Raw genomic sequence first — 57,426 nt, 5'->3', positions numbered from 1 at the left:
GCTACGGCTTCAACGTTGTGGTAATGCAGGCCGTGGCCGGCATTGACGATCAAACCCTGGGCCAAGCCCACAGCCACCCCTTCGACAATGCGCTGCAGTTCGTCCGCCACTTCGCTCGGGGTCTGGGCATCGGCGTAGCGCCCGGTGTGCAGCTCGATGGCCGGCGCGCCGACCCGGCGCGAGGCTTCGATCTGACGCTCGTCGGCGTCGATGAACAAAGACACTTCGGCACCGATCTTCGACAGGCGCTCTACCGCAGCCTTGATCCGCGCTTCCTGACCGGCCACATCCAGGCCACCCTCGGTGGTCAGCTCCTGGCGGGTTTCCGGCACCAGGCAGATATGCGCCGGACGGATACGCTCGGCGAACGCCATCATTTCTTCGGTGACGCCCATCTCGAAGTTCATGCGGGTCTGCAGCACGTCCTTGAGCAGCAACACGTCGCGCTCCTGGATATGCCGGCGGTCTTCGCGCAGGTGCACGGTGATGCCATCAGCACCCGCCTCTTCCGCGTCCAGGGCCGCCTTGACCGGATCGGGGTAACGGGTACCCCGGGCCTGGCGCAAGGTGGCAACGTGGTCGATGTTCACGCCGAGAAGAATGCGGTTGCTGGTGCTCACGGAAGCGCTCCTGAATAAATGAAGATTCGGCGCACAGCATACGGGGAGACTAAGGCTTGCGAAACAACTCGCGACTGACCAGGGGCCGACCGCCCAAGTGCACCGCCAGGGCCTGGCGCATCAGGCGCTTGGCCGCCGACAGGGCACCAGCGGCGCTCCAGTCGGCTTCAGCCATGGCCAGCAGCTCGGTGCCGTTGAACAACCCCGGTTGCAACAGGTAGACCCGCTCCAGTCCGGCATCCACTTGCAGGCGATACAGGCCGTCGGCCGCAATGGCCTCACCATGAATGTCCGCGTCCAGGGCAAAGCCGTAGCCCAGATCATCCAACAGCCGCCACTCGAATGAACGCAACAAGGGTTCCAGGGGGCGCCCTTCAGCCAGGGCCAGCAAGGTCGCGGCGTAATGGTCAAAGACCGCAGGGTGGGGATCTTCCGCCGGGAGCAGGCGAATCAGCAGCTCATTGAGGTACAGGCCACTGAACAGGGCCTCGCCATTGAGCCAGGTGGACACCCCGGCACTTTCCATGCGCCCGACATTCTTCAGCTCGCCACGCCCGCGAAATTCCACTTCCAGAGGCACGAAGGGCCGCGCCAGGGTTCCGGCCTTGCCCCGGGCACTGCGCAGTACTGCGCGCAGGCGACCTTGGGGCGTGAGGAAATCCACCAGGGCGCTGTTCTCGCGGTAGGCGCGGCTGTGCAACACATAAGCGGGCTGGCCGAGAGGGGCGTTGCTGGACATGGCTGGCAGAGGATCTCAGGGTTGATCCGGGAGGGCAGGCTCGGTTGGAGAACCTGGATCGCCGGCAAGCCGACTCCTACAGGGGGTAGGTGCCGGTTGCCGATGAGGGCTTTAGAGGTCGCCGTAGCCCAGGGAACGCAGGGCGCGTTCGTCGTCGGACCAGCCGCCTTTGACCTTGACCCAGAGGTTGAGCATGACCTTGGAGTCGAACAGCAACTCCATGTCTTTGCGCGCCTCGGTACCGATGCGCTTGATGCGCTCACCCTTGTCACCAATGATGATTTTCTTCTGGCCATCACGCTCGACCAGGATCAGGGCGTGGATGTGCAAGGTTTTGCCCTGCTGCTTGAACTCTTCGATTTCCACGGTGATCTGGTACGGCAGCTCAGCACCCAACTGGCGCATGATCTTCTCGCGCACCAGTTCTGCGGCGAGGAAACGACTGCTGCGGTCGGTGATCTGGTCTTCTGGGAAGAAGTGATCGTTTTCCGGCAGGTGCTGGGCGATCAGGCCTTCCAGGGCATCAAGGTTGTGTCCGTGCTGAGCGGAGATCGGCACGATCTGCGCATTCGGCAACTGCTCCTGCAACCAGCTCAGGTGCGGCATCAGCTCGGCTTTGTCTTCGATGCGGTCGGTCTTGTTCAGCGCGACGATCAGTGGGCCAGTCACGTACTGCACGCGCTCGAGAACCATCTGGTCTTCGTCGGTCCACTTGGTGCGATCCACCACGAAGATCACCACATCGACGTCTTTCAACGCCGCCGAAGCGGTCTTGTTCATGTAGCGGTTCAGGGCTTTCTCGCCGCCTTTGTGCATGCCCGGGGTGTCGACGTAGACCGCTTGCACGCTGCCTTCGGTCTTGATGCCCAGCATGTTGTGGCGGGTGGTCTGCGGCTTGCGCGAGGTGATCGCCAGCTTCTGGCCGAGAATGTGGTTCAGCAACGTCGACTTGCCCACGTTCGGGCGGCCAACGATGGCGACATAGCCACAGCGTGTTGCAGTTGAATCAGTCATGGCCATTCTCCACGCCCAGGGCAATCAGTGCTGCAGCGGCCGCTACCTGTTCGGCAATACGACGACTCACACCCTGACCTCGGCTTTTTTCGTTCAGTAAGGTGATCTCGCATTCGACGAAGAACGTCCGGCAATGCGGCTCACCCTGGATATCCACCACTTCGTAACGCGGTAGCTCACAGGCCCGGGACTGCAGGAATTCCTGCAGGCGGGTTTTCGGATCCTTGTTGGTATCGACCAGGGTCAGGCTCTCGAACTCGGACGTCAGCCAGGACAGCACGCGATCGCGGGCGGTCTCCATGCCAGCATCCAGATAGATCGCACCGATCAAGGCTTCCAGGGCATCGGCGAGGATCGACTCACGGCGGAAACCGCCACTCTTCAACTCACCAGACCCCAGGCGCAGGTATTCACCCAAATCGAAACCACGGGCCAGCACCGCCAGTGTTTCACCTTTCACCAGGCGCGCGCGCAAACGCGACAACTGGCCTTCGCGAGCCTGGGGGAAACGCTCGAACAGCGCTTCGCCGGCGACGAAGTTGAGAATGGCATCACCGAGGAATTCCAGGCGTTCGTTGTTACGCCCGGCAAAACTGCGGTGCGTAAGGGCCAGGACCATCAGTTCCTGATCCTTGAAGGTATAGCCGAGCTGACGCTCGAGACGGCTTAAAGAAACGCTCACGGTTTACCCATATCTGATTGGTGGCACCGGCGGCCATCGACGACTGACGCTGTGTTCAAATTTACATCCTGGCTACTGTTACAAGCTTGTGCGTAGTGCACAGGGCCGGACGAATTGTCCGAGCCCTAGAAAAGCATTCGGCGCTGTGTTCACAGCGCCGCTTGTCTTACTTGATCAACCCGACCCGCGAGAAACTCGGCAGGTGGCTGAACTTGGGTTCCGGCCAACTCATCCAGACCGCAAAGGCCTTGCCGACGATATTTTCGTCGGGGACCATGCCCTGCATTTCCTTGGGAATGCTGGCATCGTTCCAGTAACGGCTGTCGTTCGAGTTGTCGCGGTTATCGCCCATCATGAAGTAGTGACCGGCGGGAACGGTCCACTGGCCGCCCTGCATCGAGCGATTAATGGCCTTGTGGACCATGTGCTCGGAGTCGCCGACCTGCTCCTTGTACACCGCTACGTCACCCAACTGCGGGTCGTAGACGGTGCCGATCATCTGATCGGTGATCAACTGCCCGTTGACATACAGGTGCTTGTCATTGGTATAGCGCACGACATCGCCCGGCAGGCCAATCACACGCTTGATGTAATTGACGCTCGGATCAGCCGGATAGCGGAACACCATCACGTCGCCGCGCTGCGGGTTACCGATCTCGATGACTTTCTTGTCTATCACCGGCAAGCGGATCCCGTAAGAAAACTTGTTCACCAGGATGAAGTCGCCAACGTCCAGGGTGGGCTTCATCGATCCCGAAGGAATCTGAAACGGCTCCACCAGGAACGAACGCAGCACCAGCACCAGAAACAACACCGGAAAGAACGACTTGCCGTACTCAACCAGCAGCGGCTCTTTGTTCAGCTTCTCGACCACCACGACATCAGGCTGGCTGACGCTGTCCTGATAGGACGCGATGGCCGTCCGCCGACGCGGGGCGAAGAACACCAGATCGAGCAACGCCAGAAGACCGCAAACGGCGACAGCGATAACCAGCAACAGCGGGAAATTTAGTGACATAGGACCTAACTATCCAACCTGAGCACGGCAAGGAAGGCTTCTTGTGGAATTTCCACGTTGCCCACTTGCTTCATGCGTTTCTTACCGGCCTTCTGCTTCTCCAACAGCTTGCGCTTACGGCTAACGTCACCACCGTAGCATTTGGCCAGTACGTTCTTTCTGAGGGCCTTGACCGTTGTCCGCGCCACAATCTGCCCGCCAATGGCGGCCTGGATTGCCACGTCAAACATCTGCCGAGGAATCAGTTCTTTCATCTTTTCGGTCAACGCACGCCCTTTGTAGTGGGCGTTGTCACGGTGCACGATCAACGCCAGCGCATCGACTTTCTCACCGTTGATCAGCACATCCAGCTTGACCAGATTAGCCGACTGATAACGATCGAAATGGTAATCCAGCGAAGCATAGCCACGGCTGGTGGATTTCAGTCGGTCGAAGAAGTCCAGCACCACTTCGTTCATCGGCAAGTCGTAGGTCACTTGGACCTGAGTGCCGAGGAACAACATGTCGTGCTGCACGCCACGCTTCTCGATGCACAGGGTTATGACGTTACCCAGGTGCTCTTGCGGCACAAGAATGTTGGCCCGCACGATCGGCTCGCGCATGTCTTCAATGGCCGACAGGTCTGGAAGCTTGGACGGGTTGTCGACGTAAATCGTTTCACCGTTCTTCAGCAGCAGCTCGAAAATAACCGTCGGCGCGGTGGTGATCAGGTCCAGGTCGTATTCGCGCTCCAGGCGCTCCTGGATGATCTCCATGTGCAGCATGCCGAGGAAGCCGCAGCGGAAGCCGAAGCCCAGGGCGTCGGAACTTTCCGGGGTGTACTGCAGCGACGAGTCGTTCAGGGTGAGCTTTTGCAGGGCTTCACGGAAGTCTTCGAAGTCGTCGGAGCTGACCGGGAACAGGCCGGCGTAAACCTGCGGCTGGATACGTTTGAAGCCAGGCAGCACTTCCACGTCCGGCGTCGAGCTCAGGGTCAGGGTATCGCCCACTGGCGCACCGTGAATGTCCTTGATGCCAGCAATGATGAAGCCCACTTCACCGGCCTTGAGGTCAACGGTGGCGGTGTGCTTCGGGTTGAACACACCGACGCTGTCCACCAAGTGGATCTTGCCGGTGGATTTGACCAGGATCTTGTCGCCTTTCTTCACCCGACCGTGGCGTACACGTACCAGGGAGACAACGCCCAGGTAGTTGTCGAACCAGGAGTCGATGATCAGCGCTTGCAACGGGTCTTCGATATTGCCGGTAGGCGCCGGAATGGTGGTCACCAGACGCTCGAGCACCTCGTCCACGCCCAAGCCGGTCTTGGCGCTGCAGGTCACGGCGTCGGTCGCATCGATGCCGATGATCTTCTCGATCTCTTCCTTGACCCGCTCCGGATCGGCCTGTGGCAGGTCGATCTTGTTCAGGACGGGCATCACCTCGAGGCCTTGCTCGATAGCGGTGTAGCAGTTGGCAACCGACTGAGCTTCAACGCCCTGGCCGGCATCGACCACCAGCAATGCACCTTCACAGGCCGCCAGGGAACGGCTGACTTCATAAGTGAAGTCAACGTGGCCCGGGGTATCAATGAAGTTCAGCTGGTAGTTCACACCGTCTTTGGCTTTGTAATAGAGGGTGACGCTGTGGGCCTTGATGGTGATCCCGCGTTCACGCTCGAGATCCATGGAGTCCAGAACCTGGGCTTCCATTTCACGCTCGGCCAGGCCGCCGCACATCTGGATAAAGCGATCGGCCAGAGTCGACTTGCCATGGTCAATGTGGGCGATGATGGAGAAATTGCGGATATGACTCAAATCACTCACGGATGAACACTCAAAAAGGCTGCAGGCAAGGCCCGCCGAAAAATAGCCGGGAATTGTACCTGATACTCGGCGCAAGCGTCACGTTCGCCTGTCAGCGGTTGTCAAATGCAAAACGCCCCGGTCTGGCGACCGGGGCGTTGGCGTTACAGCAGGCGGCGGGCGCCGCGATCAACCGGCCCGGCGTAGCAGCCAGAAGCCCGCCACAGCGCAAATCCCCGCCGGCACCAGCACCGCGAACAACGGCGAAAAGCCGAAGACCAGGCTCGACGGCCCCAGCAGGTCCTGAGCGATGCGGAAGGTGAAGCCCACCAGCACACCGGTGAACACCCGTTGCCCCAGGGTCACCGAGCGCAGCGGCCCAAAGATGAAGGAAATCGCCATCAGCACCAGCGCGGCGGTCACCAGCGGCTGCAACACCTTGACCCAGAACGCCAGCCAATAACGACCGTTGTTCAGGCCCTGGTCGGCCAGGTAATGGATGTAGCCCCACAAGCCGCTGATCGACAACGACTCCGGCGCCATCACCACCGTGCTGAGCAATTGCGGGCTCAAGGCCACGTCCCAACGCTCTTCAGGCACCTTGATGACTTCGGTATGCCCTTCACGGAAGTAAGTGGTGGTGACATCCGTCAGCTGCCAGTAATCCTTCTCGTAACGGGCCTGCCGGGCAAAACTCGACGACAGCATGTGCCGCTGGTCATCGAAGTGGTAACGGGTCACGCCATACAACAGGCCGCTGGGTTGCACGGCGTTGATGTGAATGAACTCTTCGCCCTGGCGGTGCCACAGGCCATGCTTGGAGCTTTGCGCATCGCCGGAGCCCTGGGCCAGGGCACGATTGGCCTGGGCCTGGCTTTCAGTGGCAGGCGCCACGTATTCGCCAATCAGGATCCCCGCCAGCATCAGCACCAGCATCGGCTTCATCACCGCCCAGACGATGCGTCCGACGGACACCCCGGCGGCGCGCATGATGGTCAGCTCACTGTTGCTGGCCAGGCTGCCCAGGCCGATCAGGCAGCCGATCAGCCCTGCCATCGGTAGCATCTCGTAAAGACGCCGAGGCGCGGTCAGCAACACGTACCCCAGCACGTCCATCACGGTGTAGCTGTCGCTGACGCTGCCCATTTCATCGATAAAGGCAAACAGCGAGGCCAGCCCGAGAATGATCCCCAGGACGGCCAGGATAGCCAGCAGCACACTGCTGCCGATGTAACGATCGAGCTTAACCACGGGCCATCTCCTTCTCGCCACGGCGACCGGCCAGTTTCAAGCGCAACGGCTCCCAGTACATCAGCCCCAGGCCGATCAGCAAGAACAGCAAGTGCACCCACCACAGCCCCAGGGACGGCGACAACTTGCCCTTTTCCAGGGCGCCACGGGCGGCAATCAGGATGGTCAGGTAAGCCATATAAAGAAGAATCGCCGGAATCAGCTTGAGGAAACGTCCCTGGCGCGGGTTGACCCGGGACAGGGGCACCGCCATCAGGGTCACGATGAACACCAGCAGCGGCAGGGAGAAACGCCACTGCAACTCGGCATGGGCGCGCACATCACTCTTGCTCAGCAAGTCACGGGTGGACATGGCGTCACGGTCGGTCACTTCGTCGCTCACGTCCGGCTTGGCCAGCAGCACGCCATAGGTGTCGTACTGGATCACCCGGTAGTCAGCCTCGCCCGGGTTACCGTCATAGCGATAACCGTTTTCCAGGATCAGGTAGCGACTGCCGTCGGGACGGATGTCCTGGTGGCCCTTCTCGGCCACCAGCACAGAGATGCCCTCGTCCTTTTTCTGCTGGCTCAGGCGCTTCTCGGAAATGAACACACCGCCCAGGCGGGCACGGTCTTCGGACAACTGCTCGGTGTAGGTGACCCGAGTGCCGTCGTTCAGGGCCTGGAAGCGCCCCGGCACCAGGGTATCGAATTCGGTCAGGGCGTCTTGCTTGTTCAGCAGCAACTGGAACTGGTTGGCTCCTTGGGGCGCCAGGCCCAGGCTCAACCAGGCCACCAGCAGGGCCACCAGGGTGGCCGGAATCATAGTGATGCCTAACAGGCGTTGCTGGCTCATACCGGTGGCCGAAAGCACGGTCATCTCGCTTTCGAGATAGAGCCGGCCATAGGCCAGGAGGATGCCGAGGAACAGGCCCAGCGGCAGGATCAGTTGCAGAAAACCCGGCAGGCGAAAGCCCATGATCAGGAACAGCGAACCGGGGTCCAGTGCGCCGGAAGCCGCTTGCGCCAGGTACTTGACGAAACGACCGCTCATGATGATGACCAGCAGCACCGCGCTCACGGCACTCAGGGTCAGCAGGACTTCGCGGGATAGATAACGAAAGACGATCAAACCAGACACTCCAGGGTTGTCAGGCTAAGGCGGCCAAACAAGCAAACGTATCGAGCCGGCCCAGGACGCTGAGCCGCCGAAAAAAGATGGCGCATTATCCTGTGATTGCATGCGCCTGTCACTGCGCTTGCTCAGGCAGGGCTCTAAAGCACCGCACGAGGGTTGTCAGCCTTGGGCGGCGAGGTTCAAACTGGCGGCTTTGTCGTCGGTGCCTGGCGACCTCTTCTTCTATATAGACATAGACAATTTCGGCGCAGGGCCTTGGAGCCCGCGCTCTTTGACCACTGACTCAGGGACCCGACATGGAACTGGTTGTAAAAAGCGTTAGCCCGCAAACCTTGAAAACCGCCACCCTGGTCGTCGCCGTCGGCGAAGGCCGCAAGCTTGGCAGTGTCGCCCAACAACTCGACGAACTGAGCGGCGGCGCCATCAGCGCAGTGCTCAAGCGCGGCGACCTGGCCGGCAAGGTCGGTCAGAGCCTGCTGCTGCACACTGTCGCCAACCTCAAGGCCGAACGCGTGCTGCTGGTGGGCATCGGCAAAGACGCCGAACTGGGCGATCGCCGTTCCGCAAGATCATCAGCTCGGTACTCAACACCCTTAAAGGTCTGGGCGGCAGCGACGCTGCATTGGCCCTGGACGAAGTCGTGGTCAAAGGCCGCGACAGCTACGGCAAAACCCGCCTGCTGGCGGAAACCCTGGTGGACGGCCAATACAGTTTCGACCAATTCAAGAGCCAGAAAGCCGAACCCCGGGCCTTGAAGAAAATCACCCTGCTGACCATCAAGGCCGCCCAGGCTGAAGTCGAGCGCGCCGTGACCCACGCCACCGCCATCGCCCATGGCATGGCCTTCACCCGCGACCTGGGCAACCTGCCACCAAACATCTGCCACCCGACGTTCCTTGGCGAACAGGCCAAGGCCCTGGGCAAGGAGTTCAAAGGCCTGAAGGTTGAGGTCTTCGACGAGAAGAAAATCAAAGAACTGGGCATGGGCTCGTTCTACGCCGTGGGCCAGGGCAGCGACCAGCCACCACGTCTGATCGTCATGCAATACAACGGCGGCAAGAAATCCGAGAAGCCCTTCGCTCTGGTCGGCAAAGGCATCACCTTCGACACCGGCGGCATCAGCCTCAAGCCGGGCGCCGGCATGGATGAAATGAAGTACGACATGGGCGGCGCGGCCAGCGTCTTCGGGACCCTGCGCGCAGTGCTCGAACTCAAGCTGCCGATCAACCTGGTGTGCATCCTGGCCTGCGCCGAGAACATGCCCAGCGGTGGCGCGGCCCGCCCTGGCGACATTGTCACCACCATGAGCGGCCAGACCGTGGAAATCCTCAACACCGACGCCGAAGGCCGCCTGGTGCTGTGCGACGCCCTGACCTACGCCGAGCGCTTCAAGCCTCAATCTGTGATCGACATCGCCACCCTGACCGGCGCCTGCATCGTTGCCCTGGGCTCCCACACCTCGGGCCTGCTGGGCAACAACGACGAGCTGATCGGCCAACTGCTGAGCGCCGGCCAACAGGCTGACGACCGCGCCTGGCAACTGCCGCTGTTCGACGAGTACCAGGAGCAACTGGACAGCCCGTTCGCCGACATCGCCAACATCGGCGGGCCTAAAGCCGGCACCATCACCGCCGCCTGCTTCCTGTCGCGCTTCGCCAAGCAATTCAACTGGGCGCACCTGGACATCGCCGGCACCGCCTGGACCAGCGGCGGCAAGGACAAAGGCGCCACCGGCCGCCCAGTTCCCTTGCTGACCCAGTACCTGCTGGACCGTGCCAAAGCCTGAAAACCATGACCTCGAAGGGCGCTGTCGATCGGCGGCGCTTTTCCAGGCTCAGGAACCGCAATGACCAAAGTCGACTTCTATATCCTGCCCAGCGCGGATCCTTCAGCGCGCCTGGATTTCGCCTGCAAGCTCACTGAAAAAGCCTGGCGCATGGGCCACCGCATCTACCTGCATTGCAGCGATGCCGAGCAACGCGACGACCTGGACGCCCGTCTGTGGCGCTTCAAGGGTGAAACCTTCGTGCCCCACGGCCCAGCGGAAAGCGAGCCCGACAGCCTGATCGTCCTGGGGCTGAGTGAAGACCCAGGCACGCACAACGACCTGCTGGTGAACCTGGACTTGAAAGTGCCGGCCTTTGCCGGACGTTTCGCCCGGATTGCCGAGGTGGTGGTGGAAGATCCGACTATTCGTCAGGCCGCCCGCGAGAGTTTCCGTTTCTACCGCGAACAGGGCTATCCTCTGCAAGATCACCGTTTACAGCGACTCTGAGCACCCGATGGACACTTCCAATCCGCTGCAAAAGTCCGCGCACCTGCTGGATGACCTCGAGTCGATCCGCCAACTGCTCGGCGATGACAACCTGCAACCGCCACTGCTGACCGAGACCGTCAGCGGCGATGTGCAAATCCCCCTGCTGTTCGACCTGGTCGGCGACAAGCAACCGGTCGCCGCCGCTGAAACCCCAGAACCTTCCCCCGCCCCGGTTCAGCCTCTCGCAGCCAGCCCTGCCCCCGCTCCCACTCCGGCTCCCGCCGCCGCGCCAGCACCGGCCGTCGTCAACAAAGGGCCCGACGCCCTGCTGCACCTGGACAGCGAACTGCGCGCCGCCGCGCAATTGATCATGCAAGACGTGATCGACGACTTCGCCCCCCATATCGAAACCGAAATCAAGCGTCGCCTTGAAGCCAGGATGGAACGGTTGCTCGCCGCAGCGACCAGTCACAAGTCCTGAGCCACCGTCGCCAGCCGCACGAAAAGCCGAGGCGCAGCGCGCCTTTTGCCGCTGATGGCTGGTAGCTTGCGGCTGGGCGGGTCCGCTATACTTCCCGGCTTTTCCTGAATAAATGCCAATAGGGTCCCGCCGCGCATGGATAAGACCTACCAGCCGCACGCCATTGAAACTTCCTGGTACCAAACCTGGGAGTCCGAGAATTACTTCGCCCCGCAAGGCGCGGGCGACTCTTACACCATCATGATTCCGCCACCGAACGTCACTGGCAGCCTGCACATGGGCCATGGCTTCAACAACGCAATCATGGATGCCTTGATCCGCTTCCGCCGCATGCAGGGTCGCAACACCCTGTGGCAACCGGGCACCGACCACGCCGGTATCGCCACGCAAATGCTGGTGGAGCGTCAGATCGAAGCCCAGGGCCAGAATCGCCATGATTTGGGCCGGGAAAAATTCCTCGAAAAAGTCTGGGAATGGAAGGATCAGTCCGGCGGCAACATCAGCCGCCAGATCCGCCGCCTGGGCTCCTCCGTGGACTGGAGCCGCGAGCGCTTCACCATGGACGACGGCCTCTCGGAAGCCGTGAAAGAAGCCTTTGTCCGCCTGCATGAAGATGGCCTGATCTACCGCGGCAAGCGCCTGGTCAACTGGGACACCAAGCTGCACACGGCGATCTCCGACCTGGAAGTGGAAAACCACGACGAGAAAGGCTTCCTGTGGAACCTGCGCTACCCGCTGGCCGACGGCGCCAAGACCGCTGAAGGTCTGGATTACCTGGTCGTGGCCACCACTCGCCCGGAAACCATGCTCGGCGACTCCGCTGTCGCGGTGAACCCCGAGGACGAACGCTACAAAGCCCTGATCGGCCAGTTTGTCGAGCTGCCCCTGGTGGGCCGCCGCATCCCGATCATCGCCGACGACTACTGCGACCCTGAATTCGGCACCGGCTGCGTGAAAATCACCCCGGCCCACGATTTCAACGACTACGAAGTCGGCAAGCGCCACAATCTGCCGCTGCTGAATATCTTCGACAAGAACGCGGCCGTGCTGCCGGCCTGCCAGGTGTTCAACCTGGACGGCACCTTGAACGAAAGCATCGACGGCAAGATCCCGGCCGAATACGCCGGCCTTGACCGTTTTGAAGCGCGCAAGCAGATCGTGGCCGCCTTCGACGCCCTGGGCCTGCTGGTCAGCGTCGACGACCACGCGTTGAAAGTGCCGAAGGGCGACCGCTCCGGCACCGTTATCGAGCCGTGGCTCACCGACCAGTGGTACGTCTCCACCAAGCCGCTGGCAGAACCTGCCATTGCCGCCGTGGAAGACGGCCGTATCGCTTTCGTACCCAAGCAGTACGAGAACATGTACTTCTCCTGGATGCGCGACATCCAGGACTGGTGCATCAGCCGCCAGCTGTGGTGGGGCCACCGCATCCCGGCCTGGTACGACGAGTCGGGCAAGGTCTATGTCGGCCGCGACGAAGCCGAAGTCCGCGCCAAGCACAACCTCGGTCCGGACGTTGCCCTGCAACAGGACAACGACGTGCTCGACACATGGTTCAGTTCGGGCCTGTGGACCTTCTCCACCCTGGGCTGGCCAGAGCAGACCGACTTCCTCAAGACCTTCCACCCGACCGATGTGCTGGTGACCGGTTTCGACATCATTTTCTTCTGGGTTGCCCGGATGATCATGCTCACCATGCATTTGGTGAAAAACGAAGACGGCACCCCGCAAGTCCCGTTCAAGACTGTGTACGTGCACGGCCTGGTTCGCGACGGCCAGGGCCAGAAGATGTCCAAGTCCAAGGGCAACGTGCTTGACCCGCTGGACATCATCGACGGCATCGAACTCGAAGCCCTGGTGCAGAAGCGCACCACCGGTCTGATGCAGCCCAAGCTAGAGAAGCCCATCGAGAAGCAGACCCGCGCCGAATTCCCCGACGGCATCGCCAGCTACGGCACCGACGCCCTGCGCTTCACCTTCTGCTCCCTGGCGTCCACCGGTCGCGACATCAAGTTCGACATGGGCCGCGTCGAAGGCTATCGCAACTTCTGCAACAAGATCTGGAACGCCGCGCGCTACGTGCTGGACAAGGGTGAAGACTGCGGTCAGAACGGCGAGGCCTACGAGCTGTCCCTGGCTGATCGCTGGATCATCTCCCAACTGCAGCGCACCGAAGCCGAAGTGACCCGCCAGCTCGACCAGTTCCGTTTCGACCTGGCCGCCCAGGTGCTGTACGAGTTCATCTGGAACCAGTACTGCGACTGGTACCTGGAGCTGTCCAAGCCCGTGCTGTGGGACGAGAACGCGCCGGTTGAACGCCAGCGCGGCACCCGTCGCACCCTGGTGCGCGTGCTGGAAGTGGCCCTGCGCCTGGCGCATCCGTTCATGCCGTTCATCACCGAAGAAATCTGGCAGCGCCTGGCGCCGCTGGCCGGTGCCGAAGGCAAGACCATCATGCTGCAGCCATGGCCGGTAGCCGTTGAGGCCCGCATCGATGCGGCCGCCGAAGACGACATCGAATGGCTCAAGGGCGTGATGCTGGGCACTCGGAGCATTCGTGCGGAAATGAACATCGGCCCGGGCAAGCCCCTGGCCCTGTTCCTGAAGAACGTCAACGCCGAAGACCAGCGTCGCCTCGACGAGAACCTGCCACTGCTGAAGAAGCTGGCCAAGCTCGAATCCATCACCGTGCTGGCGGCAGGCGAAGAAGCTCCGCTGTCCGCGACTGCCCTGGTCGGTGAAATGGAAGTGCTGGTGCCAATGGCCGGCCTGATCGACAAAGGTGCCGAACTGGCGCGCCTGGACAAGGAAATCCAGCGCCTGCAAGGTGAAGTGCAACGGGTCGGCGGCAAGCTGTCCAATGCCTCCTTCGTCGACAAGGCTCCGGCCGAAGTCATCGACAAAGAGCGCGCCAAACTGGCCGAGGCCGAACAGGCCCTGAGCAAGCTGGCGGAGCAACACGCACGGATTTCTAGCCTGTAAGGCTGAACACCGTGATGTAAAAAAGGGAGGCCCGCGAGGGTCTCCCTTTTTTATGGCAAAAAAACCATCAAAACACCCGATCCGGCAGCCCGGATCATCACTTGTCGCTTGTAGCTTGAAACTTACCGCCACTCCTGTGTGACAATGCCCGCCACTTTGAACCACCCCCGAATCGATCCCCCATGACCGCCCCCAGCACACCCAAAGCACCGCGCAAGAAGCCAAAACCCGCCACCACGGCCAAGACCGTGGTTCCTCGGAAAGAGGCCAGCCTGCACCCGCGTAACCGCCACCAGGGCCGTTACGACTTCCCGGCGCTGATCAAAACCACGCCAGAACTGGCCCAGTTCGTGATCCTCAACCCGTACGGCAAGGAAAGCATCGACTTTGCCAGCCCCGACGCAGTGCGGGTGTTCAACCGGGCGTTGCTCAAGGCCTTCTACGGCATCAATCACTGGGACATCCCGGCTGATTATCTGTGCCCACCGGTGCCAGGGCGTGCCGACTATGTGCATTTCCTCGCCGACCTGCTGGCCAGCGTCAACGAGGGCTTGATCCCTCGCGGCGCGCCGGTCAAGGTGCTGGACATCGGCATGGGCGCCAACTGCGTCTACCCGTTGATCGGCTACAGCGAATACCGCTGGCACTTCCTCGGGTCGGAAGTCGACCCGATTGCCGTGGCCTCCGCCAAGGCGATCGTGCAGTCCAACGGACTGAACAAGGCAATCCAGCTGCGCCAGCAAAGTAACCCCAAGCAGATCCTGCTGGGGCTGCTGGAGCCAGGCGAGCGCTTTGACCTGACCATGTGCAACCCGCCGTTCCATGCCTCCATGGATGAGGCGACCAAGGGCAGCGAGCGTAAATGGCGCGCACTGGGCAAGGCCGACCCCAAACGCAAGTTGCCGGTACTGAACTTCGGTGGCCAATCGGCGGAACTGTGGTGTGAAGGCGGCGAAGCGCGCTTTGTGACACAACTGATCGCTGAAAGCGCGCATTTCCAGCACAAAGTACTGTGGTTCAGCACGCTGGTGTCGAAAGCTTCGAACCTGCCAGCCATTCAAACCGCGCTGAAAAAAGCCGGTGCCCTGGAAAGCCAGGTCGTGGAAATGTCCCAGGGGCAGAAGCAGAGCCGCTTTGTCGCCTGGACCTTCAAGGACAAGGCACAGCAACAGGCCTGGCGCCAGGAACGCTGGGCGCAGAAGGACTAGTACGAAGAACAGCGAAGAGGGACATTCACGAGGGATGAAGCGGCGATTTACCTTGCGTAAATCGTTGCGCCCTTGAGCGGGCAAACCGTGTCAGGAAGGCTCCGTGACACGGTTCTACTGCAAGTCTTACTTGTTAACAGCGTCGGTCAGGCCTTTAGCCACAACCAGCTTGATAACTTTCTTGGCAGCGATTTCGATGGCAGCGCCAGTCGAAGGGTTACGGCCAGTACGGGCAGGACGCTCGGTCACTTTCAGCTTGCCGATACCTGGCAGAGTGATTTCGCCGCCATTTTCCAATTGATCAGCAACGATCTGAGCCAGTTGGTCCAGAGCGTTACGCGCGGTGGTTTTCGGCGCGTCGATAGCTTCAGCGATATCAGCGATCAGTTGGTCTTTAGTAATAGCCATTGTGGTGTTCCTTCCCTATCAAATTCATTTGGATTGCAGAGTGCAGTGTCAGCCATCGAGCCAGATCTTTTGGGTCTGGCACCCCGGTCACAACCACGACAGATCGGGGTTATAGATACCGAAATCAGGGTTTGGTTCGACCCGACAAATGCTGAATGCACGCTTAACGCTGAGACATCGCGTAAGACGGGGCAAAACTAGCACAGAGACGGGGAAATATCCGCCTCTACCTAGCCATTTGGTCAGCTTTATTGCTCTAAATCGGTAAAAAAATGCATAAGGCCGACCGGAGACCCGCCGATGGCCTGGCAAACCACGCCAAAACCAATGGGTGCGGTACACTGCGCACTTTTTCGGGGAGCGCGCCCTCCCCCATTCAACCAGCCGAGAAGCCCATGCCGATCCGTCATTGCATCGTCCACCTGATCGACAAAAAACCCGACGGCACACCTGCAGTTCTTCATGCACGAGACTCCGAACTGGCTGAGTCCGCCGCGATCGAGAACATGCTCGCCGACCTCAACGAGAGCTACAACGCCAAGCAAGGCAAAGCCTGGGGCCTGTTCCACCCCGAGTCCGGTGCCTTTCCTTTCAGCGGCTGGCTGAAGGACTACCTCGACGGCGGCCAGGACTTCACCGCGTTCAGCCGGGTGGCGGTGGAACACCTGCAAAAGCTGATGGAAGAATCCAACCTCTCCACCGGTGGCCACGTGCTGTTCGCCCACTATCAGCAAGGCATGACCGACTACCTGGCCATCGCTCTGCTGCACCACAGCGAAGGCGTGGCGGTCACCGACGAGCTGGACGTGACCCCATCCCGGCACCTGGACCTGGGCCAGTTGCACCTGGCGGCGCGGATCAATATCTCCGAGTGGCGCAACAACCAGCAGTCCAAGCAGTACATCTCGTTTATCAAGGGCAAGAATGGCAAGAAAGTCTCGGAGTACTTCCGCGACTTTATCGGCTGCCAGGAAGGCGTCGACGGCCCCGGTGAAACCCGCACCCTGCTCAAGGCCTTCAGCGACTTCGTCGAGAGCGAGGACCTGCCGGAAGAATCGGCCCGGGAGAAAACCAAGACCCTGGTGGATTACGCCAGCAGCCAAGCCAAGCTCGGTGAACCCATGGGCCTGGAAGAGTTGTCGGAACTGATCGACGAGGACCGCCCCAAGGCCTTCTACGACCATATCCGTAACAAGGACTACGGCCTGTCCCCGGAGATTCCGGCGGACAAACGCACCCTCAACCAGTTCCGCCGTTTCACCGGCCGGGCCGAGGGCCTGTCCATCAGTTTCGAAGCGCACCTGCTGGGTTCGAAGATCGAATACGACGAAGAGGCCGGGACCTTGATTATCAAGGGCCTGCCGACCCAGTTGACCGACCAGCTCAAGCGTCGCAACTGATGCTCCAAGGCGTACTGAAGAAGTTCCTGCTGATCCTGTTACTGGTGGTGGTCTATCAGAACTGGGGCAAGATCGAGCGGGTCTTCAACCCGTCGGCGGTGGTATCCGAAGAGATTCGCGCCAAGGCCAAGGTGGTGCTCTACGCCACCGACTGGTGCGGCTACTGCAAGGCCACCCGGCGCTTTCTCGATCAGAAAGGCATCCCGTACCAGGAATTCGACATCGAGAAAGACGTCAATGCGCGCAAGGCCTACAGCGCATTGGGCGGCGCCGGGATTCCGATCCTCGATGTGAACGGCACCCTGCTCCGCACCTACGACCCCGACGCCATCATGGCTGCCTTGACCCCGTAGGGGCCGCCACTGAGCCTTGCGCTGGATTCAGCAACGGCATCGCTGGCAAGCCAGCGCCTACAAGGGGGATATGGGTTTATTGGGGCTGGATGCGAAAGCCCAGGCGCGGGAAGTGCACGTGGACCTCGCCGGCACGCGGCTCCTGGCGACGCAGAATCAGCTCTTCCGTACCGGCGAACAACAACTCCCCTGCCACCGGATCGACGCCATAGTCGGTCGCCGCAATCACCACCTGCTGCCCTGCCTTGAAGCCATTGGGGTCGACCCACGACTCGTCCGGCAACGCCGCCGGCGTGGCGTTGCGGGCCACTTCCAGGGCCTCTTCCGAACTCATCTCGCTGGAGGCGCCGTGACCAAAACCCAGCACCCGGGCCAGCCAGGCCGAGACCGCCGGGTAAGCATCCACCAACGGCGCAGTCACCGGCGTGCCTTTGAGGAACCACAACGGGTGAGCCAGGGCAAAGTCGGCAATCGACGGTTCGCCGAAGAGGTAGTCGCCCTGCTCACGCTGCAACTGCAACTCCAGGCGCGCCATCAACGTCGGCCATTGATGCTGGGCCAGCTCCAGCGGCACCCGCGTCGCGCTGCCGCCACTGAACAGGCCAGCACGATCAGCCATAAAGGCCTTGAGGGCTTCGGGGGGCAATTTACCGAAACGCACCGCTGCCGACTCCGGCTGGAACACCAGGCTCACCGCGTGCTGGAACACCACCGAATCGATCCAGGCAGCAAAGGTGGCGACGATCATTTCCTGGCCTTCGGGGAACAGTGCCGGCGAGGCTTTTTCCTGCTCCAGGCGGCGGGCAATCAGGGCCGTGTCACAGTAGATATCGGCACCGACCTGCAGCACTGGGGTCTTGCGATAGCCACCGGTCAAGGCAGTCAGATCGGGTTTGGGCATCACCGGGGAAATCTTCACGGAACGCCAGGACAGGCCCTTGAAGCCCAGCAGCAGGCGGGCTTTTTCCGCAAAAGGAGACGTCGGGTAATGATGGAGAATCAACTCTGACATGCTGGGATCCGTCGCACGGGTAGGAGAGATTGAGCTTAGCGCGCAATGACTGAGCAGCCTACCGATCCGCCTGATGAACCCGTATCAGTCAGGGTGATAAGCCCGCCGCCGCAGCCGTCGCCACCAGGCATTCCTTGGCGCTCTTTTTAAGCCTCTTGATCAGGCGTTCCTGGCGCAAGGCTTCGCCCTTATCGCGGCAGGCTTCGGTGTACACCAGGGCCACCGCCGGGCTGGAGAGAAAAAAACGTGCCCCCTTGCCGCTCTGGTGCTTGGCAAACCGACGCTGGGGATCGTCGCTGATGCCGCAGTACAGTGAGCCATTGGCGGCCCGCACCAGGTACACAAACCAGGGTTTGTTCTGCACCGGTGCAGGAGGGCTTTCACTGTCTGGGGTGGGGTCGAGGCAGGTCACGGCAAAGGTCGAGAGCGGTGGATAACAAGCCGCGATCTTAACAGAGGCCGGGGCTCAGCGACTGGCCTGAAAGGCTTTAAGCCCCTTGCCAGCCTGAGCACGCACGGCGTTTTTAACCAACGGCGTCCAGCCCAGCAACAGGCCCTTGGTGCCGAGCGCCTGACGGGCCCAGCGCCACAGGTCGAAGTGGTCATGGTGCTCGCAGATCTTGCCGTCACGGAACACGAAACGCGCCTGGATATCGTTGACCACGGTGTTGCCGGTCTGACTGAACAGGTAGGTCGCTACCCAGTGAGCGCCGCCGGTGCGTTCGTCGGCACGCACGTTGTCGAAGGTCAGGGAAAAGTCTTTGGCACGGGTCGTCAGCATGCGCCACATATCGCCAGCATCACGGCCACGCAACTCACCGAACACCGGATCACTGAACAACACATCCTCGGTGTAGCAGGCACTCATGGCCTCGGCATCCAGCCGCTGGAACGCTTGGTAGAACTCAGTGATCAATGCGCTGTGGGCATCACTCATGGACAGGCTCCGAAACATCGAAAAGGTGCCTGCACGATAATCTGCAAAGCACCGCAACACTATCGGCATTTGCGGCGCAAATACCGACAGTGCGCCGCCTCAGATTTTTTCGCTTTGCACCTGCACGTAGAGGCTGCGCCCGGCACCGAGCCCTGCGACGATTGCCCCCACGCCCAACACCGCGAAAATCCAGCCAACCGCGTTCCAGCCCCCGGTCCAGTCATGCACCAGGCCCACTGCGAAAGGCCCCATGGACGCCAGGGTGTAGCCGAAGCCCTGGGCCATGCCCGACAGGTTGGCCGCCACATGGGTATCCCGCGAGCGCAGCACGATCAGGGTCAAGGCCAGGCTGAAGGTGCCACCCTGACCCAGGCCCAGCAGAATCGCCCAGCCCCACAGCCCTTCCAGCGGCGCATACAGGCAGCCGAACAGGCCGCCCAAGGTCATCAGCATCACCAGCACAATCGCCAGCCGTTGATCCTTGCCGCGGGTGGCCAGCCAGGGCGCACTCAGGGAACTGATCAGTTGCACGATCACCGAGCCCGAAAGCACCAGCCCGGCCTCGGTCGGGCTCAGGCCGCGACCGATCAGGATCGACGGCAACCAGCCAAAGACGATGTACGCCAGGGACGACTGCGTGCCCATGTACAAGGTCACTTGCCAAGCCAGGGGATCACGCAGCAAGCCACGCACTCGATAGGCCGCGTGGTGGGCACCCTGTTTGTGCCCGACCTGGGGCAACCAAAACAGCGCCGCCAGCAACGCCGGCAGCACCCAGAAGCCCAGGCCCATGGCCCAGCTATCACCGAAGTAATGACTCAGGGGCACGCTCGCCCCGGCCGCCATGGCCGCGCCCAGGCACAGGGCCATGGTGTAGACGCCGGTCATGGTGCCGGCTTGCTTGGCAAAGTCGCGCTTGACGATCCCCGGCAGCAACACGCCGATCACGCCGATGCTGGCGCCCCCCAAGAGGCTGCCGGCAAAGACCCCGAACTCGCCCAGGGAACTGCGCAAGACAATCCCCGCGGCTAAGGTCAGCAAAATCCCCAGGACCACCCGTTCGGCGCCAAAACGCCGAGCCAGTATGGGCGCCAGCGGTGCGAACAAGCCCAGGCACAGCACCGGCAACGTGGTCAGCAGGCCGGCCTTGGCCGCTGACAGCCCGAGGCTCTGGGACACCTCGCCAAGTAACGGTGACAGGCTCGAAAGCGCCGGACGCAGGTTCAAAGCCACCAGGATCAGGCCCAGCAGCAACAGCCAGCGACGGCTGATGGGCGGCGGGGTTTGCTGGGTTTGCTCGTCGTCTGCCTCGGCGTCGATCAACAACGCGTCGAGCTCGGGCGTGCGACGCACAGGGGCGGACGGGTCAGTGGCCGGGGGATTGGGCATGGGCTTCTCGGGTTCAGGGTTCATTGATCAGTTGCCGGGACAGCTGCTTGGCCCGCTCCGGGTCCTGCTGCTCAACGGCATCGAGCATGTGTCGGTGCAGGTCGAACACGGCCTGCCGGCGCGGGGTGACGTGCAGGGTCTGGCGCAATTGCGCCCCCACCACACTGGAAAAGTAGCGATACAACTGGCTCAGGGTCGGGTTGTGGGCGGCATCCACCAGGCGCTGGTGAAACAGCAGGTCGCACGCGATGTAGCGCTCCAGGTCCCCGTGAAAATGCTCACTGCTGATCGCCAGCGCGGCACGCAAGGCCAGCAGGTCTTCATCGGTACGGCGCTCTGCCGCCAGGCCCACGGCCTCCACTTCAAGGATGTGGCGGGTTTCCCGGGCCTGCTCCAGGGAGCACTGGGACAGGGCCTGGAGCATGTCCAGCGGATCGGCCACCCCACGCAGGTAACTGCCGTCGCCCTGGCGAATCTCGATCAGCCCGGAAAACGCCAGCACGCGCATGGCTTCACGCACGGTATTACGGCTGATGCCCAGTTCCGCCGCCAGTTCCGGCTCGGTGGGCAGCCGCTGCCCGACCTGCCAGGTGCCGTTATTGATGCGCAGGCGCAACTGCTCCAAGGCCTGATCGACCAGGGAACGCTTAATCAGTGGAGAAGCTTCTGTCATGTGATTTCGCCTTTTCATCCCATCATCGGATGAATTGGCCGACATGGTATTCAGCCCCTTCTGAGAGATCAACGATTTAGGCTGGAGGGGCGATCCACGGCGACTAATACCGTTGATAAAAAACCCTTTAAGGGTGGTTTCAATTCCACCAGAAGGTGTCTTATGGAAAAGACCACACCGCACCACGCCCTATCGGTCGTCAAGGCAGAGGTCATTCGGCTCGGTGCAAAAGCCTTCAGCGTCAGCGCCATGGATGGAGGGCGGCGACTGGATCTAAGCCTCAAGCAACTGTTGCGCATCATCGACAATCTGCAGAGGCACATGTTTTACAAATCAATGACCACCTACGCCGACCCTCGAGTCTGGCAAGACGTCTATCACGTCGAAACACTCGGCCGGGCGCTCTACATCAACGTGACTTACCGCCCCGGCGCTGGCGCCCCCGTGATTTCCTTCAAGGAGAAAACCCAGTGAACATCCAACAATGCATGAGCTGTGGCGCTCCGGAAGGCATGCTGCCATTCGTCGACCGCGACCTCAGCATCGACTTCAAGCACGTGACTCGCCTGGTGCCCAAGCTGACCGGCTGGGCATGCCAGGTTTGCGGCGAAATGGAGCTCGATGGCGACAGCGCCGAACGCTACGCCGCTGCCGGCGACCAGTTGCTGATCGACGTCCGCCAGCACATCGCCACCGACATAAAGCGCATCCGCCGCAAACTGCACCTCTCCCAGAAAGAGGCGGTCCGGTTGCTTTCCGGCGGCGGGCACAACGCCTTCTCGCGCTATGAGCGCGCTGACGTCAGCGTGCCCCAACCGCTGTACATGCTGATGCGCCTGCTGGATCGTCACCCGCACCTGATGCAAGACGTGCGTGCACTCAGCGAAGCCCAGTCGGCGCCCGCCACGCGCGCGGAGCCCCCAACGCCCCTGCGGGCCGCGGGCAACTGAAACCCCAGGCAAAAATAAACCCGGAACCAGTCCGGGTTTATCGTCAGTGCAAAGCCGGCATCAGGATCAATGCAGGATCTGGCTGAGGAACAGCTTGGTGCGTTCGTTCTGTGGGTTGTCGAAGAAGTCGTTCGGCGCGGCCTGTTCGACGATCTCGCCCTTATCCATGAAGATCACGCGGTTGGCCACGGTGCGCGCAAAACCCATTTCGTGGGTGACGCACAACATGGTCATGCCGTCTTCAGCCAAGCCGATCATGGTGTCCAGCACCTCTTTCACCATCTCCGGGTCGAGCGCCGAAGTCGGTTCGTCGAAGAGCATGATTTTCGGCTTCATGCACAAGGCACGGGCGATCGCCACACGCTGCTGCTGGCCACCGGAAAGCTGGCCCGGGAACTTGTTGGCCTGCTCCGGGATGCGCACGCGCTCCAAGTAGTGCATGGCAATTTCCTCAGCCTGGCGCTTGGGCATCTTGCGTACCCACATCGGCGCCAGGGTGCAGTTCTGCAGAATGGTCAGGTGCGGGAACAGGTTGAAGTGCTGGAACACCATGCCGACTTCACGGCGGATCGCTTCGATCTGCTTGAGGTCGTTGGTCAACTCCACACCGTCCACCACGATCCGGCCCTGCTGGTGTTCTTCCAGGCGGTTGAGGCAGCGGATGGTGGTGGATTTGCCGGAACCCGACGGCCCGCACAGGACGATACGTTCGCCCTGGGTGACGTTGAGGTTGATGTCTTTCAACACGTGGAACTGGCCGTACCACTTGTTCACGCCCTGCATCTGAATAATGCCTTCAGGGCCCACAGGCTTTTTGTTCGCTTCACTCATCACAAAACTCCTAAATTAGGCAGCGGCTCAGCGCTTGTGGCCTGTGTCCAACTTACGCTCCAGATGCATGGAGTAGCGGGACATACCAAAACAGAAAATCCAGAACACCAGGGCAGCGAAGACGTAGCCTTCGGTGGCCATGCCCAGCCATTTAGGGTCGGCGGCGGCTTGCTTGACGCTGTTGAGCAGGTCGAACAGGCCGATGATGATCACCAGGCTGGTGTCCTTGAACAGAGCGATAAAGGTGTTGACGATCCCCGGGATCACCAGCTTCAGGGCCTGCGGCAGAATCACCAGGCCCATGCTGCGCCAGTAGCCCAGGCCCATGGCCGCAGCGGCTTCGTACTGGCCTTTGGGGATGGCTTGCAGGCCGCCCCGCACCACTTCAGCCACGTAGGCCGACTGGAACAGGATCACCCCGATCAGGGCCCGTAACAGCTTGTCGAAGTTCATGCCTTCGGGCAGGAACAACGGCAGCATCACCGAGGACATGAACAGCACGGTAATCAGCGGTACGCCGCGCCAGAACTCGATGAAGGTCACGCAGACCACTCGAATCGCCGGCATGTTCGAACGTCGTCCCAGGGCCAATACGATCCCCAGCGGCAAGGCACCGGCGATGCCCACAGTGGCGATCACCAGGGTCAGCATCAGGCCGCCCCATTGGCTGGTCGCCACGGCGCTCAGGCCGAACACGCCGCCGTGCAGCAGGCACCAGGAAATGATCGGGTACAGCACCAGAAAGCTCAGCCCGTACACCGCTTTACGCGGGAAGCGCGAGATGAACAACGGCGCCACGCCAACCACCGCCAACCACACGGTCAGGTCCACGCGCCAGCGCATGTCCGCCGGGTAGTAGCCATACATGAACTGGCCGAAGCGCTGCTGGATGAACACCCAGCAGGCGCCCTCCTTGGTGCAGTCGGCGCGGGTGGTGCCGACCCAGTTGGCATCGATGATCGCCCACTGCAGGATTGGCGGGATCACCAGGTAAATCAGGTAGAACGCGAACAGGGTCAGCAGGGTGTTGATCCAGCTGGAGAACATGTTGGCGCGCATCCACGCCACCACGCCGATACTGCGGCTCGGTGGGGGCATGTCGGGTTTGAAAGTATGAGTCGTCATGGGCGCTTCCTCACCGCTCGATCAGCGCAATGCGCTTGTTGTACCAGTTCATCAGCAGGGAAATGCTGATACTGATCGCCAGGTACACGCTCATGGTGATGGCAATGACTTCAATGGCTTGACCGGTCTGGTTGAGCACCGTGCCGGCAAACAGCGAAACCATTTCCGGGTAACCGATACCGGCCGCCAGCGAGGAGTTCTTCGCCAGGTTCAGGTATTGGCTGGTCAGGGGCGGAATGATCACCCGCAGCGCCTGAGGAATGATCACCTTGCGCAGGGTCGGGCCGTTGCGCAGCCCCAGGGAGCGGGCGGCCTCGGTCTGGCCATGGCTCACCGACTTGATCCCGGAACGCACGATCTCGGCGATAAACGCCGCGGTGTAGACGGTCAGGGCCAGGGTCAGGGCCAACAGTTCAGGGATCAGCACCCAGCCGCCGACAAAGTTGAAGCCGGCCAGTTTCGGCAGTTCCCAGTGCAGCGGGGCACCGAAGATCAGGGCACACAGCGCCGGAATCACCAGGAACAGCGCCAGGCCGGTCCAGAACTTGTGAAACGGCACGCCGGTGGCTTCAAAACGCTTGTTGGCCCAGCGGCACATCAGGACGATGGCGACAATCGCCAACACGATGCTCACCACAAATGGCCAGAAGCCTTCAGCCGCCTGGGCCGCCGGCATATTCAAGCCACGGCTGCTGACAAAGAAGGTGTCGCCGAAGTTATGGCTGTTGCGCGGACCCGGCATGGTCAGGAACACCGCGAAGTACCAGAACAGAATCTGCAGCAGCGGCGGGATATTGCGGAAGACTTCCACATACACCGTGGCCAGCTTGCTGATGATCCAGTTCTGCGACAGCCGCGCCACACCGATGATGAACCCCAGAATGGTCGCCAGGATCACGCCGATAACGGTCACCAACAAGGTGTTGAGCAGCCCGATCACAAACACCCGCGCGTAGCTGTCCGCTTCGGTGTAGGCAATCAGGTGTTGAGCGATGCCGAAGCCGGCGCTGCGCTCAAGAAAATCGAAACCCGAGGTGATACCCCGGTGCTGGAGGTTGGTTTGAGTGTTGTTGAACAGAAACCAGCCCAGCGAGATCACCGCCACGATGGTGATGATCTGGAACAACCAGGCACGCACTCGTGGATCGCTGAGACTGAGCCTCTGCTTTGGTGCGCCGATAGAATTTTGCATGAAGTGCCCCAGGAATAATGGAACAGAACATCACCCGGCGGTTGGCCCGCCGGGTGATAGGACCATCAGCGCACAGGTGGTGCGTATTGGATGCCGCCGTTGTTCCACAGCGCATTCAGGCCGCGGTCGATGGCCAGTGGAGTGCTCTTGCCGAGGTTCTTCTCGAACACTTCACCGTAGTTACCCACTTGCTTGACGATCTGTACGACCCAGTCCTTCGGCAGTTTCAGATCCTTGCCGTATTCACCGTCAGCGCCCAGCAGACGAGCAACGTCCGGGTTCTTGGTGGACTTGGCTTCAGCTTCAACGTTCTTCGAGGTCACGCCCGCTTCTTCAGCGTTGAGCATGGCGAACAGGGTCCACTTGACGATGCTGAACCACTCTTCGTCGCCTTTACGCACCACTGGGCCCAGAGGCTCCTTGGAGATGGTTTCCGGCAGTACCACGTAGTCAGTCGGGGTCGCCAGCTTGCTGCGTTGTGCGTAGAGCTGGGATTTGTCGGAGGTCAGCACGTCGCAACGACCGGATTCCAGCGACTTGGCGCTTTCATCGGAGGTGTCGAAGGTGATCGGGGTGTATTTCAGACCGTTGCCACGGAAGTAGTCGGAAACGTTCAGCTCAGTGGTGGTGCCGGCTTGAATGCAGATGGTCGCGCCGTCCAGCTCTTTGGCACTTTTGACGCCCAGCTTATTGTTCACCAGGAAGCCGATGCCGTCGTAGTAAGTCACGCCGGCAAACACCAGGCCCATGCCCGAATCACGGGAGCTGGTCCAGGTGGTGTTACGCGACAGCACGTCGACTTCGCCCGACTGCAGCGCGGTGAAGCGCTCTTTGGCGTTCAACTGGCTGAACTTGACCTTGGTCGCGTCACCGAAAACAGCGGCGGCCACAGCGCGGCAGACGTCGGCGTCGATGCCGAGAATCTTGCCCGAGGCGTCCGGTACCGAGAAGCCCGGCAGACCATCGCTCACGCCACATTGCACAAAGCCTTTCTTCTGCACTGCATCCAGGGTCGCACCCGCCTGTGCGAAGCCGCTCATACCGAGTACCGCGGCTGCCGTCACGACTGCCAGGGTGGATTTCAACATCTTCATTCAAACCTCCAGTTTGCTCTTGTTGTGTCGGAGCTTGAGTCCTGCCGCACCCTTATGAGGCGCTGTTGACCCTAGTTGGCTTTTTTAGGGTCAAGCGGCGTAAGACCTTCGCTATGAGTCTAGTAGGAGAAATCCACGTAATGGCCTACCTACATCTCACCAATTGGCCGAACGGGCTGTAGCCCTTTCATGTTCGCAAAGCCCGTAGCGGCCATTGGCGAACGTCCATCACCAGATTCTTGCTATCCCACAGCCAGCGGTAGCCTGATAGTGTTACCGCCGTGGGGAAGTGCAATCACTTCGGTTTTCCCATAGCAAAGCCCGTACCACAGTTGTCGCTAAAGCGTTTCAGCCAACGGTCAATAGCAAAACTTTCAACCGTGCGACATCTTCTTCACTGATCAAACAGGCGCGCCCTTTAATCACGCACTCAATAGGCGCGCACGCACACAAATGGAGCGACCATGACCGAGCCCTTGATTCTTCAGCCCAGCAAGCCCGCAGACGCCTGTGTGATCTGGCTGCACGGCCTGGGAGCCGACAAATACGACTTCCTTCCGGTGGCCGAGGCGCTGCAGGAAAGTTTGCTCAGCACCCGCTTCGTGCTGCCCCAGGCGCCGACTCGCGCGGTCACGGTGAATGGCGGATATGCCATGCCCAGCTGGTACGACATTTTGGCCATGAGCCCGGCTCGCGCGATCAATCGCGAGCAGCTTGATGAATCGGCTGAAGGCCTGGTCAGATTGATCGAAGAACAACGCGCCAGCGGAATAGACGCTTCGCGCATTTTCCTCGCCGGTTTTTCCCAGGGTGGCGCAGTCGTCCTGCACACCGCCTTCCTGCAATGGCAAGGCCCGTTGGGTGGCGTACTTGCCCTGTCCACTTACGCACCGACCTTCAGTGACGAACTGCAACTTTCGGCCAGCCAACAGCGGATTCCGGTGCTGAGCCTGCACGGCCAGTACGACGAGGTGGTGCAGAACGCCATGGGACGCACCGCGTATGAGTACTTGAAGCAGCATGGTGTCACCGTGACATGGCAGGAATACCCAATGGGCCACGAGGTGTTACCCGAAGAAATCCGCGACATCAGTGCCTGGCTGAGCGAGCGCTTGCGCTAAAAGCGCAACTTGCCAGCGTCCCGCGTCCAACACACTACGCCGCGCCCGATTCTTGCATTACACTGCCCGGCGTACATTCCTTAACCAATTGATGAGATGACCGTGCTCAAAGCACTCAAGAAAATCTTCGGTAAAAGCGAGGCTGAGCAGCTCGCGCCAAGCACCAGCACCTCTTCCCACAGCCCCAGCAGCCGCACCGACGGCCCTCAGCCGGGTCAGGACGTGCCTGCTACCGCAGCCCAACAAGAGCCGGTGCACCCATCGCCCGCCGCGCCCCAAGCGCGCAGTGAAAAGCCCAAGCCCGAGCAGCCACGTCGCGAACGTGCGCCCAAGCCGGTGGTCATCCCCTGGAAGCTCGAAGACTTCGCGGTCGAGCCCCAGGAAGGCAAAACCCGTTTCCACGACTTCAAGCTCGCGCCGGAACTGATGCACGCGATCCAGGACCTGGGTTTCCCGTACTGCACGCCGATCCAGGCCCAAGTACTGGGCTTTACCCTGGCGGGCAAAGACGCCATCGGCCGCGCCCAGACCGGCACCGGCAAGACCGCCGCGTTCCTGATCTCGATCATCACCCAGCTGCTGCAAACCCCGCCGCCCAAAGAACGCTACATGGGCGAGCCCCGCGCGCTGATCATCGCGCCGACCCGGGAACTGGTGGTGCAGATCGCCAAGGACGCCGAGGCCCTGACCAAATACACCGGCCTCAACGTGATGACCTTCGTCGGCGGCATGGACTTCGATAAACAACTCAAGCACCTCGAAGCGCGCCACTGCGACATCCTGGTTGCCACTCCGGGCCGCCTGCTGGACTTCAACCAGCGCGGCGACGTGCACCTGGACATGGTCGAAGTGATGGTGCTCGACGAAGCCGACCGCATGCTCGACATGGGCTTTATCCCGCAAGTGCGTCAGATCATTCGCCAGACGCCGCCCAAGAGCGAACGTCAGACCCTGCTGTTCTCCGCCACCTTCACCGAAGACGTGATGAACCTGGCCAAGCAGTGGACCACCGACCCGTCCATCGTCGAGATCGAGTCCGAGAACGTCGCCAGCGAAAACGTCGAGCAGCATATTTATGCTGTGGCCGGCGCCGACAAGTACAAGCTGCTGTACAACCTGGTCACCGACAACGGCTGGGAACGGGTCATGGTCTTCGCCAACCGCAAGGACGAAGTGCGGCGCATCGAAGAACGCCTGGTACGCGATGGCGTGAACGCTGCCCAGCTGTCCGGCGACGTGCCGCAGCACAAGCGCATCAAGACCCTGGAAGGCTTCCGCGAAGGCAAGATCCGCGTGCTGGTGGCCACTGATGTGGCAGGCCGCGGCATCCACATCGACGGCATCAGCCATGTGATCAACTTCACCCTGCCTGAAGTGCCGGACGATTACGTACACCGTATCGGCCGTACCGGTCGTGCCGGGGCTGAAGGCGTTTCCATCAGTTTTGCCGGTGAAGACGACTCCTACCAGTTGCCGTCCATCGAAGCCCTGTTGGGTCGCAAGATCAGCTGCGAGACGCCGCCCACTGTGCTGCTGCGCCCCGTAGAGCGCAAACGCCCGTAACGGCCAACGCGCCCGACAAAAAACGCAGCCCTCGCCGGCTGCGTTTTTTTTCGCCTGGAGATTGCGATAGATATCTAAAAGTCCATAATGGAAAAATTAGTTTACTCACAACTTCAAGGGAACGCCGCATGTCCAGCACGCCTTATGTGATTGCCCAGCCTCAAGCCCAGGCGCTTCTGGCGCGCATCGACGTGCCGCAGATCCTGCGCAAGCTGTTCCGTGACCTGGCGGCCGGGCAGGCGGTGCAACCGGCCCAACAGTTGGTCGAGTTTCCCCAGGGCGGGGGCGACTTCATCAATTACCTGGGGGTGCTGGCCGAGGATCGGGTCTACGGGGTCAAGACCTCGCCCTACATCGTGCGCAACGAGGGGCCACTGGTCACCGCCTGGACCCTGCTGATGTCCATGGACAGCGGCCAGCCTCTGCTGCTCTGCGATGCCGGCGAACTGACCACGGCCCGCACCGCCGCGACCACGGCGGTGGCGGTCGACGCCCTGGCCAGGCAAGACGCCCGGCACCTGTGCATCATCGGCAGCGGCCCGGTGGCCCTGGCGCACCTGCATTACGTCAAAGGCCTGCGGCCGTGGCAGAGCATCCGCCTGTACTCCCCGAGCCTGGCCGCCAAAACCGCCGAGGAGCGCGCCCGTCTCAGCGCCCTGGACCCACGCCTGAGCCTGGCCGACAGCCGCGACGAGGCAGTGCAGGACGCAGATGTGATCATGCTCTGCACCTCTTCCGCCGCCCCGGTGCTGGACCCGCGAGAGCTGGCCAAGCCGGCGCTGATCACCTCCATCAGCACCAATGCGCCCCGTGCCCATGAAGTGCCGCCCCAATCCCTGGCAACCCTGCAGGTGTATTGTGATTACCGCCGCACGACCCCGGGCTCGGCCGGGGAGATGCTGATTGCCGGCGAACAACATGGCTGGGACCCACAGGCAATCATCGGCGACCTGCCGGAGCTGCTCAGCGGCCAGACGCCGGCAGCAGACCCTCAGCGTCATGTGTTCTTCCGCTCCATCGGCCTGGGCCTGGAAGACATCGCCCTGGCCAACGCCCTTTACCGTCTGCAACAGCACACCATCTTATAAAAACAGCCCTGTGAACGGCGCTCATGGCCACCGAGCGCCAAGCCCCCCGCGTCGCGGCACCACCCCTTGTTTCGGAGACTCGAATGACCCAGGCAGACTTCATCATCATTGGCGGCGGTATCGCCGGGGCCTCCACCGGTTACTGGCTGTCGCGCCACGGCCGGGTCATCGTGCTGGAGCGTGAATCCCACCCGGCCTATCACTCCACCGGTCGTTCCGCCGCGCTGTACACCGCCGCCTACGGCACCGCCCAGGTACGCGCCCTGACCCTGGCCAGCCGCGACTTCTTCGACGCCCCGCCCGAGGGGTTTTGCGAGCACCCGTTACTGACCCCACGGGGCGAGATGACCGTGGACTTCACCGGCGACCCAGACGAACTCAACCGGCAATACCTGAGCGCCAAGTCCTCGGTCCCGGAGATGCAGTTGCTCAGTGCCGACGAGGCCTGCGCACGCCTGCCGATCCTGCGCCGCGACAAAGTCCACGGCGCGCTCTACGACCCCAGTGCCAGCGACATCGACACCGATGCCCTGCACCAGGGCTACCTGCGGGGCATTCGCCGCAATCAGGGCCAGGTGCACACCGACTGTGAAGTCCAGGGTCTGCAGCGCGACGCCAAAGGCCAGTGGCACGTGAGCACCCAAGACGCGCACTTCAGCGCGCCCATCCTGATCAACGCCGCCGGCGCCTGGGCCGACCAGGTCGGTGTCCTCGCCGGTGCCCGGTCGCTGGGCCTGCAACCCAAGCGCCGCGCGGCGTTTATCTTCCCGGGCCCCGAAGGCCTGGACATTCACCACTGGCCGATGCTGGTGAGCCTCGACGAATCCTTCTATATGAAGCCTGACGCCGGCATGTTCCTCGGCTCACCGGCCAACGCCGACCCGGTCGAACCCCACGATGTGCAGCCCGAAGAACTGGACATCGCCATGGGCATCTACCAGATCGAGGAAGCCACCACCCTGACCATCCGCCGCCCGACCCGCACGTGGGCCGGCCTGCGCAGCTTTGTCAGTGATGGCGACTTGCTGTCCGGCTTCGACCCGTTGGTGCCCGGCCTGTTCTGGGTCGCGGCGCAAGGCGGCTATGGCATCCAGACCTCCCCGGCCATGGGCCAGGCCAGCGCCGCCCTGGTGCGTGGCGAAGCCCTGCCTGAAGCCCTGACCCGCTTCGACCTCAATGCCGCCATGCTCTCCCCTGCACGCCTGGGCTGAACCGCGCCTCAGGTGACGCGCCCACGCGATTGCGGCACACTCCCAGCGCCCTGCCTGACAGGGCGCTGACGCCGCTTGGAGCTTTCACCATGACATCCCCCACACAGGACCCGGCCCTGGACAATTTCCGCGCCATCGCCGACGCCATTGCCACCCTGTTCTTCCCCCATGCCGAAGTGGTGATCCACGACCTGCGCACGCAGAAGATCGACTACATCGCCAACAACATTTCCAAACGAGAAGTGGGCGACGACGCAGCGCTGGAAGACATGCTGAGCGAGGACGTCAGCGAACGTAATATCGGGCCTTACGAAAAGCTCAACTGGGATGGTCAGAAAATTCGCAGCCTGAGCAGCGTGCTGCGCGACAGCCAAGGCCAACCGCTGGCGGTGCTGTGCATCAACCTGAATATTTCCCTGTTCGAGAACGCCAAGGCCGCCCTGGACCTGTTTCTGTCCCCGAGCAAACTGATCCCGCAGCCGGATTCTTTATTCCGCGATGACTGGCAAGAGCGAATCAACATCTTCCTGCACAACTGGCTGCGCGAGCGCCAGCTAGGCCTGAACCTGCTGAACCGCGACCATAAGCGCGAGCTGGTGCTGGCCCTGCATGCCGAAGGCGCCTTCAAGGGCAAAAGCGCCTCCAACTATGTGGCCAACGTGCTGAACATGGGGCGGGCGACGGTGTACAAGCACCTCAAGGAGCTCAAGAGCTGAGCCCGCCTCTGTAGAGGATCGCCGACAGGCGCTGGGATCAATCGCCGTAAATGTCCGACTTGAAGTACTTGGCCTGGATCTTCTGGTATTCGCCATTGGCACGAATCCCGTCGATGGCCTGGTTCAGCTCCCCTAGCAGTTCCTTGTTGCCTTTGCGCACGGCAATCCCAGCGCCTTCGCCGACGTATTTCGGATCTTTCAACTCTGGCCCGACAAAGGCATAACCCGCTCCGCGTGGCATGGATAGAAAGTCCTCCAGCGGAATGGTGTCGGCGAAGATCGCGTCCAGGCGAGCGGACGTCAGGTCCATGTAAATCTCTTCGTTGTTGCTGTAGCGCACCACCTTGATGCCCTTGGGTTCGAGGACTTCAGTGGCATAACGGTCGGTGGTGGTGGCGCGCTGTACACCAATGGTCTTGCCCTTGAGGCTGGCGTACTGGTCATCCACCACCGCGCCCTGCTTCATCACCAGGCGCGACGAGGTGAAGTAGTACTTGTGAGTGAAATCCACGGATTTCTTGCGCTCTTCGGTGATGGTCATCGACGACAGCGCGGCATCGATTTTTTTCACCTTCAACGACGGAATCAGCCCGTCGAACTCGCCTTCGATCCACTCGCACTTGACCTGCATCTGCGCGCACAAGGCATTGCCGATGTCGTAGTCAAAGCCGCTGATCTTGCCCTCGGACGTCTTGAACGCAAACGGTGGGTAGGCGGCTTCAATGCCGATGCGCAGGGTTTTCTCAGCGGCGAACACGCTGCTGCAGGCCAACAAGCTGAAGGCCAGGCCAGTGATCAGGGGAAGCTTCTTCATGGGGTTTCTCGCTGGAGTTGTTGGTTTGGCAAGACAGAAGAAAAAGTAAACGCACAGCCATATTTTGTACTTGTAATTCCATATTGGACTTTTGTGTATTTTACGTCAATGCGACACGCACACTGGATTCGCGCTAAGGCTTGCGCACAGGGATTGCGTACGTGAGGAAAGGAAAATAAGGACCAGGAAGCATAATCGCCGGAATGCCGGCGATTAGCGGTGGCTCAGGGGCAAGCTCAGGCTTTCCAGCGGTCGGCGGCCGCGTGATCGCTGTCGCGTCCTTCCACCCAGCGCGGGCCGTCGCTGGTCTGCTCTTTTTTCCAGAAGGGAGCGCGGGTCTTCAGGTAGTCCATGACAAAGGCGCAAGCGTCGAAGGCCGCCTGGCGGTGGGCGCTGGCGGCGCCGACAAACACAATGGGTTCGCCCGGCTCCAATGCCCCGACGCGGTGCAACACTTCGAGCTTGAGCAGCGGCCAGCGTTGCTGCGCCTCGTCGGCGATCTTGCCCAAGGCCTTTTCGGTCATGCCCGGGTAATGCTCGAGAAACATGCCCGCCACATCGCGCCCGTCATTGAAGTCGCGCACATAGCCGACAAAGCTCACCACCGCCCCCACGCCCACATCGGCGGCGTGCATGGCGTTGACTTCCGCGCCAGGATCAAAGGCTCCGGCCTGCACCCGAATCGCCATCTCAGCCCCCGGTCACAGTGGGGAAAAACGCCACTTCGTCGCCGTCCGCCAAGGGCTCGTCCAATGGGCAGAGGTCTTCGTTGCGGGCACACATCAGGTTCTGCTCATTGAGCACCTGGGCCCCGTGTGCCTGGACCAGGTGCGCACGCAGCGCCTCGACGCTGGCGAACTCCCCTTCCACTTGCAGCCCGTCGGTGCCCAGCGTTTCACGGTAACGGGCGAAGTACTTGACGTTGATCTTCATGCCTCACCTGCCTGGTAATGGCCGCTCTTGCCGCCGAGCTTCTCCAGCAGGCGCACGCTTTCGATGGTCATGCCCCGGTCTACCGCCTTGCACATGTCATAAATCGTCAGCGCGGCGACGCTGGCGGCGGTCAAGGCCTCCATCTCTACCCCGGTCTGCCCGGACAGCTTGCAGCGTGCCTGAATGCGCACCGCGTCCGTCCCTTCGGCACTCAACTCGACCTTGACGCTGGTGAGCATCAACGGATGGCACAACGGAATCAGGTCGCTGGTTTTCTTTGCCGCCTGGATCCCGGCAATCCGCGCCACGGCGAACACATCGCCTTTCGGGTGGCCGCCACTGACGATCATTTGCAGGGTTTCGGGGCGCATGCGCACCCGGGCTTCAGCCACCGCCTCACGGAACGTCACGGCTTTATCGGTGACGTCGACCATATTGGCGCGGCCTTGGGAATCGAGATGGGTCAGCACGGGGTTACTCCTGATCAGGAACCCGGATTGTAAACCTGCGGGTCAATTTCTCGCACTGTTGATTGACGGGCCGATCAGCCCGGCGAATACCGCGCATCAGAACAACGAATTGGCCGCCACGCGCGCCGCCACGTACAAAACAACGCCCTACAGGAGAAGCCCTTATGACGCTGTTTATCCCGATACTTCTCAGCTTGCTGGCCGGGTTTGCCGTGCCCCTGCAAGCCGGTACCAATGCCCGGCTGGGCCAGTTACTCGGCCACCCGCTCTGGGCCACCGGGGTCTCGCTGCTGATCAGCCTGCTGGCCCTGGCGCTGATCCTGATCTTTATCAAGGTGCCGCGCCCCAACCTGGTCGCCGCCCTGCAAAACGGCCCCTGGTGGATCTGGATGGGCGGCATCGCCGGGGTCTTCTACATCACTACCGCGCTGCTCATCGCCCCGCGCCTGGGGGCCCTGAACTTCATCATGGCGGTGATCGTCGGCCAACTGGCGATCTCCCTGATCATCGATCGCTTCGGTCTGGTGGGCCTGCCCCAGCGTGAGGTCAGCCTGAAGAAACTCGTGGGGGTGGCGATCGTGATCGTCGGTTTTCTCATCACTACCCGGGCTTAAGCGGGGTCCTGGGCAATCACCTGCCGCACTTGCTCGCGCAGCCAGGCATGGGCCGGGTCATCGTCAAAGCGTTGATGCCAGATCTGCACAAAGGGAAAAGGCGGAATCGCCAAGGGCGGGTTCAACTGGATCAACTGTGGATTGAGCAAGACCTCATCCAGGGTCCGGGTGGCCACGGTGAGGATCAGGTCCGTGCCGTGGATCATCCCCGGTGCGGTTCCCCAATGGGGCACGCTGACCGCGATATGCCGCTGCAACCCCAGGCCACGCAGGGCGGTATCCACTTCACCCTGGGCGCTGCCGTCCATCGACACCAGCAGATGGGGGCGTGCCAGGTAGCCCGGCAAGTCGAGTACGCCGTGGTCGGCCAAGGTGCTGCGGTCCAGCAGGCAGGAAAAGGTTTCCTCGAACAACACTTCACTGACGATCTGCGCCGCGACACTCGGAAACACCCCCAGGGCCAGGTCGATCTTGCCTTGGGCGACCTGCTCAAGCATGCCGTGGCGGCTGCCCTGGGTGACCACCAGCCGGGTATTGGGCGCCTGCTCGCGCAAGCGCACCAGCAGCCTGGGCAGCACAATGGCCGCACCGTAGTCGGACATCGCCAAGTGGAACACCCGCTGAGAGCTGGCGGGGTCGAAATCCAGGGACTTGCCGAGCAGGCCTTCGATCTGGCTGAGGATCTCCCGCAACGGCGCCTGGAGGTTCTGCGCCTGAACACTGAGCACCACTTCACTGCCCTGGCGGATCAGGATCGGGTCGTCCAGCAACGCACGCAACTTCCCCAGGGAGTGGCTGATGGCCGGCTGGCTCAGGTGCAGGCGCTCACCGGTGCGGGTCACGTGCTTCTCGGTCAGCAGGGCATCGAGCACCACCAGCAAATTCAGGTCGATATTGCGCAGGGAGACGGTGGCCATCCGGTTCTTTTCCAACGGGGACGCTCAACGGCGGGCCCGCAGAATAACCCAGCCCGCTACCCGGAACGCAAAACGGGCGACCCGAAGGCCGCCCGTAGAGGTGAAGGTTAAGGGGTTACAGGTGGCTTTCGGCGTATTCCGCCAGGATCGAACGGGGCACCCCTTGCAGGGTGATGTGTACACCGTTGGGGAAGTCCTTGAAGCGCTCGGTGAGGTAGGTCAGCCCGGAACTGGTGGCCGACAGGTAAGGGGTATCGATCTGCGCCAGGTTGCCCAGGCACACCACTTTCGAACCGGCGCCGGCACGGGTGATGATGGTTTTCATCTGGTGCGGGGTCAGGTTCTGGCATTCATCGATCAGAATCAGGCTCTGCTGGAAGCTGCGACCGCGGATGTAGTTCAGGGATTTGAACTGCAACGGCACCTTGCTGAGGATATAGTCGACGCTGCCATGGGTGTTCTCGTCATCCATATGCAGGGCTTCGAGGTTGTCAGTGATGGCGCCGAGCCACGGCTCCATTTTTTCCGCTTCGGTGCCCGGCAGGAAGCCGATCTCCTGGTCCAGCCCCTGCACGCTGCGGGTGGCGATGATGCGCCGGTAGCGCTTGCTGACCATGGTCTGCTCGATGGCAGCCGCCAGGGCCAGGATGGTTTTACCCGAACCGGCAGCGCCGGACAGGTTGACCAGGTGAATGTCCGGGTCCAGCAAGGCATAGAGCGCCAGGCCCTGATAAATGTCGCGCGGTTTCAGGCCCCAGGCTTCCTGGTGCAACAGGGGTTCCTGATGCAGGTCGAGGATCAGCAGCACGTCGGCGCGGATCTCTTTGATCCAGCCGACAAAGCCCTGTTCATCGATGATGAATTCGTTGATGTGCACTGCGGGCAGGTTGTCCGTCAGTTGCACCTGGTGCCAGGTGCGGCCGTGGTCCTGACGGGTTTCCACCTTGCTCACCCGGTCCCAGAAAGAGCCGGTCATGTTGTGAAAACCATTGGGCAGCAGCGACACGTCGTCGACCAGTTGGTCGGTGCTGTAGTCCTCGGCCGCGATCCCGCAGGCGCGTGCCTTGAGGCGCATGTTGATGTCTTTGGTCACCAGCACCACACGCAGTGCCTTGTCGCGCGCGTGCAGGTCGATCAACTGGTTGATGATGATGTTGTCGTTGAGGTTTTCCGGCAGCAGGCTGTTGGGCTCGGCGCGCTTGGTCATCAGGATCGACAACAGGCCTTTGGGGCCGCTCTTGCCGCGCTGGATCGGCACACCCAGTTCCACATCCTCGGGCGACGCCTCACCGAGGGTCTTGTCAATCAGGCGGATGGCCTGGCGGCACTCCGCGGCAACGCTGTGATGGCCACTCTTGAGCTTGTCGAGTTCCTCCAGGACGATCATCGGGATCGCGACGTGGTGTTCTTCGAAGTTCAGCAACGCGTTTGGATCGTGAATCAATACATTGGTATCGAGTACATAAAGGATTGGCTGGTTGGAAGAAGGGCTGCGTCCGTGATCATCCATACTCGGTCACCTTATGTGGGAGCCAGTCGACGCAGCACCAGACGGCACTGCGCCTCGAATTGACCGCCTGAAATCGATTGCCGGGGTTCAGGCAGGCCGCACACAAAAGGAGTCTTGGGAGACGCCACCTGTGTTGCAGGTTTCGGCGGTCTGACTTCTTGATACTCCAAAAACCGTGACAGGAAAAAGCACTTTGACGCTTTTTTGATGTTTATTTTTCAGAGTGACGAAAAGCCCTTGGCGAGCTGCCACAGCGCCGTTAAAGTCGGAAGTCCGCCTGCAGCGAATTCTTCGCAAAAATCAGCCGTTTCTGAGGTCATCGCCAGTATTTACGGGCTTTTCGACTCACCGAAACCCATCCTGGCAATCTTCCCAACCGATCCCGCTTTGCGCGGTTTGCGTCAGCAACCAGGGCAAGGTGCGCTTCACGCCGTCCTGCTTGGCATTGAAACTGATCACCCCGTGACGCCATAACAGCATCAGCGTGAGTACCCGCTGGCCACTGTCTTCAGCCTTGAGCTTGCCGGCGCCGTCCTGGGCGTCGATGTTCCACAACGCCACTTGCATGCCCTGGGCATTGAAGAACGCCTGGGCATCGCCCCGACGCTGCCCATAAGGCGGGCGAAACAGCGGCACGTAGTTTTCCGGCAGCTTGCTTTTCACCAGGTCGGCGCTGCGCTGCACCGAATACTGCCAATCCTGCCAATGGCTGTGGGAGCGATACTCCCAGCCCTGCACGCCCACGCACTGCCGGGAATACAGGGATTGCAGGCTGGCCACCGAGGCCTGGTTCAAGCGGTTCTGAATATCGTTGCCGAGGACGAAAAACACCCCACTGAGGTTGGACTTGCGCAGGTACTCGGTGAGCCACGGGGTGTTGTCCGGCGCCAGGTTGGCGGCGCTGTCAAAGGTCAGCAGGAACAACCGATCGTTGAGTTCGTCGCCATTGCGCTCGTGATCGCCGAAGAGCGCCACTTCGCTGCTGGTCTGGGGAAACAGCGCGGCCTTGCGCATCAATTCGTCCAGGTACTGCTCGTGGAAATTGCGGCTCGGCTCGGCCCAGCGAATGTAGAAGGACTCGTCGTCCAGGTGAAACTTGCCGGCTTGCTCGCGCAAGGTGGCCATGTCTTCCACCAGGAAGCAGAACGAGGCGTCCTGGTCACAGCTTTGCTGGGCCTGTTCGTAGTTGCTCAACAAGCGCTGCCAGAGACGCTCACGCAAGGCCTCGATGGCCTCCATGTTGATCACCCGCAAACCCAGGCGCTGCTTCAGCGACGCTTCGTCCCAGGCCTCGCTGACCAGCAAGGCGCGGGCGAAGGTGAGGATCTCGGCCCGCGAAGCGACGTCGAACAGGGTCGGCGTGGTGAGCTGTTCCGGCCAGGTGCTGCGGTCCAGGGTCGCCACATCATTGGGCGCCGCCAACGCACTGAAGCTCAATAGCCAGGCCGAGAAGATAAACGCGATACGCAAAAGGGATGCCTCCAGAACAAAACCCGCGCGGCACTATAGCTGATTAGCACCAGGCATCAGGGCCCTTCGCGGGCAAGCCGGCTCCTAAAGGGCCGTGGAGCCGGCTTGCCGGCGAACCGCGATCAGCGGTCATGACTATCGCCATCATAGGTGGAGTCCGAACGCCCGAGCCCCTAGAATCCCCCGACGCTAAAAGGAGACGATTGCATGTTGATGGTGATTTCACCCGCCAAGACCCTCGATTTCGAGACCCCGCCGGTCACCCAGCGCTTTACCCAACCGCAGTACCTCGATCACTCCCAGGAGCTGATCCAGCAACTGCGCGAACTGAGCCCGGCGCAGATCAGCGAGCTGATGCACGTTTCCGACAAGATCGGCGGCCTCAACGCCGCGCGCTTCGGCAGCTGGACCCCGGCCTTCACCCCGGACAACGCCAAGCAGGCGCTGCTGGCGTTCAAGGGCGACGTGTACACCGGGCTCAACGCCGAAACCCTCAGCGAGGCCGATTTCGACTACGCCCAGCAACACCTGCGCATGCTCTCCGGCCTTTACGGCCTGCTGCGCCCCCTGGACCTGATGCAACCGTACCGCCTGGAAATGGGCACCAAGCTGGCCAACGCCAGGGGCAAGGACCTCTACGCGTTCTGGGGCACGCGCATCAGCGAATGGCTGAACGAGGCACTGGCCGAGCAAGGCGACGACCTGCTGCTCAACCTGGCCTCCAACGAGTACTTCTCGGCGGTCAAGCACACGGCCCTGAAGGCGCGGATCATCAACACCGAGTTCAAGGACCTGAAGAACGGCCAGTACAAAATCATCAGTTTCTACGCCAAAAAGGCCCGGGGCATGATGAGCCGCTTCGTCATCGAACAACGCATCGACGATCCGGCCCAACTCAAGCAATTCGATGTCCAGGGCTACCGCTACAGCGCCGAACAGTCGAAAGCCGACAACCTGGTTTTCCTGCGCGATCACGCACCGCAATAACGCAGATTCCCGGCGTGCCCATGACCACTCCATGGGCACGCCGGATTTTTATCACTCGCCCCTCCCTCTCGCCAAAATCGCCATTTTATTGGCGTCATTATTCTTTTTGCCCTCTGGATAACTTTTTATTCACTCGACAGGTGTGACTTTTTTCAGTAGTGGCACTGTTTTTTTTATTCAGTAGTGGCATAAAAATATCTCCCGCCGTGAACTCCCCATAACTAAAGGCCCAAATGGTAAGTGCTATCAATTTGAGAGCAGTGCCATCTTTGCCAATATTTCAAGAAATTTCGGAAAACAGGATGAGTGGGTCGGAACTATGTCCTGAACCACCGCTCATACCACCGGTAACGATTCTCAACGACAACGTACGAGATGACTTACACAGGATCAAGAGAAACTAGCCAAGTTGTCACAGTGATATGACTGCCTGGTCAACAACTTGAACTTAGGTTTAACCGACAGGAGATAACGCACCATTACTATCCCCTACGACGCCAAGGAATAGCCGGCCTTCAAGGACCGCCCCACATACTGGGAATACCCATGGAATGTGGCCCAGAGCCAGTGGATACGCTCCACGCCTGAGGCAACCCGGTCCTGCAGCAGGAGCTGCTGGCAACAAACAAGGGCACACCTTTACAACATGGATTAGTTGCGCACAACTTGAGTGCACTTATTTAGACACTCGGAACTTAGTCTGCCTGCACACGTTATTACAGCGTTAATCCGCTGTACTTTCGAGTGCGCAACAACCGCTGGCAAACATTAACTCCGGCCATCTAATGGCGTGAATAACACAGAGGTAAATGCGATGCGCATCAGCATATTTGGTTTGGGTTACGTCGGTGCAGTCTGTGCCGGTTGCCTGTCTGCACGGGGTCATGATGTGGTTGGCGTGGATGTAGCCAAAGACAAGATCGACCTGATCAACGCCGGGAAATCCCCCATCGTTGAACCGGGCCTGGGCGAACTCCTGAGCCAGGGAATCCAGAGCGGTCGCCTGCGTGGCACCACCAACTTCGCGGAAGCCATTCGCGACACCGACCTGTCGATGATCTGCGTCGGTACCCCGAGCAAGAAGAACGGCGACCTGGAACTCAACTACATCGAAGCCGTGTGCCGCGAAATCGGTTTTGTCCTGCGTGACAAGACCACCCGCCACACCATCGTGGTACGCAGCACCGTGCTGCCCGGCACCGTGGCCAACGTGGTGATCCCGATCCTCGAAGACTGCTCCGGCAAGAAAGCCGGCGTCGACTTCGGCGTTGCGGTCAACCCGGAATTCCTCCGCGAAAGCACCGCCATCGCCGACTACGACCTGCCACCGATGACCGTCATCGGCGAATTCGACAAAGCGTCCGGCGACGTTCTGCAATCGCTGTACGAAGAACTCGATGCGCCGATCATCCGCAAGGACATCGCCGTCGCCGAGATGATCAAGTACACCTGCAACGTCTGGCACGCGACCAAGGTCACCTTCGCCAACGAGATCGGCAACATCGCCAAGGCCGTCGGCGTCGATGGCCGTGAAGTGATGGACGTGGTCTGCCAGGACAAGACCCTCAACCTGTCCCAGTACTACATGCGCCCGGGCTTCGCCTTCGGCGGCTCCTGCCTGCCCAAGGACGTACGCGCCCTGACCTACCGCGCCGGCTCCCTGGACGTCGAGGCGCCGCTGCTCAACTCGCTGATGCGCAGTAACGAGTCCCAGGTGCAGAACGCCTTCGACATCGTTGAAAGCCACGATAAGCGCAAAGTCGCCCTGCTCGGCCTGAGCTTCAAGGCCGGTACCGACGACCTGCGTGAAAGCCCGCTGGTGGAACTGGCAGAAATGCTCATCGGCAAGGGCTACGACCTGAGCATCTACGACAGCAACGTCGAGTACGCCCGGGTCCACGGCGCCAACAAGGATTACATCGAGTCGAAGATCCCCCACGTGTCGTCCCTGCTCAACTCGGACTTCGACGAAGTGATCGGCAACTCCGACGTGATCATCCTCGGCAACCGTGACGAGAAGTTCCGCGCCCTGGCCGACAAGGCACCTATCGGCAAGCAAGTCATCGACCTGTCGGCTTCATGTCCAAGGCCACTTGCACCACCGGCCGTACCGAAGGGATTTGCTGGTAACGCAGCGGCAGGCTTCAAGCTTCAAGCCGTAAGCAAGAGCCCCACGCTTGCGGCTTGGAGCTTGCAACTGATTTTAGGATGCTGATTATGCACAGGCTAAAAAACGGCCTCCTACAGGCCGCCGGTTGGCTGTTTTTCTTGAGCTTGCTGATGGGGATGGCGCTGCTGCTGCCCACATCGACCTTCGACTCTGAGTCCAAGGATTTTATTTTCCTGATTGGCGCCGTGGGTATCTGGCGCTATTCGATGGGTGCCACGCACTTTGTCCGCGGCATGCTGTTTCTCTACGTGGTCTACCCGCACCTGCGGCGCAAAGTGCGCAAGCTGGGCACGGCAGCGGACCCGTCCCATGTGTACCTGATGGTCACCAGCTTTCGCATCGACGCCCTGACCACCGCCCAGGTCTACAGCTCGGTGATCCGCGAAGCCATCGACTGCGGTTTCCCGACCACGGTGGTCTGCTCCATCGTGGAAATGTCCGATGAGCTGCTGGTGAAAAGCCTGTGGGCGCGGATGAACCCGCCTGACCGGGTCAAACTCGACTTCGTACGCATCCCCGGCACCGGTAAACGCGACGGCCTGGCCTTCGGTTTCCGCGCCATCTCGCGCCTCCTGCCGGACAGCCGCGCCGTGGTGGCCGTGATCGACGGCGACACCGTGCTTGGCGAAGGCGTTGTGCGCAAGACCGTGCCCTGGTTCCAGCTGTTCGGCAATGTCGGCGGCCTGACCACCAACGAGTTCTGCGAAGTGCGCGGCGGCTACGTCATGAGCGAGTGGCACAAACTGCGCTTCGCCCAACGTCACATCAACATGTGCTCCATGGCCCTGTCCAAGCGCGTGCTGACCATGACCGGGCGCATGTCGGTGTTCCGCGCCACCGTGGTCACCGACCCGGACTTCATCGCCGACGTGGAAAGCGACTCCCTGCAACACTGGCGCCTGGGCCGTTTCAAGTTCCTCACCGGCGACGACAAGTCCAGCTGGTTCAGCCTGATGCGCCTGGGCTACGACACCTTCTACGTACCCGACGCCGCGATCAACACCGTGGAACACCCGCCGGAAAAGAGCTTTATCAAGGCCAGCCGCAAGCTGATGTTCCGCTGGTACGGCAACAACCTGCGGCAGAACTCCCGGGCCCTGGGCCTGGGCATGAAGCGCCTGGGGCTGTTCACCAGCGTGGTGCTGTTCGACCAGCGCGTGTCGATGTGGACCTCCCTGCTGGGCCTGACCGTGGCGATCATCGCCAGCTTCAAGTACGGCACGGCCTTCATCCTCGCGTACCTGCTGTGGATCGGCATCACCCGCTTGATCCTGACCCTGCTGCTGTCGTGCTCGGGGCACAAGATCGGCCCGGCCTACCCGGTGATTCTCTATTACAACCAGATCGTCGGCGCGCTGGTGAAGATCTACGTGTTCTTCCGCCTCGACCAACAGTCCTGGACCCGCCAGGACACCAAACTGACCCGTGATCTCGCCAGCTTTCAACGTTGGTTCAACACCTGGTCGTCTCGAACCATGACCTTCTCTGCCGGCAGTGTGTTCGTCGCCGTGCTGCTGCTGATGGTCTGACCCGACTTGCCTGAATTAACTAGGAAATCGCCCCTATGAACACCGCCGTGAATGTCAACGTAGTGCATGAATCCGAAGCCCAACGCCAGCACGCCCGGGTCAAGATCCCGGCCAAGCTGCGCTTTTTCGGAACAGAGGGTAAACCCCTGGAAGTCCGGGTCCACGACCTGTCCGCCGGTGGCTTGAGCTTTATCGCCGGGCAGCAGGCGCTGACCATCGGTGAGGTGCACAAGGGCCGCCTGCAGTTCGTCATCGACAACCTGGGCCTGGCCATGGACGTGGAACTGCAGATCCGCTCCTTCGACCGCCAGAGCGGCCGCGTCGGCTGCCAGTTCCAGAACCTCGAGCCCCAGGACATTTCCACCCTGCGCCACCTGATCACCTCGCACCTGGCCGGCGACATCGTCAGCATGGGAGACGTGCTCGCCACCCTGCAGCGCGACAACTTCACCAAGGCGCGCAAGGTCAAGGACAGCGGCAGCGGCATGACCGCCATGGGCCGCCTGCGCGCCGTGACCTTCAGCGCCGGGATCTTCGTGGTGGGCCTGGCGGCGTTCGGTTTCATCCTCAAGTCGGTGTACGGCATGTACTTCGTCAGCCACGCCCAGGCCGGCCTGGTCAGCGTCCCGGGGATGAACGTCACCATGCCGCGCGACGGCACGGTGCAAAGCCTGGTGCAGAGCGACGGCATTGCGGCCAAGGGCGCGCCACTGGCCACCTTCAGCACCAGCATGCTCGACGTGCTCAAAGGCCACCTGGATGAAGACCAACTGCAACCGGCCAAGGTCGAGGAGCTGTTCGGCAAGCAAATGACCGGCACCCTGACCTCCCCTTGCGACTGCACCGTGGCCCAGCAAATGGTCGCCGACGGCCAGTACGCCAGCAAAGGCGACGTGATCTTCCAACTGGTCCCGCGCAACAGCCAGGCCAACGTCGAGGCGCGCTTCTCTTACCGTCAATTCGCTGATGTCCGCCCAGGCACCAAGGTCAACTTCCAGATTGCCGATGAAGACACTGTGCGCCGCGGCACCATCGTCAGCAGCACCAGCCTGAACAGCAGCGACCTGTCCTCCGACATCCGCGTGCAGATCAAGCCTGACCATCCCCTGAGCAGCGCCTTCGCCGGTCGTCCAGTGGAAGTCAGCAGCGACCGTGGCCCGTCCATGAACTGGCTGATCGACAAAGCCATGGCCTCCGGTCTCTAAGCGGAGGACATGCCTGTGACTAGCCTTCCCATTGGCGAGTGCTGCGCACTCGATAAGCCTCAAGGGCGCCGCGCCTTGGCCCTGTGCTCCCTGGCCCTGGCCGTGAGCCTGGCCGGTTGCGCCGGCCTGCCCGACCAGCGCCTGGCCAACGAAGCCCTGAAGCGCGGCGACACCGCGCTGGCCGAACAGAACTACCGGCAACTGGCGGACCTGGGCTACAGCGAGGCCCAGGTGGGCCTGGCCGACATCCAGGTGGACAGCCGCGACCCGGCGCAGATCAAGCAGGCCGAGGCCACCTATCGCGCCGCGGCCGATGTATCGCCCCGGGCCCAGGCGCGCCTTGGCCGCTTGTTGGTGGCCAAGCCCGGCTCCACCGAGGCCGAGCAGCACGAAGCCGAAGGCCTGTTGAAAAAAGCCTTTGCCAACGGTGAAGGCAACACCCTGATTCCCCTGGCGATGCTGTACCTGCAATACCCCCACAGCTTCCCCAACATCAACGCCCAGCAGCAGATCAGCCAATGGCGCAGCGCCGGTTACCCGGAAGCCGGCCTGGCCCAGGTGCTGCTGTACCGCACCCAAGGCACCTACGACCAACACCTGGCCGAGGTGGAAACCATCTGCAAGGCCGCGCTCAACAGCACCGACATCTGCTACGTGGAACTGGCCACCGTTTATCAAAAACGCGGCCAGCCGGAGCAACAGGCCGAGCTGCTCAAGCAGCTGCAGGCCGGCTACAGCCGTGGCACGGTCAGCGCCCAGCGAGTGGACAGCGTGGCCCGCGTGCTGGGCGATGCCAGCCTCGGCAAGCCGGACGAAAAAACCGCCCAGGCCCTGCTGGAGCAGGTCGCTCCGGGTTACCCGGCATCCTGGGTCAGCCTGGCCCAACTGCTCTACGACTTCCCCGAACTGGGTGACGTCGACAAGATGATGCAGTACCTGGACAACGGCCGCGCCGCCGACCAGCCCCGCGCCGAACTGCTGCTGGGCAAGCTCTACTACGAAGGCAAATGGGTACCGGCCGACGCCAAGGTCGCCGAAGAACACTTCCAGAAAGCCGTGGGCCGCGAAGTGGCTGCCGACTACTACCTCGGCCAGATCTACCGCCGTGGCTACCTGGGCCAGGTCTACCCACAAAAGGCCCTGGACCACCTGCTGACCGCCGCGCGCAACGGCCAGAACAGCGCCGACTTCGCCATTGCCCAGTTGTTCTCCCAGGGCAAGGGCACCAAGCCCAACCCAGTCAACGCCTACGTCTTCAGCCAACTGGCGAAGGTCCAGGACACGCCGCAAGCCAACGAGCTGGCGCAACAGCTGGAAACCCAATTGCCGCCTGCACAGCGCGCCGAAGCCCAACGCCTGCTGCAACAAGAGCAGGCCGTGCGTGGGGCCTTGAGCCAGAACGCGCTGCAACTGCACGCCCTGCAAGAAGAAGACGGCGAGGAAACCCTATGAAGTTGAATCCATTCGTGAAGGCCGGCATCGGCCTGAGCTTCGCCCTGATCTGGTCCTGCCCGACCCTGGCAGCGATGACCGATACCCAGAACTTCGGCCTGGAAGTGAAAATCACCGGCCAGTCCGAAGACGACCGCGACCTGGGCACCCTCAGCGGCGGCGACGTCAACGGCCTGGGCCTGGACCTGCGGCCGTGGGTCTACGGTGAACGCGGTGCCTGGAGCGCCTACGCCATGGGCCAGGCGGTGACCTCCACCGACATCATCGAAACCGATACGCTGCAGCAGTCGGACGCCGACGGTACCCAGCAGTCGAGCAACGACGACCGCAAGACCAAGAAAAACTACCTGGCCCTGCGTGAGTTCTGGATCGGCTACAGCGGCTTCACGCCCTACCCAGGCGAGCAGTTGAAACTGGGCCGCCAACGCCTGCGTAACGACGACGGCCAGTGGCGCGACACCAACATCGAAGCCCTGAACTGGACCTTCGACACCACCTTGCTGCGGGCCAACGTTGGCGCCGCCGAGCGCTTCAGCGAGTACCGCACCGACCTCAAGGAACTGGCGCCCAAGGATAAAGACCGCCTGCACGTCTACGGCGACGCGGCGTACCAGTGGACCCCAGGCAACTGGGTGGGGATTCGCGGTCATCACACCCACGATGACGGCAAGCTCGACTATCCGGTGCCCGGCGAAGCGGCCGATTCCCTGGACAAGAAAGAGAACGGCGACCTTACTTGGCTCGGCCTCACCGCCGACAGCGACGCCTATAACTGGCGCAACACCAACACCGTCAACTACTGGGCCAGCCTGACCGGCATGAGCGGCGACCGCGACACGGTCAACGCACTGGACGCCAATGGCAACCGCCCGGCCCAGGCCAAGCGCGGCGAGAACCTCGACGGCTGGGCCACGGACCTGGGCGTACGCCTGCGCCTGGACCCGAACTGGCAAGTCGGCGCCGCCTATGCCCGCGCCAGCGGCGACTACGAGCAGAACGGCCTGGAAAGCAACCGCTCCAACTACACCGGCACCCGCTCCCGCGTGCACCGTTTCGGCGAAGCTTATCGCGGCGAAATGAACAACATGCAGACCGCCACCCTGTTCGGTTCCTGGATGCTCAACGACGAATACGACGCCAGCCTGATCTACCACAAGTTCTGGCGCGTGGACGGCAAGAAGGCCGTCGGCAGCAACGGCATCAACGCCGTGGACAACGACTATGACGGCGACGGCAACCTGCTCTCCAGCACCTCGCTGCCGCTGCAAGACGGCAAGAAAGACCTGGGGCAGGAAATGGACTTGGTGGTCACCAAGTACTTCAAGCAGGGCCTGTTGCCGGCGGCCCTGAGCCAGTCCATCGATGAGCCATCGGCCCTGGTGCGTTTTCGTGGCGGTGTGTTCAAGCCCGGCGATGCCTACGGCAAAGACGTCGACTCGTACATGCACCGCGCCTTTATCGACGTGATCTGGCGCTTCTGATGCGAGCCGCGAAGGGAGTGCCCGAAATGAACTGCTACCCCATGAACAGCCCCGCTGCGAAAGGCGCCCTCAGCCTGTTGGCCGGCGCCCTGTTGCTGGCCAGCAGCTCGGCGTTCGCCACTGTCGAGCCGGCCAAGGCGCCGATCATCGCCAAGGAGCTGCAACAGGCCAAGACCTACACCGTCAGCAGTGCGCCCACCGAGCCGCTGAATCTGGCCACGCCGACCCTGCCCGACCTCTCCGGCTACACCGCAGAGGCCGCTGCGGCGAAGATCGTGCGCAGCAAGCCGGGCAAGATCAGCGTGCGCCGGATGATGCAGGAAGACGCCCTGAAGGACTTTATAGGCGGTGACAACAAGATGGCCGAATGGGTGGTGCGCCAACACGGCATTCCCCAGGCGATCTTTATCGACGACGGTTACATCAACCTCAAAGACCTGGCCAAGAAACTGCCCAAGCAGTACATCAGCGAAACCGCGCCGGGTGTATTCCTCGCGCGCCTGCCGATCGTGGTCGGACGCAAGGGCATCCTGGAAATCGACAAACAGACCCAGGAACTGCGCCTGTCCCAGGAAGGCGGTTCGTTCCTGGTCAACGATGGCCAGCTGTTTGTGCGCGACACCAAGGTCACGGGCTGGCGCGAAAAAGACAACGGCCCGGCGACCTTCCGCTCGCCCAAGGAATTCCGCCCCTTCCTACTGGCCTGGGGCGGCACCGAGACCTACATCGTCAACAGCCAGATGGCCAGCTTCGGCTACGCCAACTCCAAGTCCTACGGCGTGAGTATTTCCCAGTACACGCCGAACATGGCCAAGGTACTCAAGCGCGATGAACCCACCGGCTGGATCATCGGCTCGGAATTCTCGGACATGTGGTACGGCTTCTACTGCTACGAAACCCGCGACTTCGTGGTCAAGGGCAACACCTACAAAGACAACATCGTCTACGGCATCGACCCCCACGACCGTTCGCACCGGCTGATCATCGCCGACAACACCGTCCACGGGACGAAGAAGAAGCACGGCATCATCATTTCCCGGGAAGTGAACGACAGCTTCATCTTCAACAATCGTAGCTACGACAACAAACTCTCGGGCCTCGTGATCGACCGTAACAGCGTCAACAACCTGATTGCCTACAACGAGATCTACCGTAACCACACCGACGGCATCACCCTCTACGAGAGTGCCGACAACCTGCTGTGGGGCAACAAGGTGATCAGCAACAAACGCCACGGCATCCGCATTCGCAACAGCGTGAATATCCGCCTGTACGAAAACGTCGCCATGGCCAACGGCCTGACCGGCGTCTACGGCCACATCAAGGACCTTTCCGACACCGACCGCGACATCAAGCTCGACCCGTTCGACGCCCAGGTCTCGCTGATCGTGGTCGGCGGCGAACTGGCGGCCAATGGCAGCGGCCCGCTGTCCATCGACTCGCCGTTGAGCGTGGAGCTGTATCGCGTGTCCATGCTCGCGCCCACCAAAAGCAGCGGCATCAGCTTCTCGGGGATCCTTGGCGAGCGCCAGGATGAAATCCTCGACCTGATGGTTCGCCAGCAAAAAGCCGTGCTGATCGACCCCGTCGAACGCCAGACCGAAATGCGGGATTGAGGATGACTGTCATGCCCCCACACCTGATCAAACTGTTGAGCCTGTCGGCGCTGACCGCCGGCATTCTCGCCGCCAGCGCCGGCGCCCGCGCCGATGAGCCCCAGGCGCCGAACTTCACCGCCGAGCCGTGCTGCAACCTGTGCCCGGCCGCCCATGATGCGAAGAACTACACCACCCGCTACCAGCAGAACTTCACCACCCTGGTGCAAGCCCAGGGCGACTGGCTGTTCCGCACCCAGGAAGACCTGCGCACCGAATTCAACACCACACCGCAAGGCTACCGTCGCCTCAAGCAGTTGCACGAAGCTTTCAAGAGCAAGGGCGTGGAGCTGGTGGTGGTCTATCAGCCGACCCGTGGCCTGGTGAACCGCAACAAGCTCAACCCGGCGGAAAAGGCCCGCTTCGACTACGACAAAGCCCTGACCAACTACAAAGCCATGCTCGGGCGCTTCGCCCAAATGGGCTACGTGGTGCCGGACCTGTCGCCGCTGACCAACGAAGAACTGCCAGACACCCTGCCGGCCCACGACTTCTACTTCCGCGGCGACCAGCACTGGACGCCTTACGGCGCCCAACGCACCGCCAAGATCGTCGCCGACAAGGTCAAGCAACTGCCGGCCTTCGCCGACATTCCACGGCGTGAATTCGAGACCCACAAGTCTGGGCGCATGGGCAAGACCGGCACCCTGCACAACATGGCCGGGCAACTGTGCGGCACCAGCTACGCCATCCAGTACATGGACCAGTTCACCACCGAGCCCAAAGGCGAAGCGGCGGACGGCGACCTGTTCGGTGATTCCGGCAACCCGCAGATCACCCTGGTGGGCACCAGCCACAGTGGCAAGAACTACAACTTCGCCGGCTTCCTGGAAGAGTCCATCGGCGCCGACATCCTCAACGTCGCCTTCCCCGGCGGCGGCCTGGAAGGCTCGATGTTGCAGTACCTGGGCAGTGAGGAATTCCAGAAGAGCCCGCCGAAAATCCTCATCTGGGAGTTCTCGCCGCTATACCGCCTGGACCAGGAAACCATCTACCGACAAATGATGTCTCTTCTCGACAACGGCTGCGAAGGCAAGGACACCCAGATGAGTGCCAGCGCCAACCTCAAGCCGGGCAAGAACGAACTGCTGGTCAACAGCAAAAATATGGACCTGCGCAACAGCAACCACCAGGTTGACATCCGCTTCGCCGATCCCTCGGTGAAAACCCTGCAAGCCACCCTCTGGTACATGAACGGGCGCCACGAGGACATCAAGATCGACAAACCGGAAACATCCGACACCGACGGGCGTTTCGCCTTTGAACTGCGCACTGACGAAGACTGGGCCTCGCAAAACCTGCTGGCCGTCGAAGTCCAGGGTCCGGAAGCGGGCGCTGCCGCGCAGAAAGTCGAAGCGAAAATTTGCAAACGCAACGTATTCCCGAGCGCGGAGCAACGCACCGCGCAGATCGGGCAATGAGGTTCCTATGCAAAGCACAACGATCAAACGACTTTTGACCCCGACCCTGCTCAGCCTGGCGATGTTCGCCGGCGCGACCCAGGCCGCGGCCCCCCTGCGGCCGCCCCAGGGTTACTTTGCGCCTGTGGATAAGTTCAAGACCGGCGACCACAGCGAAGGCTGTGACGCCATGCCCGCGCCCTACACCGGCTCGCTGCAATTTCGCAGCAAGTACGAAGGCTCGGACAAGGCCCGCGCGACCTTGAACACCCAGTCGGAAAAAGCCTTCCGCGACAGCACCGCCGACATCACCAAAATCGAGCGCGGCACCAGCAAACGGGTCATGCAGTTCATGCGTGATGGCCGTCCGGAACAGTTGGAATGCACCCTGAGCTGGCTCACCGCCTGGGCCCAGGCCGACGCGCTGATGTCCAAGGACTTCAACCACACCGGCAAGTCCATGCGCAAATGGGCCCTGGGCAGCATGGCCTCGGCTTACCTGCGCTTGAAGTTCTCCGACTCGCACCCGCTGGCGACCCACGAAAAGGAAGCGCAGCAGATCGAGGCCTGGTTCAGCAAGATGGCCGACCAGGTGGTCAGCGACTGGGACAACCTGCCCCTGGAAAAAACCAACAACCACTCCTACTGGGCCGCCTGGTCAGTGATGGCGACCTCCATCGCCACCAACCGCCGCGACCTGTTCGACTGGGCCGTCAAGGAATACAAGGTCGGGGTCAACCAGGTCGATGCCGAAGGTTTCCTGCCCAACGAACTCAAGCGTCAGCAGCGCGCCCTGGCCTATCACAACTACGCCCTGCCGCCGTTGGCGATGATCGCCAGCTTCGCCCAGGTCAATGGCGTGGACCTGCGCCAGGAAAACAACGGCGCCCTCAAGCGCTTGGGTGACCGAGTGCTGGCCGGGGTGAAAGACCCGGACGACTTCGAGAAAAAGAACGGTAAGCAGCAGGACATGAGCGACCTCAAGGTCGACTCGAAATTCGCCTGGCTCGAACCCTTCTGCAGCCTCTACACCTGCGCCCCCGATGTGCTGGAGCGCAAGCATGGCATGCAGCCGTTCAAGACCTTCCGCCTGGGGGGCGACCTGACCAAGGTCTACGACCCTTCCCACGAAAAAGGCTCCTGATCGAATCGTTGGAACGACGCCCTGTAGGAGCTGGCTTGCCAGCGAAGAGGCCCTCAAGACCGCCATCGCCGGCAAGCCGGCTCCTACAGAACGCAGTACCGCTTTCCCGCTTTTTTCGCGGGGGGGTTTGGGGGGGCTCCGGCCTCTGACTATTGGTTAAACACGGAGAGATCGGGATGGTTTTTTCATCCAATGTGTTCCTGTTTCTGTTCTTGCCGATCTTTCTCGGCTTGTACTACTTGAGCGGGCAACGCTATCGCAACTTGCTGCTGCTGATCGCCAGTTATGTGTTCTATGCCTGGTGGCGGGTGGACTTCCTGGCGCTGTTCGCCGGCGTCACCCTGTGGAACTACTGGATCGGCCTGAAAGTCGGTGCGGCTGGGGTCCGGACCAAACCCGCCCAACGCTGGCTGCTGCTCGGCGTCGGCGTCGACCTGTGCATCCTCGGCTACTTCAAATACGCCAACTTCGGCGTGGACAGCATCAACGCGATCATGACCTCCTACGGTCTGGAACCGTTCATCCTGACCCACATCCTGTTGCCGATCGGGATCTCGTTCTACATCTTCGAGTCCATCAGTTACATCATCGACGTCTACCGCGGTGACACCCCGGCCACGCGCAACCTCATCGACTTCGCGGCGTTCGTGGCGATCTTCCCGCACCTGATCGCCGGCCCGGTCCTGCGCTTTCGCGACCTGGCGGACCAGTTCAACAACCGCACCCACACCCTGGACAAGTTCTCCGAAGGCTGCACCCGCTTCATGCAGGGTTTCATCAAGAAGGTGTTTATCGCCGACACCCTGGCGGTGGTCGCCGACCATTGCTTCGCCCTGCAAAACCCCACCACGGGCGATGCCTGGCTCGGCGCCCTGGCCTACACCGCGCAGCTGTACTTCGACTTCTCCGGCTACAGCGACATGGCCATCGGCTTGGGCCTGATGATGGGTTTCCGCTTCATGGAAAACTTCAAGCAGCCCTACATCAGCCAGTCGATCACCGAGTTCTGGCGGCGCTGGCACATCAGCCTGTCCACCTGGCTGCGCGACTACCTGTACATCACCCTGGGCGGCAACCGCAAAGGCACGCTGATGACTTACCGCAACCTGTTCCTGACCATGCTGCTCGGTGGCCTGTGGCACGGTGCGAACATCACCTACATCGTCTGGGGCGCCTGGCACGGCATGTGGCTGGCGATCGAAAAAGCCCTGGGCCTCAACACTTCGCCGCGCAGCCTGAACCCGATCCGCTGGGCACTGACCTTCCTCCTGGTGGTCATGGGCTGGGTGATCTTCCGTGCCGAAAACCTGCACGTGGCCGGGCGTATGTACGGCGCCATGTTCAGCTTCGGCGACTGGTCGCTGTCGGAACTCAACCGCGCCAGCCTCACCGGCCTGCAAGTGGCGACCCTGATCCTGGCCTACGCCACCCTGGCGTTCTTCGGCCTGCGCGACCTCTACAGCAACCCGCCAGTGAGCAAGGCCAAGCCTGAACCAGGCAGCGAAGTGGACGGCCCGGCCGGCGCACAACCGGGGCTGATCAAGGCCGTACCCGGCGACAACCCCGGCAGCATCCACCAACCGGGCTACACCGTGGGCACCGATGCCCAGGTGCAACCGGCCTACTGGACCGCCGACTGGTCGCGCTACGTGATGCGGGGCCTGGTGCTGCTGCTGTTCATCGCCTCGATTCTCAAACTCTCGGCGCAAAGCTTCTCGCCGTTCCTTTACTTCCAGTTCTGAGGGATCTGACATGACCCGCTCATTACGTCTGTTCTACATCGCCCTGTTCATGCTGACCCTGACGGTCCTGGGCCTGTGGTCGGTGCGCAGCTTCTTCGGCTTCAGCACCAACGCCGAGGCCACGGTGCTCAACGGGCGCTGGACCAAGGCTGTGGAAACGCACTACGACGAAGAGTTTCCGATCAAGCGCCTGGGCACCAACCTCTGGGCCGCCCTGGACTTCAAGCTGTTCAACGAAGGCCGTCCGGGCGTGGTCCTGGGCCGTGACCAGTGGCTGTACAGCGATGAGGAATTCAACCCCATCGTCAACGAAGAGCTGAACCTGCAGGGCAACTACGCCCTGGTGGAAGGCGTGCGCCAGCAGCTCAAGGCGCGCGGCGTGAAACTGGTGATGGCCATCGTCCCGGCCAAGGTGCGCCTGTACCCGGAACACCTGGGTGACGTGCAACCGGCCAGCATCCACGCCAACCTCTACCAGGACTTCCATGCCCGGGTCGCGGCCAACAAGATCCTTGCCCCCGACCTGCTGGGCCCACTGCAACAGGCCAAGCAACAGGGCCAGCAAGTGTTCCTGCGCACCGACACCCACTGGACCCCGAGCGGCGCCGAAATCGCCGCCAAGCAACTGGCCCAGTCGATTGCCGAAAAAGCCCCCTTGAGCGGCCAGCCCCAGCGCTTCGTCACCGAGGCTGAACAGACCGTGGCGCACAAAGGCGACCTGCGCCTGTTCCTGCCCCTGGACCCGCTGTTTGAAAACCTCATGCCGGCCCAGGAGCCCCTGGATAAACGCGTCACCCGCGCCGCTGACGACCAGCCCGCTGCCGATGATGCGCTGTTTGCCAACAACGACGTGCCGGTGGCCCTGGTGGGCACCAGCTACAGCGCCAACCCCAACTGGAACTTTGTCGGCGCGCTGAAGCAGGCCCTGCACAGCGACGTGGTGAGCTACGCCGAAGACGGCCACGGCCCGATCCTGCCGATGCTCAGCTACCTCAAAAGCGACGACTTCAAGAACAACCCGCCCCAGGTGCTGATCTGGGAATTCCCTGAACGCTATCTGCCCGTCAACAACGAAATCGGCGACGCCGACCCGCAGTGGGTCGCAGAGCTCAAGCAAGCCGGCGCTCGCCAACAAAACCTAGCCGTTAACGCCAAATCCGAGACGCCGATCGGCGCAAAACTGAAAAGAGGTAACACTCATGACTTTCATTACTACTCCTCGCCGTCTCGCTGCCAACTCCCTGAAAGTGGCAGCCCTGGTCGCTGGCATGGGCCTGATGTCGACATCGGTGTTCGCCGGTGGCGACGCCGCCCTGTACGGCCCGACCGCGCCCAAAGGCTCGACCTTCGTACGCATCTACAACGCCAGCAACGCCGAAGTCAGCGCCACGGTTGGCAGCACCAACGTCAGCGACGTTGCGCCCCTGGCCAGCAGTGACTTCAGCTTCATGCCCGGTGGCGACTACAGCGCCAAAGTGGGCAGCCAGACCGTGCCGGTGAAACTCGCCGCCGACCACTATTACACCCTGGTCAACAACGCCAGCGGCCAGCCACAACTGATCGAAGAGCCGCCGTTCAAGAACAAGCAGAAGTCCCTGGTGCGGGTGCAGAACCTCAGCGACAAGGCCCTGACCCTGAAGACCGCCGACGGCAAGACCGACGTGGTCAAGGCCGTGGCCGCCAAAGGCCGCGGCGAGCGCGAAATCAACCCGGTGAAGGTCAGCTTCGCCCTGTACGACGGTGAGAAAAAAGTCAGCGACCTCAAGCCCGTGGCCCTGGAGCGCGGCGAAGCGGCGGTGCTCTACGTCACCGGCAACGGCAGCAGCCTGTCGCCGGTGTGGGTGAAACGCCCAGTGTCAACGCGCTAATCGCGCGAGCTATCAGCAACAAGCCTCAAGCGGCAAGTGAAGAGCTTTTAACTTGCCGCTTGCAGCTTGCGGCTCCCAACTGCATTTATTAGGAGTAACAACATGATTCCGGTGATCTTGTCAGGTGGTAGCGGCTCACGTCTTTGGCCGCTTTCGCGTAAGCAGTTTCCCAAGCAATTCCTCGCCCTGACCGGCGAACACACGCTGTTCCAGCAAACCCTGGAGCGCCTGGTGTTCGAAGGCATGGACACCCCGATCGTGGTCTGCAACAAGGATCACCGCTTTATCGTCAACGAGCAGTTGGCGACGCGCAAACTCGAATGCCAGCGCATCCTGATGGAGCCCTTCGGCCGCAACACCGCGCCCGCCGTGGCCCTGACCGCGATGATGCTGGTCAACGAAGGCCGTGACGAGCTGATGCTGGTGCTGCCGGCGGACCACGTGCTGGAAGACCAGAAAGCCCTGCAACGTGCCCTGGCCCTGGCCACCGTCGCCGCCGAACGTGGCGAGATGGTGCTGTTCGGCGTCCCGGCGACCAAGCCGGAAACCGGCTACGGCTACATCAAGTCCAGCAACGACGCGCTGCTGCCGGAAGGCGTGAGCCGGGTCTCGCACTTCGTCGAGAAACCCGACGTCAAGCGCGCCACCGAATTCGTCGAGGCTGGCGGCTACTTCTGGAACAGCGGCATGTTCCTGTTCCGCGCCAGCCGCTTCCTCGAAGAGCTGAAAAAGCACGACCCGGACATCTACGACACCTGCCTGCTGACCCTGGAGCGCAGCAGCGAAGACGCCGACACCGTGGACATCGACGAAGCCACCTTCGCCTGCTGCCCGGACAACTCCATCGACTACGCCGTGATGGAAAAAACCCAGCGCGCTTGCGTGGTGCCCCTGAGCGCCGGTTGGAGCGACGTGGGTTGCTGGTCGTCGCTGTGGGACGTGCATGAAAAAGACGCCAACGGCAACGTCAGCAAAGGCGATGTGGTGATCCAGGACAGCCGCAACTGCATGATCCACGGCAACGGCAAACTGGTGTCGGTGATCGGCCTGGAAAACATCGTCGTGGTGGAAACCAAGGACGCCATGATGATCGCCCACAAGGACAAGGTCCAAGGCGTGAAACAGATGGTCAACACCCTCAACGAACAGGGCCGCAGCGAAACCCAGAACCATTGCGAAGTCTATCGCCCGTGGGGCTCCTACGACTCCGTGGACATGGGCGGCCGCTTCCAGGTCAAGCACATCTCGGTCAAGCCGGGCGCTTGCCTGTCGTTGCAGATGCACCACCACCGCGCCGAACACTGGATCGTGGTCAGCGGCACCGCCGAAGTCACCTGTGACGAGAACGTATTCCTGCTCACCGAGAACCAGTCCACCTACATCCCGATCGCCTCGGTGCACCGCCTGCGCAACCCGGGCAAGATCCCCCTGGAAATCATCGAAGTGCAATCGGGCAGCTACCTGGGCGAAGACGACATCGAGCGCTTCGAAGACATCTACGGGCGCTCTACCCCAATCGAACGCGGGGTGTCGGTGAAGACCATTGCTCAGTAAGGGCAGCTACAAGCTTCAAGCGGCAAGCTGCGAGTAACAGCAGGGAGTCGTTGGCCGTTCGATTTTCAACCCCTTCCCAGGTGCCTGCGTCCCCTATCCGCAGGCAGTTGGGCAAGGGGTATTTTTTTGGAGCAGTGGTGAGCTGCAAGCTGCAAGCTGCAAGCTTGCAAGCTGCAAGCTGCAAGTTTCAAGCGGCAAGCGGCAAGCGGCAAGCGGCAAGTTGAGCGCTGGAATATTTAGTGTGTAAACAACGGCAACAGGCCCAGTTCCATGAGTGTGCTGTTCGATGTTCGCC

General features: G+C 61.5%; 51 protein-coding genes and 3 pseudogenes (1 of these 54 only partly in view). 28 read left to right on the top strand and 26 right to left on the bottom strand.

The window, feature by feature from the left end; all coding sequences use genetic code 11:
* From pdxJ to lptF, 8 genes are all read right to left on the bottom strand, one after another.
* Positions 1 to 620 carry the 5' portion of a pyridoxine 5'-phosphate synthase gene (gene pdxJ, locus M1B34_RS02805; protein WP_268261438.1) on the bottom strand. It extends 124 nt beyond the left edge of the window, so 620 of the gene's 744 nt are visible here — the first part of the coding sequence; it begins with the start codon at positions 618 to 620; its stop codon lies beyond the left edge, outside the window.
* 49 nt (positions 621 to 669) lie between these two features.
* A complete protein-coding gene (gene recO / locus M1B34_RS02800) occupies positions 670 to 1,359 on the bottom strand; it encodes a DNA repair protein RecO (protein ID WP_123336883.1) in 690 nt (229 codons plus the stop codon).
* Between the two features lie 111 nt (positions 1,360 to 1,470).
* Positions 1,471 to 2,373 (bottom strand): GTPase Era, encoded by a 903-nt coding sequence (gene era / locus M1B34_RS02795; RefSeq protein WP_123336885.1) that lies wholly within the window; start codon positions 2,371 to 2,373, stop codon positions 1,471 to 1,473.
* Entirely contained in the window at positions 2,366 to 3,055 is a 690-nt protein-coding gene (rnc, locus tag M1B34_RS02790; protein ID WP_123336887.1) for a ribonuclease III, read from the bottom strand. Before rnc ends, era begins: the two co-directional genes overlap by 8 nt.
* A 166-nt stretch (positions 3,056 to 3,221) precedes the next feature.
* On the bottom strand, positions 3,222 to 4,073 hold the full coding sequence (gene lepB / locus M1B34_RS02785; protein WP_268261439.1) for a signal peptidase I: 852 nt from the start codon (positions 4,071 to 4,073) through the stop codon (positions 3,222 to 3,224).
* Positions 4,074 to 4,078: 5 nt separating this feature from the next.
* A complete protein-coding gene (lepA, locus tag M1B34_RS02780; RefSeq protein WP_123336891.1) occupies positions 4,079 to 5,878 on the bottom strand; it encodes a translation elongation factor 4 in 1,800 nt (599 codons plus the stop codon).
* 168 nt (positions 5,879 to 6,046) lie between these two features.
* Complete coding sequence (gene lptG / locus M1B34_RS02775) at positions 6,047 to 7,108, bottom strand: LPS export ABC transporter permease LptG (protein ID WP_123336893.1); 1,062 nt, start codon at positions 7,106 to 7,108, stop codon at positions 6,047 to 6,049.
* The gene (gene lptF / locus M1B34_RS02770; RefSeq protein ID WP_123336895.1) at positions 7,101 to 8,219 is read right to left on the bottom strand and encodes an LPS export ABC transporter permease LptF; all 1,119 of its coding nucleotides are present in this window, start codon (positions 8,217 to 8,219) and stop codon (positions 7,101 to 7,103) included. Before lptF ends, lptG begins: the two co-directional genes overlap by 8 nt.
* Positions 8,220 to 8,521: 302 nt before the next feature.
* On the opposite strand from lptF, the pseudogene M1B34_RS02765 reads away from it, so the two are divergent.
* The 5 genes and pseudogenes from M1B34_RS02765 (at position 8,522) to rlmF (ending at position 15,153) form a co-directional block, all read left to right on the top strand.
* A pseudogene (locus M1B34_RS02765) lies at positions 8,522 to 10,011 on the top strand (leucyl aminopeptidase).
* Positions 10,012 to 10,071: 60 nt separating this feature from the next.
* Positions 10,072 to 10,500 carry a DNA polymerase III subunit chi gene (locus M1B34_RS02760; protein ID WP_123336898.1) on the top strand — a complete coding sequence of 143 codons (429 nt, stop codon included), beginning with the start codon at positions 10,072 to 10,074 and terminating at the stop codon, positions 10,498 to 10,500.
* A gap of 7 nt (positions 10,501 to 10,507) precedes the next feature.
* Complete coding sequence (locus tag M1B34_RS02755) at positions 10,508 to 10,963, top strand: DNA polymerase III subunit chi (RefSeq protein ID WP_268264399.1); 456 nt, start codon at positions 10,508 to 10,510, stop codon at positions 10,961 to 10,963.
* A 135-nt stretch (positions 10,964 to 11,098) separates the two neighbouring features.
* Positions 11,099 to 13,945 carry a valine--tRNA ligase gene (locus tag M1B34_RS02750; RefSeq protein ID WP_268261441.1) on the top strand — a complete coding sequence of 949 codons (2,847 nt, stop codon included), beginning with the start codon at positions 11,099 to 11,101 and terminating at the stop codon, positions 13,943 to 13,945.
* A gap of 182 nt (positions 13,946 to 14,127) precedes the next feature.
* A complete protein-coding gene (rlmF, locus tag M1B34_RS02745) occupies positions 14,128 to 15,153 on the top strand; it encodes a 23S rRNA (adenine(1618)-N(6))-methyltransferase RlmF (RefSeq protein WP_268264398.1) in 1,026 nt (341 codons plus the stop codon).
* Positions 15,154 to 15,279: 126 nt separating this feature from the next.
* Here the strand turns inward: rlmF and M1B34_RS02740 are convergent, their stop codons facing one another.
* Positions 15,280 to 15,561 carry an HU family DNA-binding protein gene (locus M1B34_RS02740; protein ID WP_003440137.1) on the bottom strand — a complete coding sequence of 94 codons (282 nt, stop codon included), beginning with the start codon at positions 15,559 to 15,561 and terminating at the stop codon, positions 15,280 to 15,282.
* A 395-nt stretch (positions 15,562 to 15,956) separates the two neighbouring features.
* Here M1B34_RS02740 and yejK point away from each other — a divergent pair, with 395 nt between their 5' ends.
* Both yejK and M1B34_RS02730 read left to right on the top strand, forming a co-directional pair.
* Positions 15,957 to 16,961, top strand: coding sequence for a nucleoid-associated protein YejK (gene yejK, locus M1B34_RS02735; protein ID WP_123336905.1), 1,005 nt, complete (start codon positions 15,957 to 15,959; stop codon positions 16,959 to 16,961).
* The gene (locus tag M1B34_RS02730; RefSeq protein WP_268261442.1) at positions 16,961 to 17,314 is read left to right on the top strand and encodes a glutaredoxin family protein; all 354 of its coding nucleotides are present in this window, start codon (positions 16,961 to 16,963) and stop codon (positions 17,312 to 17,314) included. Before yejK ends, M1B34_RS02730 begins: the two co-directional genes overlap by 1 nt.
* 76 nt (positions 17,315 to 17,390) lie before the next feature.
* Here the strand turns inward: M1B34_RS02730 and M1B34_RS02725 are convergent, their stop codons facing one another.
* From M1B34_RS02725 to M1B34_RS02705, 5 genes are all read right to left on the bottom strand, one after another.
* Positions 17,391 to 18,326 carry a glutathione S-transferase family protein gene (locus M1B34_RS02725; protein WP_268264397.1) on the bottom strand — a complete coding sequence of 312 codons (936 nt, stop codon included), beginning with the start codon at positions 18,324 to 18,326 and terminating at the stop codon, positions 17,391 to 17,393.
* Positions 18,327 to 18,414: 88 nt separating this feature from the next.
* Positions 18,415 to 18,738, bottom strand: a complete 324-nt coding sequence (locus M1B34_RS02720) for a GIY-YIG nuclease family protein (RefSeq protein ID WP_268264396.1) — start codon at positions 18,736 to 18,738, stop codon at positions 18,415 to 18,417.
* 54 nt (positions 18,739 to 18,792) lie between these two features.
* Positions 18,793 to 19,263, bottom strand: a complete 471-nt coding sequence (locus M1B34_RS02715) for a nuclear transport factor 2 family protein (RefSeq protein ID WP_123337514.1) — start codon at positions 19,261 to 19,263, stop codon at positions 18,793 to 18,795.
* A gap of 99 nt (positions 19,264 to 19,362) precedes the next feature.
* Positions 19,363 to 20,676 (bottom strand): CynX/NimT family MFS transporter, encoded by a 1,314-nt coding sequence (locus M1B34_RS02710; RefSeq protein WP_425273489.1) that lies wholly within the window; start codon positions 20,674 to 20,676, stop codon positions 19,363 to 19,365.
* Positions 20,666 to 21,325, bottom strand: a complete 660-nt coding sequence (locus tag M1B34_RS02705; protein WP_268264394.1) for a FadR/GntR family transcriptional regulator — start codon at positions 21,323 to 21,325, stop codon at positions 20,666 to 20,668. Before M1B34_RS02705 ends, M1B34_RS02710 begins: the two co-directional genes overlap by 11 nt.
* A gap of 162 nt (positions 21,326 to 21,487) precedes the next feature.
* Between M1B34_RS02705 and M1B34_RS02700 the strand changes: the two genes are divergently transcribed.
* Positions 21,488 to 21,799: a type II toxin-antitoxin system MqsR family toxin gene (locus M1B34_RS02700; protein WP_268264393.1), complete on the top strand. Its 312-nt coding sequence runs from the start codon at positions 21,488 to 21,490 to the stop codon at positions 21,797 to 21,799.
* Positions 21,796 to 22,275: a type II toxin-antitoxin system MqsA family antitoxin gene (locus tag M1B34_RS02695; protein WP_268264392.1), complete on the top strand. Its 480-nt coding sequence runs from the start codon at positions 21,796 to 21,798 to the stop codon at positions 22,273 to 22,275. The genes M1B34_RS02700 and M1B34_RS02695 overlap by 4 nt, the downstream gene beginning before the upstream one ends.
* A 66-nt stretch (positions 22,276 to 22,341) precedes the next feature.
* On the opposite strand, the gene M1B34_RS02690 is transcribed toward M1B34_RS02695, so the two are convergent.
* The 4 genes from M1B34_RS02690 to M1B34_RS02675 all read right to left on the bottom strand — a co-directional run bounded on the left by M1B34_RS02690 (position 22,342) and on the right by M1B34_RS02675 (position 26,517).
* Positions 22,342 to 23,106: an amino acid ABC transporter ATP-binding protein gene (locus tag M1B34_RS02690; RefSeq protein WP_268264391.1), complete on the bottom strand. Its 765-nt coding sequence runs from the start codon at positions 23,104 to 23,106 to the stop codon at positions 22,342 to 22,344.
* A 27-nt stretch (positions 23,107 to 23,133) separates the two neighbouring features.
* Positions 23,134 to 24,231 (bottom strand): amino acid ABC transporter permease, encoded by a 1,098-nt coding sequence (locus tag M1B34_RS02685; protein ID WP_123336923.1) that lies wholly within the window; start codon positions 24,229 to 24,231, stop codon positions 23,134 to 23,136.
* A gap of 10 nt (positions 24,232 to 24,241) precedes the next feature.
* The gene (locus tag M1B34_RS02680) at positions 24,242 to 25,423 is read right to left on the bottom strand and encodes an amino acid ABC transporter permease (RefSeq protein ID WP_268263462.1); all 1,182 of its coding nucleotides are present in this window, start codon (positions 25,421 to 25,423) and stop codon (positions 24,242 to 24,244) included.
* 65 nt (positions 25,424 to 25,488) lie between these two features.
* On the bottom strand, positions 25,489 to 26,517 hold the full coding sequence (locus M1B34_RS02675) for an amino acid ABC transporter substrate-binding protein (RefSeq protein ID WP_123336927.1): 1,029 nt from the start codon (positions 26,515 to 26,517) through the stop codon (positions 25,489 to 25,491).
* A 464-nt stretch (positions 26,518 to 26,981) separates the two neighbouring features.
* On the opposite strand from M1B34_RS02675, the gene M1B34_RS02670 reads away from it, so the two are divergent.
* The 5 genes from M1B34_RS02670 to M1B34_RS02650 all read left to right on the top strand — a co-directional run bounded on the left by M1B34_RS02670 (position 26,982) and on the right by M1B34_RS02650 (position 32,216).
* Positions 26,982 to 27,638 (top strand): alpha/beta hydrolase, encoded by a 657-nt coding sequence (locus tag M1B34_RS02670; protein ID WP_123336929.1) that lies wholly within the window; start codon positions 26,982 to 26,984, stop codon positions 27,636 to 27,638.
* A 96-nt stretch (positions 27,639 to 27,734) separates the two neighbouring features.
* Positions 27,735 to 29,201 (top strand): ATP-dependent RNA helicase RhlB, encoded by a 1,467-nt coding sequence (gene rhlB, locus M1B34_RS02665; RefSeq protein WP_268264390.1) that lies wholly within the window; start codon positions 27,735 to 27,737, stop codon positions 29,199 to 29,201.
* Between the two features lie 128 nt (positions 29,202 to 29,329).
* Positions 29,330 to 30,289 carry an ornithine cyclodeaminase family protein gene (locus M1B34_RS02660; protein WP_268264389.1) on the top strand — a complete coding sequence of 320 codons (960 nt, stop codon included), beginning with the start codon at positions 29,330 to 29,332 and terminating at the stop codon, positions 30,287 to 30,289.
* Positions 30,290 to 30,372: 83 nt separating this feature from the next.
* Positions 30,373 to 31,500, top strand: a complete 1,128-nt coding sequence (locus tag M1B34_RS02655; protein ID WP_268264388.1) for an NAD(P)/FAD-dependent oxidoreductase — start codon at positions 30,373 to 30,375, stop codon at positions 31,498 to 31,500.
* Between the two features lie 89 nt (positions 31,501 to 31,589).
* Entirely contained in the window at positions 31,590 to 32,216 is a 627-nt protein-coding gene (locus M1B34_RS02650; protein ID WP_268263459.1) for a helix-turn-helix transcriptional regulator, read from the top strand.
* A gap of 37 nt (positions 32,217 to 32,253) precedes the next feature.
* Here M1B34_RS02650 and M1B34_RS02645 read toward each other — a convergent pair whose 3' ends face one another.
* From M1B34_RS02645 to moaC, 4 genes are all read right to left on the bottom strand, one after another.
* Positions 32,254 to 33,030 (bottom strand): ABC transporter substrate-binding protein, encoded by a 777-nt coding sequence (locus tag M1B34_RS02645; RefSeq protein ID WP_268264387.1) that lies wholly within the window; start codon positions 33,028 to 33,030, stop codon positions 32,254 to 32,256.
* A 236-nt stretch (positions 33,031 to 33,266) separates the two neighbouring features.
* Positions 33,267 to 33,719: a molybdopterin synthase catalytic subunit MoaE gene (gene moaE, locus M1B34_RS02640; RefSeq protein ID WP_123336941.1), complete on the bottom strand. Its 453-nt coding sequence runs from the start codon at positions 33,717 to 33,719 to the stop codon at positions 33,267 to 33,269.
* Position 33,720: 1 nt separating this feature from the next.
* Complete coding sequence (locus M1B34_RS02635; RefSeq protein ID WP_268263457.1) at positions 33,721 to 33,963, bottom strand: MoaD/ThiS family protein; 243 nt, start codon at positions 33,961 to 33,963, stop codon at positions 33,721 to 33,723.
* Positions 33,960 to 34,433, bottom strand: a complete 474-nt coding sequence (gene moaC / locus M1B34_RS02630) for a cyclic pyranopterin monophosphate synthase MoaC (RefSeq protein WP_268264386.1) — start codon at positions 34,431 to 34,433, stop codon at positions 33,960 to 33,962. The genes M1B34_RS02635 and moaC overlap by 4 nt, the downstream gene beginning before the upstream one ends.
* 164 nt (positions 34,434 to 34,597) lie before the next feature.
* Between moaC and M1B34_RS02625 the strand changes: the two genes are divergently transcribed.
* Complete coding sequence (locus M1B34_RS02625) at positions 34,598 to 35,047, top strand: DMT family transporter (RefSeq protein WP_268263455.1); 450 nt, start codon at positions 34,598 to 34,600, stop codon at positions 35,045 to 35,047.
* Here the strand turns inward: M1B34_RS02625 and M1B34_RS02620 are convergent.
* The 3 genes from M1B34_RS02620 to M1B34_RS02610 all read right to left on the bottom strand — a co-directional run bounded on the left by M1B34_RS02620 (position 35,044) and on the right by M1B34_RS02610 (position 38,944).
* On the bottom strand, positions 35,044 to 35,964 hold the full coding sequence (locus M1B34_RS02620) for a LysR family transcriptional regulator (protein ID WP_268264385.1): 921 nt from the start codon (positions 35,962 to 35,964) through the stop codon (positions 35,044 to 35,046). The genes M1B34_RS02625 and M1B34_RS02620 overlap by 4 nt on opposite strands.
* Positions 35,965 to 36,079: 115 nt before the next feature.
* The gene (locus tag M1B34_RS02615) at positions 36,080 to 37,474 is read right to left on the bottom strand and encodes a PhoH family protein (protein ID WP_123336951.1); all 1,395 of its coding nucleotides are present in this window, start codon (positions 37,472 to 37,474) and stop codon (positions 36,080 to 36,082) included.
* A gap of 345 nt (positions 37,475 to 37,819) precedes the next feature.
* Positions 37,820 to 38,944, bottom strand: coding sequence for a polysaccharide deacetylase family protein (locus M1B34_RS02610; RefSeq protein WP_268263453.1), 1,125 nt, complete (start codon positions 38,942 to 38,944; stop codon positions 37,820 to 37,822).
* 207 nt (positions 38,945 to 39,151) lie between these two features.
* Between M1B34_RS02610 and yaaA the strand changes: the two genes are divergently transcribed.
* From yaaA to M1B34_RS02545, 13 genes and pseudogenes are all read left to right on the top strand, one after another.
* Positions 39,152 to 39,931 carry a peroxide stress protein YaaA gene (yaaA, locus tag M1B34_RS02605; RefSeq protein WP_268264384.1) on the top strand — a complete coding sequence of 260 codons (780 nt, stop codon included), beginning with the start codon at positions 39,152 to 39,154 and terminating at the stop codon, positions 39,929 to 39,931.
* An 814-nt stretch (positions 39,932 to 40,745) separates the two neighbouring features.
* Positions 40,746 to 42,061, top strand: a pseudogene (locus M1B34_RS02600) (nucleotide sugar dehydrogenase).
* Between the two features lie 87 nt (positions 42,062 to 42,148).
* Positions 42,149 to 43,630, top strand: a complete 1,482-nt coding sequence (gene alg8 / locus M1B34_RS02595) for a mannuronan synthase (protein ID WP_425273449.1) — start codon at positions 42,149 to 42,151, stop codon at positions 43,628 to 43,630.
* 35 nt (positions 43,631 to 43,665) lie between these two features.
* Complete coding sequence (locus M1B34_RS02590) at positions 43,666 to 44,835, top strand: alginate biosynthesis protein Alg44 (RefSeq protein ID WP_268264383.1); 1,170 nt, start codon at positions 43,666 to 43,668, stop codon at positions 44,833 to 44,835.
* A gap of 9 nt (positions 44,836 to 44,844) precedes the next feature.
* Entirely contained in the window at positions 44,845 to 46,287 is a 1,443-nt protein-coding gene (algK, locus tag M1B34_RS02585) for an alginate biosynthesis TPR repeat lipoprotein AlgK (protein ID WP_268264382.1), read from the top strand.
* Positions 46,284 to 47,768, top strand: coding sequence for an alginate export family protein (locus M1B34_RS02580; protein WP_268263450.1), 1,485 nt, complete (start codon positions 46,284 to 46,286; stop codon positions 47,766 to 47,768). Before algK ends, M1B34_RS02580 begins: the two co-directional genes overlap by 4 nt.
* A gap of 26 nt (positions 47,769 to 47,794) precedes the next feature.
* The gene (gene algG / locus M1B34_RS02575; protein WP_123336967.1) at positions 47,795 to 49,384 is read left to right on the top strand and encodes a mannuronan 5-epimerase AlgG; all 1,590 of its coding nucleotides are present in this window, start codon (positions 47,795 to 47,797) and stop codon (positions 49,382 to 49,384) included.
* An 11-nt stretch (positions 49,385 to 49,395) separates the two neighbouring features.
* On the top strand, positions 49,396 to 50,844 hold the full coding sequence (locus tag M1B34_RS02570) for an alginate O-acetyltransferase (RefSeq protein ID WP_268264381.1): 1,449 nt from the start codon (positions 49,396 to 49,398) through the stop codon (positions 50,842 to 50,844).
* Positions 50,845 to 50,851: 7 nt separating this feature from the next.
* Positions 50,852 to 51,967 carry a mannuronate-specific alginate lyase gene (locus M1B34_RS02565; protein WP_123336971.1) on the top strand — a complete coding sequence of 372 codons (1,116 nt, stop codon included), beginning with the start codon at positions 50,852 to 50,854 and terminating at the stop codon, positions 51,965 to 51,967.
* Positions 51,968 to 52,143: 176 nt separating this feature from the next.
* Positions 52,144 to 53,709 carry an MBOAT family O-acyltransferase gene (locus M1B34_RS02560; RefSeq protein WP_268264380.1) on the top strand — a complete coding sequence of 522 codons (1,566 nt, stop codon included), beginning with the start codon at positions 52,144 to 52,146 and terminating at the stop codon, positions 53,707 to 53,709.
* 10 nt (positions 53,710 to 53,719) lie between these two features.
* A pseudogene (locus tag M1B34_RS02555) lies at positions 53,720 to 54,877 on the top strand (alginate O-acetyltransferase); the annotation flags it as partial.
* 31 nt (positions 54,878 to 54,908) lie between these two features.
* The gene (locus tag M1B34_RS02550) at positions 54,909 to 55,577 is read left to right on the top strand and encodes an alginate O-acetyltransferase AlgF (RefSeq protein WP_268263449.1); all 669 of its coding nucleotides are present in this window, start codon (positions 54,909 to 54,911) and stop codon (positions 55,575 to 55,577) included.
* A 102-nt stretch (positions 55,578 to 55,679) separates the two neighbouring features.
* Entirely contained in the window at positions 55,680 to 57,131 is a 1,452-nt protein-coding gene (locus tag M1B34_RS02545; RefSeq protein ID WP_268264379.1) for a mannose-1-phosphate guanylyltransferase/mannose-6-phosphate isomerase, read from the top strand.
* A gap of 93 nt (positions 57,132 to 57,224) precedes the next feature.
* Here the strand turns inward: M1B34_RS02545 and M1B34_RS02540 are convergent.
* The coding region (locus M1B34_RS02540) for a hypothetical protein (protein WP_268264378.1) at positions 57,225 to 57,426 on the bottom strand (202 nt) is incomplete at its 5' end.

It is taken from the genome of Pseudomonas morbosilactucae (assembly GCF_023241715.1).
Classification (GTDB): Bacteria; Pseudomonadota; Gammaproteobacteria; order Pseudomonadales; family Pseudomonadaceae; genus Aquipseudomonas; species Aquipseudomonas morbosilactucae.
Note: the sequence above shows the minus strand (reverse complement) of the source record. Positions and strands in the feature narration are given on the sequence as shown.

Bases quoted from the DNA above. Each gene is read 5' to 3' on its own strand.
- alg8 (WP_425273449.1), top strand. From the start codon at position 42,149: ATGCACAGGCTAAAAAACGGCCTCCTACAGGCCGCCGGTTGGCTGTTT.
- yaaA (WP_268264384.1), top strand. From the start codon at position 39,152: ATGTTGATGGTGATTTCACCCGCCAAGACCCTCGATTTCGAGACCCCG.
- M1B34_RS02615 (WP_123336951.1), bottom strand. From the start codon at position 37,474: ATGGATGATCACGGACGCAGCCCTTCTTCCAACCAGCCAATCCTTTAT.
- recO (WP_123336883.1), bottom strand. From the start codon at position 1,359: ATGTCCAGCAACGCCCCTCTCGGCCAGCCCGCTTATGTGTTGCACAGC.
- era (WP_123336885.1), bottom strand. From the start codon at position 2,373: ATGACTGATTCAACTGCAACACGCTGTGGCTATGTCGCCATCGTTGGC.
- M1B34_RS02545 (WP_268264379.1), top strand. From the start codon at position 55,680: ATGATTCCGGTGATCTTGTCAGGTGGTAGCGGCTCACGTCTTTGGCCG.
- yejK (WP_123336905.1), top strand. From the start codon at position 15,957: ATGCCGATCCGTCATTGCATCGTCCACCTGATCGACAAAAAACCCGAC.
- rlmF (WP_268264398.1), top strand. From the start codon at position 14,128: ATGACCGCCCCCAGCACACCCAAAGCACCGCGCAAGAAGCCAAAACCC.
- M1B34_RS02690 (WP_268264391.1), bottom strand. From the start codon at position 23,106: ATGAGTGAAGCGAACAAAAAGCCTGTGGGCCCTGAAGGCATTATTCAG.
- algK (WP_268264382.1), top strand. From the start codon at position 44,845: ATGCCTGTGACTAGCCTTCCCATTGGCGAGTGCTGCGCACTCGATAAG.
- M1B34_RS02675 (WP_123336927.1), bottom strand. From the start codon at position 26,517: ATGAAGATGTTGAAATCCACCCTGGCAGTCGTGACGGCAGCCGCGGTA.
- M1B34_RS02725 (WP_268264397.1), bottom strand. From the start codon at position 18,326: ATGTCAGAGTTGATTCTCCATCATTACCCGACGTCTCCTTTTGCGGAA.
- rhlB (WP_268264390.1), top strand. From the start codon at position 27,735: ATGACCGTGCTCAAAGCACTCAAGAAAATCTTCGGTAAAAGCGAGGCT.
- M1B34_RS02620 (WP_268264385.1), bottom strand. From the start codon at position 35,964: ATGGCCACCGTCTCCCTGCGCAATATCGACCTGAATTTGCTGGTGGTG.
- M1B34_RS02680 (WP_268263462.1), bottom strand. From the start codon at position 25,423: ATGCAAAATTCTATCGGCGCACCAAAGCAGAGGCTCAGTCTCAGCGAT.
- M1B34_RS02710 (WP_425273489.1), bottom strand. From the start codon at position 20,676: ATGAACCCTGAACCCGAGAAGCCCATGCCCAATCCCCCGGCCACTGAC.
- lepB (WP_268261439.1), bottom strand. From the start codon at position 4,073: ATGTCACTAAATTTCCCGCTGTTGCTGGTTATCGCTGTCGCCGTTTGC.
- M1B34_RS02580 (WP_268263450.1), top strand. From the start codon at position 46,284: ATGAAGTTGAATCCATTCGTGAAGGCCGGCATCGGCCTGAGCTTCGCC.
- M1B34_RS02565 (WP_123336971.1), top strand. From the start codon at position 50,852: ATGCAAAGCACAACGATCAAACGACTTTTGACCCCGACCCTGCTCAGC.
- M1B34_RS02685 (WP_123336923.1), bottom strand. From the start codon at position 24,231: ATGACGACTCATACTTTCAAACCCGACATGCCCCCACCGAGCCGCAGT.
- M1B34_RS02550 (WP_268263449.1), top strand. From the start codon at position 54,909: ATGACTTTCATTACTACTCCTCGCCGTCTCGCTGCCAACTCCCTGAAA.
- M1B34_RS02740 (WP_003440137.1), bottom strand. From the start codon at position 15,561: ATGGCTATTACTAAAGACCAACTGATCGCTGATATCGCTGAAGCTATC.
- M1B34_RS02730 (WP_268261442.1), top strand. From the start codon at position 16,961: ATGCTCCAAGGCGTACTGAAGAAGTTCCTGCTGATCCTGTTACTGGTG.
- moaE (WP_123336941.1), bottom strand. From the start codon at position 33,719: ATGGCGATTCGGGTGCAGGCCGGAGCCTTTGATCCTGGCGCGGAAGTC.
- M1B34_RS02760 (WP_123336898.1), top strand. From the start codon at position 10,072: ATGACCAAAGTCGACTTCTATATCCTGCCCAGCGCGGATCCTTCAGCG.
- M1B34_RS02715 (WP_123337514.1), bottom strand. From the start codon at position 19,263: ATGAGTGATGCCCACAGCGCATTGATCACTGAGTTCTACCAAGCGTTC.
- M1B34_RS02750 (WP_268261441.1), top strand. From the start codon at position 11,099: ATGGATAAGACCTACCAGCCGCACGCCATTGAAACTTCCTGGTACCAA.
- M1B34_RS02570 (WP_268264381.1), top strand. From the start codon at position 49,396: ATGCCCCCACACCTGATCAAACTGTTGAGCCTGTCGGCGCTGACCGCC.
- M1B34_RS02635 (WP_268263457.1), bottom strand. From the start codon at position 33,963: ATGAAGATCAACGTCAAGTACTTCGCCCGTTACCGTGAAACGCTGGGC.
- algG (WP_123336967.1), top strand. From the start codon at position 47,795: ATGAACTGCTACCCCATGAACAGCCCCGCTGCGAAAGGCGCCCTCAGC.
- M1B34_RS02590 (WP_268264383.1), top strand. From the start codon at position 43,666: ATGAACACCGCCGTGAATGTCAACGTAGTGCATGAATCCGAAGCCCAA.
- M1B34_RS02700 (WP_268264393.1), top strand. From the start codon at position 21,488: ATGGAAAAGACCACACCGCACCACGCCCTATCGGTCGTCAAGGCAGAG.
- M1B34_RS02655 (WP_268264388.1), top strand. From the start codon at position 30,373: ATGACCCAGGCAGACTTCATCATCATTGGCGGCGGTATCGCCGGGGCC.
- M1B34_RS02705 (WP_268264394.1), bottom strand. From the start codon at position 21,325: ATGACAGAAGCTTCTCCACTGATTAAGCGTTCCCTGGTCGATCAGGCC.
- M1B34_RS02625 (WP_268263455.1), top strand. From the start codon at position 34,598: ATGACGCTGTTTATCCCGATACTTCTCAGCTTGCTGGCCGGGTTTGCC.
- M1B34_RS02670 (WP_123336929.1), top strand. From the start codon at position 26,982: ATGACCGAGCCCTTGATTCTTCAGCCCAGCAAGCCCGCAGACGCCTGT.
- M1B34_RS02755 (WP_268264399.1), top strand. From the start codon at position 10,508: ATGGACACTTCCAATCCGCTGCAAAAGTCCGCGCACCTGCTGGATGAC.
- M1B34_RS02560 (WP_268264380.1), top strand. From the start codon at position 52,144: ATGGTTTTTTCATCCAATGTGTTCCTGTTTCTGTTCTTGCCGATCTTT.
- M1B34_RS02645 (WP_268264387.1), bottom strand. From the start codon at position 33,030: ATGAAGAAGCTTCCCCTGATCACTGGCCTGGCCTTCAGCTTGTTGGCC.
- M1B34_RS02660 (WP_268264389.1), top strand. From the start codon at position 29,330: ATGTCCAGCACGCCTTATGTGATTGCCCAGCCTCAAGCCCAGGCGCTT.
- M1B34_RS02650 (WP_268263459.1), top strand. From the start codon at position 31,590: ATGACATCCCCCACACAGGACCCGGCCCTGGACAATTTCCGCGCCATC.